Source organism: Promicromonospora umidemergens, from assembly GCF_024171995.1.
GTDB classification, from domain to species: Bacteria; Actinomycetota; Actinomycetes; order Actinomycetales; family Cellulomonadaceae; genus Promicromonospora; species Promicromonospora umidemergens.
Window position 1 is genome coordinate 228677 of record NZ_JAMTCT010000002.1, and the last position, 55733, is coordinate 284409.

The following is a 55733-nucleotide window of genomic DNA, read 5'->3' on the forward strand; positions in this document are numbered from 1 at the left end:
GGTGCGCCGGTCGAAGGGCTGGAGCGGGTGCCGGACCGTCACGGCCCGGGAGACCGGGTGCCCGTCCGGCGTGCGCGCGGTCTCGTCGAGCGCGTCGAGCAGCTCGCCGAGCGGCACCGCGGGCGGCCGCTCCTGGCCCGAGTACTCGTCCGCGCCGCTGTAGGTCACCACGAGGGTCTCGGTGGCGGCGAGGATCGCATCGAGGAACAGCTGCCGGTCCTCGCTGCGCGCGTCGCGCTCGCCGGTCCTCGGCTCGCGCGCCAGCACGTCGTCGCCGTCGGTGCTGCCGACGCGCGGGAACACGCCGTCGTCGAGCCCCAGGAGGGCGACGACACGGTGCGGTACCGACCGCATGGGCACGAGCGTGGCGACCGTCAGCGTGCCGGTGCGGAAGTTGGCGCGCGTGGGCCGGCCCGCCACCCGGTCGGCGAGCAGCGCGCGCACGTCCGGCAGCCGCAGGGTCACGGCCGGGTCGAGCGCGGCGCCACGCACCCGGGCGAGCTCGCGCCGCACCTGCGCGAGCTGCCACGCGTCGTTGGCCGACACGGCGGTGAGCGCCACGACGCCGTCCTCGAGCACGGTCAACCAGTGCTCGAGCGGATGCCCGCCGACGAGCGCGTCGGTGACGTCGCGCAGCCGCTCCACGAGCTCGGTCAGGCGGCCGACCAGCTCGACCTGCCCGCTCCCGACGTCGTCCAGCGGCAGCGTGCGTTCGAGCCAGGTCCCCGTGTCGTCCGACATCGCGACGCCCGCCAGGAGCCGGTCCACGCCCGCCTGCCAGGTGCCGGCGCCGTAGTCGGCGAGGCCGAAGTCGGCACGGTGCTCGGCGTCGAACCCCCACCGCACGCCGGTCTCGCGCGCCCAGTGCGCGAGCTGTTCGAGGTCGTCGTCGCGGAACCCGAAGCGGCGGCGCACGGGTTCGGCATGGGCCAGGTCCACGACGTCGCCGACCCCCGCCCGTCCGCCCGCGAGGTCCAGGAGGCGCGCCACGACGGCGAGCAGCGGGTTGGTCCGGTCCAGCGCGCGGTCGGCGAGGCGCACGCGCAGGTGGTGCGCGGGGTGGCCGTGCGGCCCGACGACGTCGGCGAGCCCGAACGCCGCGGTGACCAGGGGCGCGTACGTCTCGATGTCGGGGCACATGACGAGGACGTCGCGCGGCTCGAGCGTCGGGTCGTCGGCGAGCAGGCCGACCAGCACGTCGCGCAGCACCTCGACCTGCCGGACCGGGCCGTGGCAGGCGTGCACCTGGACCGAGCGGTCGGCCGGGTCCAGCAGGCGTGCGCCCGCGTCGCCGACGGCGTCGGCCCGCAGGTCGTGCTGCAGCATCCCGAGGAGGGTCGACGGGTGCGGGTCGTCGTGGTCGGCGGGCGGCTCGTCCCGCAGGTCGATCGCGGACAGGGTGCGCTGGAGCTCGCGCGTGTCGCGGCCGAGCGTGGCCAGGAGCCGGTGCCCGACGCGTTCGTGGGAGCGGTCGGCGGCCCGGTCGACGGGCCCGCCGAGGTCCTTGAGCGCCGACCAGAGCGCGGCCGAGGGGTGCGGCAGCCACAGGTGCACGTCGCGGTGCGCGCCGAGCGCGCCGACCAGCTCGACCTCGCTGGAGGCCAGGCGCGTGTGACCGAACAGGGACAGGCGCGCGGGCAGGTCGAAGGCGTCCGGTTCTGCGCCCAGCCGCTCGACGACGGCGGCCTGCCGCACGTGCGGCGGTGCGGCGTCGACCTGCTCGGTCAGAGCCCGCCACAGCGGCGGCTGCCACGCGAGATCGGCGGGTACCGGGCGCCCGCTCCCGTCGGTGTCGCGGCCCGCGGTCCAGTCGGCGACCAGCGCCGGCCGCTGGGTCGCGTAGCCGGCGAAGAGGCGCGCCAGCCGGCGGGCGACGGCGAGCCGGCGGCCCCGACGCAGGTCGCCCTCCTCCCCCGGTATGCCGTGGCCAAGGTGCTGGGCGAGCAGCGCTGCCCACGGCTCGTCGAGGCTCTGGTCGATCGCCGTCAGCAACGGCCAGGTCAGGGCCTCCGGTGCCCACGGGTCGTCGTCGCGGGTGCCCGTGACCTCGGCGAACAGCGACCCCGGCGAGCGCAGGTCCACGCCGGCGCACACCCCGTCGTCGCGCCCGGTGGCGGCACCGAGCCGGTGGCTGAGGCGCTGCGCGAGCCAGCGCTCGACGCCGCGGGCCGGGACGACGACGACCTCGGTCGCGAAGGGGTCCGCCAGGGGCACGGCCAGCAGGTCCCCCAGCCCCTGCACGAGCAGGTCCGTGCGCGACGCAGTGTGGAGGACGACTGGCATGGCGCCAACGTATCGCGCACGGTTGCCGACCACGCGGCGATCACGCCGCCGCGCCGCTCCACGCCCTGGACCCGAGCTTCATCCTGTACTGAGCCCGGCCAGGATGATTGGCTCCAGGTACGAAGACCCGCCACACCGAACTTAGGGGCCTGTAGTGGTCGATGGTAAGCCGCGTTCGTTCGGAGCTCGGATGGCTCTAGGAGTTGTTCTCCCGCTCGCACTGTTGATCGGCGTGGCAGCGGGACTCCTGATGGATGGTGAACTGCTGATGGATGGCGAAGCAGAGCGGGTCGAAACCAGGGATGCCGAGGCCGACATGCCCCGAGCGCTGAACGTCGACCTGCCCGCAGGCTACGAACCAAGTCCGGAGGCGGAGGTCGTGGTCGAGGCGTGGCCGAACCAGGAGACCGAGCTCGCGCTCGAGGCGGGAGAAGGGTTCACCCTGCACAAGGTTGCCGCTCGGACAGAAGTCCGCGACGGGCTCGTGTCGATCTGGATCGACGGGGCGGCGATACCGTCCCAGTTCGTGGGCGAGTCGGGGACGGTGGACTTCCGCGTCCAGGTCATCGATCTGGCGGCCGCCTTCACGGGGATGGCGCAGGTGACGGTCCGCTATGTTGACTCCGGCGGGGACGGGTCCTGGATCGACGCGAACTCCGAGGAGAGCACCGCGCCCCAGTCCGCTCGTGACGTGACAGAAGTGCCCACCGTCACCTTGGTGGACTCGACGATCGATGACACAGAATTCTGACCGCCGATCTCGGTACCAGTCCTTCTCCTGAACGCTCCTCCGCTCTCTGTCGGTTCACTGCTCACCGTCCCGCTGTTCGCGCAGCAGGCCACGTGCCTGCTCGCCGCCCGGTTCCTGCTCGAGGGCCTGCAGCGTCTGCCGCAGCTTCTCTTCCGGCTGGCGCGGCGGGAGAAGCGGGACGTCGGGATCCACGACGGCCTCCACGACGACGGGCCGGTCCGCGGACAGCGCCTCGGTCCACGCCTGACGAACCTGTCCCGGCTCCTCGACGCGCAGGCCCTTCAGCCCGAGCAGCTCCGCGTAGGCGGCGTAGGGGAACGGTGGCACGGTCTGCGACGTCGGGAACCGCGGGTCGCCCTCCATCTCGCGCTGCTCCCAGCTGACCTCGGCCAGGTCACCGTTGTTCAGGACCAGGACGACGAACCGGGGATCCGCCCAGCGCCTCCAGCGGTCGGCGACCGTGATGAGCTCGGACAGACCGTTCATCTGCATCGCGCCGTCTCCCGCGAGGGCCACGACCGGGCGGTCGGGGTGGAGCAGCTTCGCGGCGATCCCGTACGGCATGGCCGAGCCCATCGAGGCGAGGGTGCTCGACAGGTGCGCCGGCGCGCCGGACGGCAGCCGGAGGAAGCGTGCGTACCAGTACGTCACCGACCCGACGTCCACGGCCACCTGCACGTCGGGTGGTAGGTGCGCGGACAGCTCGCTGACCACGAGCTGCGGGTTGAGCCGGGCCGGCCGCTGCGCGATCCGCTGCCCCGCCAGCTCGCGCCAGGCGGTGACGGAGCTCTCGACCTCGGGCCGCCAGCCGGGCTGTGTGGATAGCAGCGGCACGAGGGCGTTGAGCGTGCTCGCCGCGTCCCCCACGAGGGCGACCTCGACGGGGAACTTCGTGCCGATGTTGCGCGCCGCCACGTCCACCTGCACGGCCCTGGCCTGGCCGGGCGCGGGGTAGAACTCGGTCCACGGGTCGTTGCTGCCGACGATGAGGAGGGTGTCGCACCCCGCCATGAGGTCCGCCGACGCCGTCGTGCCGAGGTGCCCCATGACGCCGCAGTGGTAAGGGAGCGACTCGTCGAGCAGAGGCTTGCCGAGCAGCGACGTCGTGATGCCGGCGCCGAGGCGCTCGGCGATCTCGCGGAGCGGTCCCTCGGCACCCGCCGCCCCCTGCCCGGCCAGGATCGCGACCCGCCGGCCGGCCCCGAGGAGATCCGCCGCCAGCTCCAGCCTGGCCACGTCGGGAATCGTCCGGGGCTGTGCGTAGGCCGTCGAGGACACCACGAACCCGTGCTCCTGCCGCCCTGGCTCGGGCGCCTCGGCCTGCTGGACGTCGTGCGGGACGATCACGCAGACCGGGCTCGACGTGGCCAGAGCGGTGCGGAACGCGTTGTCCAGGACGTGCGGCAGCTGCTGCGGAGACGACACCACCTGCAGATACTGCGCACAGACGTCCTTGAAGAGCGTGTGCAGGTCGACCTCCTGCTGGTAGCCGGACCCGAGAGCGCTGCTCACCACCTGCCCGACGATCGCCACCACGGGCCGACGGTCCAGCTTCGCGTCATAGAGCCCGTTGAGCAGGTGGACGGCGCCGGGGCCTTGCGTCGCCAGGCACACCCCCACCCCTCCCCCGTACTTGGCGTGACCGGTCGCCATGAACGCCGCCATCTCCTCGTGGCGGGCGGTGACCAGCTCGATGCGGTCCTGCTGGCGGCGCAAGGCCGCAAGGATCGGGTCGACGCCGTCGCCCGCATAGCCGAAGATTCGCCTGACGTCCCAGTCGACCAGCCGGCTGACGATGCCGTCGGCCACAAGTGTGGAGCTCATCTGACTCTCCTGAACGTTCGTCCGCCCTCGGACGGCCGGCACCTACGCCGGCGTTGGCTCCACCGGATGCGCCGTCCTCCTCATGGTGGACGCGACGTGCGACGGTCGCCACGCGGTGCGCCCGGACCCTGCTCCCACCGGAGGTCATCGACGGACCTCGGCCGCGCGCTCGATGAGGGCGACCGCCCGCTCGAGGCCCCGCTCGCGGGCGACGCGGTCTCTCAGCTCCGACGCGGCGGCCACAGCGGCCGGGGCGCACGCCTCGGCGATCCGCGCGGCCAGCACGGGTCCGGTGAGCCTGCGCTGCGCCAGGGGCTCGGGGGCGACGCCGCGTGCGTGGGCCACGTGTCCCCAGAAGGGCTGGTCGGCCACGAACGGGCACACCACCTGGGGCCGCCCGGCCGCGAACGCGGTACCGGTGGTGCCGGCTCCGCCGTGGTGCACGATCGCGGCCATCCGCGGGAACAGCCGCTGATAGTCCACGTCGCCCACCACGAGCAGCTCCACGCCGTGCTCGGCGGCCGTGGCGCGTGCTGTCTCCGCGTCGAGCCCGCCCCACGCGGTGGCCAGCACAAGCCGGTGGCGGGTCAGGGCCGCGGCCTCGACCACCGCTCGGGTGCTGGTCTGCGGGGCCTGTCCCGACATCGAGCCGAACCCGGCGAACAGCGGAGCAGGCCCGTCGGCCAGGAACCGTTCGACGTCGTCCGAGAGCTCGGGCTCGGGCGGAAGGAACCAGTACCCGGTGACCTCAGCTCCCGCGGGCCAGTCCTTGGGCTGAGGTAGCACCGCGGGGCTGTAGGCGTGCAGGACCGGGGCCGGGCCGCCGTCGGGCCGCACCGTCGGGTCGTGCCGGCCTGGCCTGGACGGCAGGCCGAGCGTGTCCCTGCGCCACCGGTCGACCACCCGGCCGAACATCGACGCGGGCAGCCGCATCCCGGCGAACGTGACCCGGTTCAGCCGGCCGGGGAGCCGGAACGGCAGGGACTGCCCCGGCCAGGGGAACTCGCGCGTGGGGACGTACATCGGAAGCGGCAGACCCAGGACCGCCGGGGTCCCGAGCGCCTCGGCGACATGCTGGCCCGCGACGATCTGCCCGTTGTGGACCACGACGTCCGCCCCCGCCCCGGCGCCGTGGGCCGCTACCTGCCAGGAGTCGGCCAGGACCTGGTCGAACATCGACGGCATCTCTCGGACCTGGCGCAACCGTGCCCGGACGCCGCCGCCGAACGCCTCACCGGCGGCGGCCGGCGTGTCGAGCTGTCGCAGCGGGCCGTCGTCGACCCCCGCGAACGTCACGCCGTTGCCGGTGACGAGCTCGGCAAAGCGGTGCGGCGCACAGAGGACCGCTTCGTGGCCGGCGGCGTCCAGCGCCCGGGCCAGCGCGACGAACGGTTGCACGTCTCCGCGGGTGCCAAGGGTCATGATCAGTGCCTTCATCGGAAGAGCTCCTTCGGGATCGACGAAGTGGACGCCGACCAGGCTTCCCGGCACACCACCAATGACAGTAGGCGCCCGCACCGCACCACGTCAAAACAAATCGTCGACTATGTTTTTATAGTCGCAGCGAGAACAGTCGCAGCGAGAGGAGGCCGACCGTGCCACGAGGATTCACCACGCAGGAGCGCGACCGGATCAGCCGGGCGCTGCTCGCAGCGGGCCGGGACCTGTTCGTCAGACAGGGGCTGCGCAAGACGGCGCTGGACGAGCTGGTCGCTCCGGCCGGGATCGTGAAGAGCACCTTCTACCAGTTCTTCGACTCCAAGGAAGCGCTCTACCTGCAGCTCATGCTCGACGAGGCGGGGCAGGTCAAGGCCCAGGTCATCGACCGGGCGCTGCTGTCCACCGACGACGCGCGCGAGGGGCTGCGCCGGTTCCTGCACGCGACGCTCGAGGTGCTGGAGACGAACCCGCTGTGGCGCCGCCTGGTGACCCATCCGGAAGAGATGGCGGCGGTCGCGGCACGGCTGGAACCGGAGCGGATCGCCGCGATGGGCGACAGCAACCCGGCCACCGCGCTCGCGGCGTACGTGACCGACCGGCAACGGCACGGCGACCTGGTCGGCGACGACCCCGACGTCGTCGTAGGTGCGCTGCAGTCGGTGCTGCTCATGCCGTTCAACGCCGGTCACATCGCGGCAGGAGACGCCATCACCTACCGCAAGACCCTCGAGCTGCTCGTCGACATCGTGGCGACCGGGCTGACCACCCACGAAGGAGACCGGACCTGAACACCCACCGTCCCCGCGCCGGCGGATCGCCGGTTCGGCCATCGCGGTGCAGAGTGGATGTGACGGGCCGACGTCCCGGCCCGCGGTCGGCACACGATCAGGAGAGAGACCATGACCTACAAGATCGGCTATCTCGTCGGCAGCCTTGCCAAGGGTTCCATCAACCGCACCCTGTCCCAGGCCCTCATCACGTTGGCGCCCGACGACCTCGAGTTCACCGAGATCCCGATCGGCGACCTTCCCCTCTACAGCTGGGACTACGACGCAGACTTCCCGGCCGAGGGCAGGGCGTTCAAGCAGGCCGTCGAGGCCTCCGACGGACTGCTGTTCGTGTCCCCCGAGTACAACCGGTCGATCCCGGGAGCGCTGAAGAACGCGATCGACTGGGGCTCGCGGCCCTGGGGCCAGAACTCCTTCGCGCGCAAGCCGAGCGGCATCATCGGCGCCTCGCCGGGCGGCATCGGCACCGCCGTCATGCAGGCGTCGATGCGCAGCGTCCTGAGCTTCCTCGATGCGCCCCAGCTCAACACTCCCGAGGCGTACGTGACCTACGACGCCGACGACTTCGCTCCGGACGGCACCGTCGTGAACGAGACCACTGCTCAGTTCCTGCGCCACTACATGGGCGAGTACTGCGGGTTCGTCCAGCGGGTCCTGGCCGCGAACGCGCCCGGACACATCGGTGACCTGGACCCGGCCTCAGCCAAGTAGCCGGGCGTCCCGGTCCCGCCGCCTACCACGCCCGCGGGGCGCGGCACGGCAGGGCGGCCAGGCTCACAGAGGTTGGCTCGCCGCAGCGGTGCTCACGGGCCTCGGCGGGGTCAGGGCAGCGGCCACGTCCGCCGCAGCGCTCGCGGTGCGGGCGAGCTCGACGATGCGGCGCGCGACGTCCCGCACGGCGATGTTCGCGTGGTTGGACGTGCTGCGCAGATACTCGAACGCCTCTTCGGCGTCGATGCCGAGGGCGAAGGCGATGATGCCCTTTGCCTGTTCGATGGGTGCGCGCGTGGCAGCGGACGCACGGATGGACGCGTTGGCCGCCTCGCCCGCCCGGGCCTTGACCGCAGCGGTGACATCGATGAAGTAGCCCACCAGGGCGTGGACCTGGCGGGTGCGAGGATCCCGTCGGCCCTGCCCGACCACGGTCAGTGTCCGCTCTCGCCCGCCCGCGTCCATGATGCGGTGCACGCTGCTGAACGGCTCCCCCGTCAGCGCCGCATCCTCGAGCACACGCGAAACGTGCGCACGGTCGTCCGGGTGCTTGTGCGCAAGGACGAGCGTCGTGGTCGGTACCACCTCGCCAGGTGCGAACCCGTAGATCTGGAACGTCTCGTCCGACCACCACCACCGTTGCGTCGCCAGCTCGTACCGGTAACGCCCGACGACGTGGTTCGCCCCGAGCGCGAGGGCACGCTCGATCCCCATCGGTTCTGCGGCCATGTTCGCAGCCCTCCTCATCACGTCACACGCTGATGAGCCCCGGCCTGGCTCTCTTCGACCGTAACGTCGAAGAGCCTTTACCGATACTTCAAGCGAAAAGAGGTCCTTCGGGCCGAGCCGCTGTCACGGGGCCACCCCGGGCGCACGGCGTACCGAGATCCCGGTGGTGAGCTGTGTCGGGGCGTCCAGGTTCGCGTCGTCGTCGACCCCGACGCCGAGCCGGTCCACCAGCTCCCCTCCCAGCCACCCGGTGCCGCCCGCGATGACGAGCGAGACCAGTCCGAGGACGAGCGCCGCGGCGTCCGGGACGTTGCCACCGGTACCGGCACGCAGCAGCCAGCTCAGGGCGAACAGGACGAGCATGACGACGTTGCCACCGCCGTGCATGATCCCGATGCGCCGGGCCCGGGTGCCGCGCGGGATCGCGACGTAGTCGATCAGGCCGAAGACCGCCGCGACCACCCCCATCAAGACGCCCGCGCCGATCATGAGGTACGACGCGGAGGCGAACCGGCCGTCGTCGGTCACCAGGCCGATCAGGTCGAACACGACCGCCGTGGCAAGCAGCCCGAGCGGGAAGACGATCAGCTGCTGATGGACCGCGTGTCCAGCGGCCTTGGCCCTGCTCTCCATCTTTCACTCCTCCGACGTGGGACGCCTGCCGGTCGGCGGCGGCGTGGCTTCCTGCGCTGATGCCCGTCTCCACGCTAACCACGACTGCCGCCACTCGCTCGGACCCGACGGAGCCTCCGTCAGACCAGGCCCTCGTCGCTCAGTACCTCCTGGGCGATCCTGAACGCACGGTTGGCGCTCGGCACCGAGCAGTAGATCGCGGTCTGCAGCAGCACCTCCTTGATCTCCTCGACGCTCAGCCCGTTGCGCACGGCGGCGCGCACGTGCATCGCCAGCTCGTCCCAGTGACCGCCGGCGACCAGCGCGGTCAGGGTGATCATCGATCGGCTGCGCCGGTCCAGGCCCGGCCGGGTCCAGACCTCGCCCCACGCGTACCGGGTGATGAGGTCCTGGAACTCGGCGGTGAACGGCGTGGTGCCCGCGACGGCGCGGTCCACGTGCGCGTCACCGAGCACCTCGCGCCGCACCGCCATGCCGTCCTGGTGGCGTTCGTCATCTCCGGGTCCGGTAGCGCCGGTGCGGTCGGTCATGCCGCCGGCCTTCCCGCGATGAGGTCGCGGACCAGCGCCGCCACGGCCTGCGGCCGCTCCGCGGGCGCGAGGTGCGCCACCCCGTCCAGCACCCGCAGCCGAGCGCCGGGGACGGCGCGCGCGATCTCCTCCAGCCGCGCGGGCGGTGTCGCCTGGTCCGCCTCGCCGGCGATCGCGATCACGGGGACGCCGACCGCCCCGAGCCTGCCTCGCACGTCGTGGCCGGCCAGCGCACGGCACACCGCGGCGTAGCCGAACCGGTCGGCGGTCTGCAGGCAAGCGAGCAGGCGCAGGGCCACCTGCGGTTCGCGTTCGAGGAACCCCGGTGCGAACCAGCGGCGCGCGGCGCCCTCGACCTGGGTCGGGGTGCCCGCAGCCTGCACCAGGTCGGCCCGCGCGGTCCACGCCGACGCGTCGCCGAACGTCGTCGCGGTGCAGATCAGCGCCGCACCCAGCACCCGGCCGGGTGCGTCGAGGAGGAGCTGTTGACCGACCGCACCGCCGGCCGAGACCCCCGCGTACCAGAACGGCGCACCCGGGTCTCCCCGCCGGGCCTGCGCTCGCTCCACGATGCCGAGGACGGCGGCGGCAAGATCGCCGATGGTGAGCCCGTCGAGGTCCTCCGCCGCGGGTACGGGCGCGGAGCCGTGGCCGGGCAGGTCCCAGCCGACGACGTCCAGGTCTCCGGCGCTGCCAGCACCCAGGAGCTCGACCGCGCTCTGCCACAGTGCGGCCACCGACGTCCCCAGCGAGGGCCCGAGCACCAGCAGCGGACGTGTGGCGTCGCGCAGCACGAACTCGACGGCGCCAAGGACGGGTCGCGCGGTCATCCGTCCTCCGAGCCGACGCCACCCTCGGCAGGTGCCTCGCCGACGGCGCTCGGCCTCCCGGCGTCGGCCGGCTGTTCGGCGAGCCGGTCGAGCACCCGGTCGACGACGGCGGCCGCGGCGCCGACGTCGGGCACGCGTCCGACGTCGGGCAGCTCGTCACGCAGGTTCCGGGCCACGGCCTCTGCGTCGACCTCGAGTCCCTCCAGCAGCTCTGCCGCGGCGTGCGCCGACGCGATCGTGTGCCGGGCCAGCTGCTGGAGGGCGGGCCACTCGGCGTGCCACGCGCCGTCGGACCGCTCGTCGACCGCGAGTCCCGCCGCGCTGAGCACCTGCGCCGCCAGGTGTGGCGCCGCGATCGCGGACCGCCGGACCAGCACCGACAGCACCGGGTTGCGCTTGTGCGCCATGGCCGACGACGCCCCGCGCCCTGGCGCGACCGGTTCACGCAGCTCGCCGACACCCGGCCGGACGGCCTGCAGGACGTCGTTCGCGACCTTGCCGAGCGCCGCGCACGTCTCGGCGAGCGCCGACGCCAGCCGTACCACCGGTGTGCGGGTGACGTGCCACGGGCCCGGCCCGACCGGCAGCCCGAGCTCGTCGCCCCAGGCCTCGACGAGCGCGAACGGGTCGCAGTCGGCCACCGGGTCACCGTCGGCCATGTCGCTCACGCCCGACAGCTCGCCCGCCGCGCCGCCGTAGGCCAGGGGCAGTGTGTGGGCCGTCTCGGCCAGGAAGCCCTGTGCCGCTACGAGGCCCTGCAGCCATCCGGCGAACCGCGCCCCCAGCGTGGTCGGCACGGCCGCCTGGGCCAGGGTGCGGCCCAGCGCCGGCCGGCCGCGATGGTCGACCGCCAGGCGGGCGACGGCGGCGGCGGCCCGGTCGAGGTCGGCCCCGATGCCGTGCGCCGCCTCGCGCAGCACCAGGACGAGCGCCGTGTCGAGCACGTCCTGCGAGGTCAGCCCGGCGTGCACGGTGGGAACGAGCCGGGGTCCTGCTGCCGCACGCAGCTCGGCCACCAGGGGGATCACCGGGTTGCCACCGGCGCCGCTCGCCCGGGCCACCCGGGTGGCGAGCGCGAGCGCGTCGGCGTCCGTCCCGGCCAGGCGCTCGACGACGGCGTCGATCTCGCCGGCCACCGCGTCCTCGCCGCGGTGCCGCGCGACGACCCGCACCCATGCCGCCTCGGCGCGGAGCATCGCGCGCAGGACGGCGAGGTCGTCCGTGACCGCGGCGGGGGACCCGGGGGCGAGGTCCGCGCCTGGCGTGAGGAGGCCGACGTCAGGCACCGGCGCCGTCCCGGCCGGGACGGGCTGACCGGGCGGGCCGGGTCGGCTGGGTGGACCTGGTCGGCTGGGTGGACCTGTCGTACGTGAGGAACACGGTCTCCTCCCCCTTCGAGTCGCTCTGCAGACGGATGTCGAAGCGCAGCGACCCGTCGGGTTCGCGCGCCGTGACCAGCGTGGCCCGTCGCTCGGCGCCGAGCGAGGTGAGCAGCGGGTCCGTGCCGAGCGACCCGGGGTCGTCGGGCAGGTAGGCGCGGGTGAACAGCCGGTCCTGCAGGCCACGGGCGAACACGGTCACCGCGAAGAACCGTGCCCTTCCCGGCTCGGTGCTGCCCGGAGCCACCGTGCGGAACCAGTAGCCGCCCTCGCGGTCGGTCTCGGCGCGGCCCCAGCCGGTGAAGGTGCCGTCGCGCAGGATCGAGCCGGACCGTCCGACGACGTCGCCCGCTGCGTCGGCCTGCCAGATCTCGATCAGCGCGTCGGGGACGGGGTTGCCCGCACCGTCGCGAACGGTCCCGTGGAGGCGGACGGCGCCGGGCGTGCCGGGCTCGACGAGCTCGTTGCCGCGCGCATAGGGCAGCGCGTAGCCGAAGAAAGGTCCGACGGTCTGCCCGGGTGTCGGCGGCAGCGGGCCGTTCAGGGTGGGCTCATTCAGGGCGGGCTCATTCAGGGCGGGCTCACTCATCGCCGTCCTCCGGCTCGGTCCAGGTGCGGTGCGCTCCGGTCAGCACGATGTCCCAGCGGTAGCCGGTGGCCCACTCGTGCTCCGACAGGTCGTGGTCGTAGGTCGCGACGAGCCGGTCGCGGGCGCGGGCGTCCTGGATCGACTGGTAGATCGGGTCCAGGGCGAAGAGCGGGTCCCCCGGGAAGTACATCTGTGTGACGATGCGCTGGGTGATCTCGCGTCCGAAGAGCGAGAAGTGGATGTGTGCGGGGCGCCAGGCGTTGAAGTGGTTCTTCCACGGGTAAGGGCCGGGCTTGATCGTCCGGAGCTGGTACCAGCCGTCGTCGTCGGTCAGCATCCGCCCCACACCGGTGAAGTGCGGGTCGACCGGTGCCGGGTGCTGGTCGCGCTTGTGGAGGTACCGGCCGGCGGCGTTGGCCTGCCAGACCTCGACGAGCTGGCGACGCACCGGCCGCCCCTCCCCGTCGACGACGCGGCCGCGCACCACCAGCCGCTCGCCGATCGGCTCGCCGCCCGGCTGGACCGTCAGGTCCGCCTCCAGCGCGCCGACGTCCCGCTCGCCGAACACGGGGGCGAACAGCTCGATGGTCTCCGGGTCGGCGTGGTGCAGGTCCTTGGTCGGGTGCCGCAGGAGCGAGCTGCGGTAGGGCGGCCAGTCGCGGCGTGGGCCGAGCTCCTCCGGGAGGCCCTGCTCCAGGCCCTCCTCGTACGCCCGGTGCCCTGCCTCGATCTCGGCGCTGAGCTGCGCCTGCGACTCGGCGGCCAGGTCCGGTGCAGCGTCCATCGTCGTCTCCCTCGTGGCATCCCTGTCGACGGCGGCTCCGCCGTCCCGCCCGACCGCGTTCACGGCGCCGCCCCGCCGAGCACGGGACCCCACCCCGTGTACCCCTCGGCGAGGAAGCGTCTGCCGGCCTCCGAGGCGGTGAGGGTACGCAGCTCGGCGACCCGGCGTCGGGCCGCGAAGCCGGTCTCCCCCGGGTGGGAGTGCAGCATGCTGCTCATCCACGCGGAGAAGTGCTGGGCACGCCACACCCGCTCGGACACCCGGTGCCCGTACTCGTCGAGCACTGCGTCGTCACGCCTGGCGAACCAGCTCTCCAGGACGTCGTGCAGCACGACGACGTCGGCGAGCGCCAGGTTCAGGCCCTTGGCTCCCGTGGGTGGCACCGAGTGCGCGGCGTCGCCTGCCAGGAGCATCCGGCCGTGCCGTACGGGTTCGACGACGGACGACCGGAAGCGGAGCACCGAGCGTTCCGCGACGGGGCCCTCGGTCAGCCGGAACCCGTCGGGCCCGGCGACCCGGCGCTGCAGCTCCGCCCAGATCTGCTCGACGCTCCACCCGCTCGGGTCCTCGTCGGGGTCGCACTGGAAGTACATCCTCTGGTGGGTGTCGGTGCGCTGGCTGATCAGGGCGAACCCGTGCTCCGACGTCGTGTAGACGAGCTCTGGCGCGCTGCGCGCCGCCTCGACGATGACGCCGAACCAGGCGTAGGGGTACTCGTGGGCGAACGTGCGGCGCTGCGCCTCGGGCAGGGTGTGCCGCAGGGTGGAGTGCGAACCGTCGGCCCCCACCAGGACGTCGCAGCGCAGCTCGTGCTCGGTTCCCTGTGGATCGGTCCAGAGCACGCCCGGCCGGTCGGTGTCGCAGCCCCGCACCTGCGTGACCGTTGCGCCCCAGCGGACGTCTCCGCCGTCGGCGTCGCGCCTGGTGGCCAGGTCGATGAAGACGTCGGTCTGCGGGTAGAGCCACACGCTGCGGCCGGTGAGGCCCGCGAGGTCGATGTGGTGGTCGGTGCCGTCGAACCTCAGCACTATGCCGTCGTGTCGGTCACCGTCGCGCAGCACGCGGTCCAGGCCGTTCTCGACCAGGACCTGCACCGCGCCGGCCTCGAGGATGCCCGCGCGGTGCGTGTGCTCGATCTCGTCGCGCGAGCGCGCCTCCAGCACCACGTGCTCGATTCCGGAGCGGTGCAGCAGGTGCGAGAGCAGCAGCCCGGCGGGGCCGCCGCCGACGATCCCGACGGGCGTGCGTTCGGGGGCGGGTGATGCGGTCAACGGGTCCTCCCCGGTGCCGGGCCGAGGGTCAGGTCGAGCAGCGCCTCGAGCTCGCGGTGCGTCGTGCCGAAGGTCTCGACGACGTGCGCGCCGTCGGGTCCCACGTCGAAGACAGCGAGGTCGGTATAGACCCGGGACACACAACCGACACCGGTCAGCGGCAACGTGCACCGCTCGACGAGCTTCGGTGCGCCGTCCTTCGTCAGCAGACTCATCATCACCACGGTCCGCCGTGCCCCGGTCGCGAGGTCCATCGCACCGCCGACGGCGGGGACGGCGTCGGGCGCTCCCGTGGACCAGTTCGCGAGGTCACCGGACACCGAGACCTGGAACGCACCCAGCACGCAGACGTCGATATGGCCGCCGCGCATCATCGCGAACGAGTCGGCCTGATGGAAGTACGACGCCCCCGGCAGCTCCGTCACGGGGGCCTTCCCCGCGTTGACGAGGTCAGGGTCCACCGCTCCAGGTTCCGGGGACGGGCCCATGCCGAGCATCCCGTTCTCGGTGTGCAGCATGATCCCGGAGGCGGTGGCCAGGTGGTCCGCGACCAGCGTCGGCAGACCGATGCCCAGGTTGACGTATGACCCGGGATCGATGTCGGCAGCTACCCGGGCGGCGAGCTGCGCCCTGGTGAGCGGTGACCGCCGTGCGGCGGTGTCCAGGGCGCTCATACCAACCCCTCTGTTCCAGCTGCGACGGCTCCGACCGTGCTCGTTCCCGCCGTGCTCGTGACCTCCGTGCTCGTGACCTCCGTGAGCTCGACGACGGCGTCCACGTAGATGCCCGGCGTCACCACGGCCTCCGGGTCGAGGGCCCCGACCGGGACGACGTCGCGCACCTGCGCGACCGAGCGCCGCGCGGCGGCCGCCATGATCGGACCGAAGTTGCGTGCCGTCTTGCGATACACGAGATTGCCCACACCGTCCGCTCGGTCAGCCCGCACCAACGCGACGTCCGCGTGGATCGCATACTCCAGCACCTGGTCGACGCCCTCGATCCGCCGATGCTCCTTCCCTTCGGCGAGCGGCGTGCCGAAGCCGGTCGGTGTGAAGAACGCGCCGATCCCCGCGCCCGCCGCACGGATCCGCTCGGCCAGGCTGCCCTGCGGCACCAGCTCCAGCTCGACCGCGCCGGACCGGTAGGCCGCGTCAAAATGCCAGGAGTCGACCTGCCGCGGGAACGAGCACACCATCTTCGCCACGCGTCCGTGCTGGATCAGCCGGGCCAGCGGGTCCTCCCCGTTGCCCGCGTTGTTGCTCACCACGACCAGCCCGGAGGCACCCTGCTCCAGCAACGCCACCACGAGCTCGGCCGGCTGCCCCGCCGGCCCGAACCCGCCGATCATCACCGTCGCACCGTCCGCGACGTCCCCGAGCGCATCGAGCGCGCTCGACGCGAAGACCGTCGCGCTCACGCGGTCCCACCGTTCGTCACGTTCTCCAGCACCACAGCCATACCCTGCCCCACGCCGATACAGATCGCCGCGACGCCCCACCGGCCGCCCTCTTCCACGAGCCGCCGGGCCAGCGTGCCCAGCACGCGCGTCCCCGACGCCCCCAGCGGGTGCCCGAGGGCGATGGCCCCACCCCAGGCGTTGACGATGTCCAGGTCGATCCCCCAGGCGTCCGTGCACGCAAGGGTCTGCGCGGCGAAGGCCTCGTTGATCTCGACAGCAGCGACGTCGTCCCACGTGATCCCCGAGCGGGCCAGCGCACGCTCGGCCGCCTCGACCGGTGCGTACCCGAAATACTGCGGCTCGTTCGCGACCGCCGCCCGCCCGGCGATGCGCGCCAGCGGATCGAGACCGGCCAGACCGGCCGCCCGCTCCGACCCGACCAGCGCCGCCGAGGCGCCGTCCGAGAGCGGCGAGGCACTGCCCGCCGTGACGGTACCGCCGCCCGGACCGTTGCCCAGAGGCCGGAACGACGGCGTCAGCGCCGCCAGCTGTTCGAGTGTGGTGCCCGGTCGGATCGGCTCGTCCCGGGCCAGTCCCGTGCCGGACCCAGCGCCAGGACCGGTACGCGGGTAAGGCGTCACCAGGTCGTCGTAGTGCCCAGCTTCCCAAGCAGCGTTGGCAAGCGTGTGGCTGCGCAGCGCATACTCATCCTGCCGCTCCCGCGTGACCCCGTACCTCTCCCGCAACCGCTCGGTCGCCTCCCCGAGCGAGACCGTCCACTCCGCGCGCATCCGCGGGTTGACCAAACGCCAGCCCAGAGTGGTCGAAGCGAGATTCAGGTCACCCGCAGGGAACAGGCGGTCCATCTTGGGCAACACCCACGGCGCACGGCTCATCGACTCCACACCACCCGCTACGACGACGTCCGCGTCACCCGACTCGACAGCACGGGCAGCCTGCACCGCCGCCTCCAGCGACGACCCGCACAACCGGTTCACCGTGGTACCCGGCACGGACACCGGCAGGCCCGCGAGCAACACCGCCATCCGCGCCACGTCCCGGTTCTCCTCCCCCGCACCGTTGGCATTGCCCAGGATCACATCGCCCACGACCGCGGGATCCAGAGCCGGCGCACGACGCACCTGCTCACCGACCACGAACGCCGCCAAGTCGTCCGGCCGCACGTGGGCGAGCGCACCGCCGAACCGCCCGAACGGCGTCCGAACGGCATCGAAGACAAAGGCCCCTTGCATCAGATCACTCCCCTGCTGTCGTCGTCCTGCTGTCGTCTCGCATCGGGACGGCTCCGCCGTCACCTGGCTGCTGTCACCTGGCTGCTTTCACCTAGCGCATGCGGGCCAGGTCGGACTCGATGGCCGCGGCGGCCTTGAGCAGCGGGGGAAGGAGGTGCTCCAGGATCTCGGTGATCGCCCCGCGCCGTACCGGCGCGGAGACGTTCACGGCCGCGACGACACGCCCCGTACCGTCTCGCAGCGGGGCCGCGACCGACCTCAGGCCCTCCTCGAGCTCCTGGTCCACCACGGCCCAGCCCTGGCCGCGAACCTGCCCGAGCACGGTCCGCAGGTCCCGTGGCCTGGTGATCGTCCGCGACGTCAGTGCGGTCAGCGTGGTCGAGGCAAGGTAGGCGTCCACCGCGGCCGGTTGGGCGTGGGCGAGGAGCACCCGGCCCATCGACGTCGCGTGGGCCGGGAACCGCGTACCCACGCGGATCGCGGCGCTCATGATCCGGTGCGTGGCGACGCGGGCCACGTAGACGATGTCCGCGCCGTCGAGCACCGCCACCGAGGACGACTCTCCCACCTCCTCGGAGAGCTCGTGCAGGTGCGGCAGCGCGATCTCGGGCAGCGTGAGGCTCGACAGATAGGCGTAGCCGAGGTCCAGGAGCGCCGGCCGTAGCGTGAACTCCCGCCCGTCGGTCGCCACGTAGCCGAGCTCGACCAGGGTGTGCAGGAACCTGCGCGCGGAGGCCCGGCTCAGCCCCGTCTCACGAGCCACGTCGCTCAGGGTGAGTGACCGCCGTTCCTTGTCGAACGCCCGGATCACCGCCAGTCCCCGCTCCAGCGACTGCACGAACTCGGGCGAACGAGCCCCCGGGTCGTGATCAGGCCCCGTCATGTCGCCGCTCCCGGATGAGTGAGGTGTGCGTCGGCCAGGCTCCGGACGCCCGCCTTGGCCTGCTGGACGAGCTCGTAGACGTGGGTGCGCAGACGGGCGAACTCCGCGTGGCCACGCGTCTCGAGCTGGTCGCGCTCGGCACCGAGACCGACCACCACGTCCTCGAGCACCACCGTGGGCCGGGCCGACAGCACGAGCACCCGCTCGCCGAGGTAGATCGCCTCGTCGATGTCGTGCGTCACGAACACGACGGTGATGCCCAGCCGCTTCCACAGCGTGCGCACGAGGTCCTCGAGCTCGAACCGCGTCTGCGCGTCGACCGCCGCGAACGGCTCGTCCATGAGCAGCACCTGCGGCTCGTAGGCCGCGGCCCGCGCGATCGCCACCCGCTGCTGCATGCCGCCGGAGAGCTGCCACGGGTAGGACCCGGTGACGTCACCGAGGCCGACCGCCGCGAGCGTCTCGCCCACCAGCTCGGCGCGGCGTGCCTTCCCGACGCCCTTCTCCTTGAGGGGCAGCTCGACGTTCTCGGCGACGGTCAGCCAGGGGAACAGCGAGCGGCCGTACTCCTGGAGCACGACGGCCATGCCCTGCGGGGGGCCCGTGATCGCGGACCCACCGAGCACGAGCTCGCCGGACGTCGCGGGCATGAGGCCCGCCACGCAGCGCAGCAAGGTCGTCTTGCCTGCGCCCGAGGGACCCACGACGCAGACCAGCTCGCCCGGGCGGATCTCGAAGGTCAGGTCGGCGATCGCCTCGACGGGCTCCCCTCGGCCGGTGTAGACCTTGCGCAGGTTGCGCACGACGAGGCGCGCACCTCCGGAGGGACCTGCAGCTGTGCTCGCGGGGCTGGTCGTGCTGGACATCAGACACCTCCGTGCTGGGACTGCCGGTACCCGAGGTACCAGCCGAGGGCCGCGTCCGTCACGGCCCGGAACGCGAGGGACAGCAGCACGCCGACGACACCGAGCAGGATGACCCCGCTCCACATCTCCGGGATGGCGAAGCTGCGCTGGAACTGCACGATCGAGAAGCCCAGCCCGTCCTTGGCCGCGAACATCTCGCTGATCACCATCAGGATGATGCCGATCGACAGAGCCTGCCGGGCGCCGGTCACGATCTGCGGGCTCGCCCCCCGCAGCATGAGGTGCCGCACCGTGGCGACCCGGCCCAGCCGGTAGGCACGCGCCGTGTCCCGCAGCACCGGGTCAAGGCCGCGCACGCCCTCGACCGTGTTCAGCAGGATCGGCCACAGGCAGCCGGTGGCGATCACGACGATCTTCATCGACGTCCCGATCCCGAGGAACAGCATCAGGATCGGCACCAGCACCGGCGGCGGGATCGCACGGAAGAACTCGAGCACCGGTTCCGCGTAGGCCCGGAACGCCCGTGAGGACCCGATCGCCACACCGAGGACCACGCCCACCACGAGCGCGACGGCGTAGCCGGCGAGCAGCCGCAGCACGCTCGGCACGACGTCCTGGACGAACCTGCTCTGGTCGAACGGCGTCGAGAACCACGTGTCGCCGAACGTGCCGACGATCACGCTGAGCGGCGGGTTGAAGTACGACGTGCTCCCGGCGCTCAGCACCCACCACACCGCGACGACGACCGCGGGCAGCCCGACGGCCAGGAGCACCTGCCGGAGCACTCTGCCCGCGGTGGTCCGGACGGCTGTGCCGGTGCCGGTGCCGGTCCCTGTGCGGGTCCGTGCGGCGCCGGTCATGCGGCTCGCTCCCCTCGGACGGACGGGTGCCAGAACAGGACCCGGCTCTCCAGCCCGCGGGCGACGGCGTTCACCACTACCCCGAGCAGCCCGGCGACCACGACGTACGCGTACATCGAGGCGACCGCACCCGAGGACTGCGCCACGCCGAGCAGCTTGCCGATGCCGGGCGTACCGATGAGCAGCTCACCGGTCACGGTCAGGATCAGGGCGACGCTCGCCGCCAGCCGCAGCCCGGTCATCGCGTACGGCGCCGTCGTCGGCCACACCAGGGTCCGGATCCGGGTCAGCGGCGAGAAGCGGTACGAGCGCGCCGTGTCCGAGGCCACCGGGTCGACGTCCGCCGCTCCCGACAGCACCTGCACCAGGACCTGCCAGAAGCTCGCATAGATCACCAGCAGCAGGGTCGACGCCATTCCCGTGCCGTACAGCAGGATGGCCACGGGGATCAGCGCCACCGACGGCACGGGGCGCAGGAACTCGACGGTCGACGCCGTCACCGCCCGCAGCAGCGGCACCGACCCGATGATCATGCCGAGCACGACGCCGGCGACCACCGAGATCGCGAGCCCGGTGAACCACGTGGTCAGCGTCTGCCCCAGGGCTACCCAGAACTCGCCGGTGCCCAGCCGGTCGGCCAGGGCGCCGAGGATCTGCGACGTCGGCGGCAGGAACCGCGCGTCCACGATCCCCAGCCGCGGCGCGAGCTCGACGACCACGAGCAGGGTCGCGACCCCGGCCGCACCCAGGCCCCAGGCGGGCAGCCGCCGGCCGGCCACCCGGCCCGGCTCACGGCTCGCTGCCCGGCTCGCTGTCCGGCTCGCTGCGCTGCTCACGGCAGGAGCTTGTTCACGTCGACGGGCTCGTCGAACGTGCCGTACTCGACGCCGAGGTCGGCCAGCACCTGGAACGAGGACGCCTCCAGCTCCGGCCCGAAGCGCGGCATCACCATCGCCTCCTTCACGGCCGGGTCGATCTCGGTGTAGGTGTCCAGGACCGCGCGGGTCTCGTCCGGGTGCTCCTCCGCGTAGGTCAGGGACTCCTCCATCGCGGCCGTGAACGCCTCGACGGTCCCTGGGTCCTGCGCGATCTGCTGCTCGGTCGTGAAGTACGCGGCGATCAGCAGGTCAGGGTCGGTCTCGGCGAAGTTCGACGTCACCATCTCCGCACCCTGCTCGAGCGCCGTCGTGAGGTGCGGCTCCACGATCCATGCGGCGTCGACCTGCTCGCCGGCCACGGCCGCGGGCATGTCGGGGAACCCCATCTCGACGAACTCCACCCCGTCCGGGTCGCCGCCCGCGTCCGAGACGACCTTGCGCACCGTGGTGTCGCCGATGTTGTCGAGGGTGTTGACCGCGACGGTCCTGCCGACCAGGTCGGCCGCGTCCTCGATGTCGGAGCCGCCCGGCACGACCACGGCGCTGAAGTCCTCGCCGGCCTTGCCCGTGGTGAAGTTCCCCGGTGCGACGGCCTTGAGCGGCAGGCCCTTGGAGGACGCGACAAGGAGTGAGGTCACGTTGCTGAAGCCGAACTGGTAGTCCTCGCTGACCACCGCCGGGACGATGGCGGCGCCACCCTGGGCGAGCTCGAGCGTGACGTCGAGCCCTTCCTCCTCGAAGAAGCCCTCCTGGACGCCGAGGTAGATCGGGGCGACGTCGACGATCGGGATGACGCCGACCTTGACGGGGGTGAGCCCGCCGTCGGCCGCGCCCTCCCCCGTCCCTGTCTCGGAGGGGCCGCCGCAAGCGGCCAGAAGCAAGGTCGCAGCCGTGGCTGCCACCGCGAGAGGGAACATGCGTCGCACGGGGTTCTCCTTTGAACGTGGTGCTGGCGTGGCGATGAGGTTCGGTGCACCCGGTGCGGCGACTGTGACGCATCCGTGCGGCATCCGAACGACTGTGCTCACAGAGCACACTTCCAGGACGAGTCGGCGAGGTCAACACTCTCTGAGGTCACGATCCGGTCGACGAGCTCATCGGCAGATGAGAACCTCGGACGCGGGGACGCCGCGGGCTACCAGCCCGATGGCCGTGCCCCTCCCCTGTCCAGCCGGTCCTGGGCGGCCAGCAGGACCGGGGTGTTGTCACCCGCGTAGACGTCGTACCCGCCGGTCCGCTGGACCACCTCGAAGCAGACGCGGCCGACGCGCGGCGTGTAGAAGTGCCAGAACTCGCCGGCCGCGGAGCGGTCGTACATCAACTGGTGCTCCCGCAGGAGGGACAGCGTTGCCTCGTCCAGCCCGAACCGGGCGCGCAGGTCGTCGTAGTAGTTGTCCGGCACGGGCACCGGCCGCAGTCCCCGGTCCCGCGCCCGCCGGGCGACCTCGACGACGTCGGTGCAGGCCAGCGCGATGTGCTCTGGGTGGGACACGCCGACGGGCGCCACGTTCAGCGAGACCCGGACCGCGCCGCTGGCCGAGCGCATGACCTGGCTGCGGACCAGCCCCTGCGGCCCGGCGGCCTCGGTCACCGACGGCTTCTCCAGCCCCAGCACGCTGGTGTAGAAGAGCACCGCCTCGTCGTGGGCGTCCCAGCCGTGGGAGACGTTCAGGTGGTCGATGCCGGTGATCTCCCCGCCACCGCCGGGCCGGCCGCGATCGAACTCCGCGGCCCAGGCAGGCTCCTGCCCGCCAGGGGTCTCGGTGCGCCGGTCGTTGAGGAACACCTCGAGCCCGCTCGGCGCGACGAACCCCGCCAGGTCGAGCTCACCGGCCTGGGTCCGGCGTGGCGCAGGCCGGACCGCCAGGGCGCGGGCCCGGTCGCTCGCCTCCGAGGCGTCGGCCACGCCGAAGCCGATGCCGGCCAGGTGCGGTTCCTGCTCCCGCGCGTGCTGCTCGTTGAGGACTATCCGAGCGTCACCGGACGACCACAGCCGGACCGGCTTGGTGCGGTGCTGGCCGCGGAACGCGAGGCCGAGCTGATCGAGCAGCACCTCGACGTCGCTCGTGTCCTCGGCCTTGATCTCGACGTAGTCGTAGCCGGTGGGCACGTCGACGTCGGCGATCCGCTCGAGCCCCGATCCGTGCGTGCTCCCGGCGGCGCTCCCTGCCGCGTGCCGGACGGCGCCGTCGTCGGCCAGGAGCCGTGCCGCACGGTCCTCGAGCCACACCAGCGAGCGCAGCGCGTGCTGGGCGGTCCGAAAGGTGTCGGTCTGCCGGAAGACGTCGTTGAAGACCTCGAGCGACAGCGGGCCGGTGTAGCCGGCGCGGGCCAGGTGGGTCACGAACCGGCCGAGGTCCCACACGCCCTCACCCGGGAACAGCCGGTGATGGCGGCTCCAGGAGAGCACGTCCATGGTGAGCCCGGGCGCGTCGGCGAGCTGGACGAAGAAGATCTTGTCGCCGGGGATGTCTTCGATCGCGGCAGGGTCGTGCCCGCGGGAGAGGATGTGGAAGCTGTCCAGGCACACCCCGACGGCTTCGTGGTCCGCCAGCTCCGCAATCCGCCAGGAGCGGCGGTAGTCGTCCAAGTACCGGCCCCACGCCAGCGCCTCGAAGGCGACCCGGACGCCGTAGGACGCCGCGAGGTCACCCAGCCTCCGCAGCTGCTCGGCCGAGACCTGGTCGGAGTCGACGGTCGCGGTGGCCACGTTGCTGCAGACCAGCACGGTGTCGACGCCGAGCCGCCGCATGGTCTCGAACCGCTCGCGCGCGCGGCGCAGGTTCTCCTCGAGCAGCTCCGGTGTGACGCCCTCGAAGTCCCGGAACGGCTGGTAGAGGTCGAGGCTCAGGCCGAGCCGGTCCGCGAGCGCACGGATCTCCTCGGGGCTGCGGTCGCTCACCACGAGGTCCTGCTCGAAGATCTCGACGCCGTCGAACCCGGCGTCGGCGCACGCGTACAGCTTGTCCTCCAGGCTGCCGCTGAGGCACACGGTCGCGATCGACCTGCGCATGTCAGCCCTCCACCAGTGCGCGGATCGCCAGCTCGTACCCGATCGGTCCCAGCCCGGCGATGACGCCCCTGGCCACGGGCGTCACGTAGGAGTGCCGCCGGAACTCCTCGCGGGCGTGAACGTTGGAGACGTGGATCTCGACCACTGGCACCTGGGCGCCCGCGATGGCGTCCCGGATCGCCACGGACGTGTGGGTGTATGCCCCGGGGTTGAGCACGACGCCGATGCTGCGCCCCTCGGCCACCTCCCGGCCGATCTCCTGGAGCCAGTCGACGAGCCGGCCCTCGTGGTTGGACTGGCGGCACTCGGCCCGGCAGCCGAGCGCGGTGGCGACGTCGGCGCACCGCTGCTCGACGTCGGCGAGCGTGGCCGTCCCGTAGACGCCGGGCTCCCGCGTCCCGAGGAGGTTGAGGTTGGGGCCGTTGAGGATGTGGATCGTTCGCATGGTGCCTCCTTCAGGTGGTGGGCCCGGCCGCGACGAGCTGGTCGAAGTGGGCGTGCATCCGGGCGACGTCGGGCCGGAGGCCGGTGATCAGGCGCAGGCTCTCGGCGGCCTGCCCCACGGCCATCCCGCCGCCGTCGAGCGTGGCCAGCCCGCGCGCGCGGGCGCGCCGCACCAGCTCTGTCTCCAGGGGCCGGTAGACGACCTCTGCGACCCAGGCCGCCGGGCCGAGCCGGTCGACGTCGAACGCGGTCCCCGGGTGCTCGGCCATGCCGACCGGGGTGACGTGCACGACGCCGTCGACGCGGGGCAGCCAGTCGTCGAGCGGTCCGCCGGCGCTGCGCAGCCGGCCACCGGCTCCGTCGGCGGCGGTCCCGGAGAGACGCCGCAGCATCGCGTCGACCGCCGCCGGGACGACGTCGTGCACGACTATCCGCTCGAAGCCCATGTCGATCAGGGCCGACGCCGTGGCGAGCCCTGCGCCGCCGGCACCGATCTGGAGCACGGTGCCGGTGGCCGCACGGCCGCCGAGGAAGCTCTCCAGCGCCGACCGGAAACCGGTGCCGTCGGTGTTGTGCGCGGTCCGGTGCCCGTCGCCGAGCAGCACGAGGTTGGCGGAGCCGAGGCGGCGCACGGTCGGGCTGAGGTCCGCCACGTGCTCGAGCACGGACTGCTTGAACGGGTGGGTCACGTTGGCCGCGTCGAACCCTGCGCCCTCCAGGCGGCCCAGCTGCGCTCCGAGGTCCACGTCGGGGTCGTCGACCAGGTCGACGATCCGGTACTCGTAGTCGAGCCCCAGATGCCGCGCCTCCTCCATGTGCAGCGCGGGTGACAGCGACGGCTTGATGCCGTTGCCGAGCAGGGCTACGCGGTAGCGGTCCCTCATGGCGCTGCTGGACGAGTACGGCGTCACTGTGCGGAGCTCCGCATGGCCTCGTAGACCGCCAGCGAGTCGCCCTCGAGGTTCTCCCGGAACCACGCGTCGGTCTGCTGCGCGAAGGCCTCCTGGTCGACGTCGTCGACGACCTCGACGGAGCCCTCCTGCTCCCACGCGTCGAGGATCTCCTGCTCGGCCTCCTCGACGCAGCCCGGCATCCGCTCGACGGCGGCCGCGACGGCGTCGGCGAGCGCCGCACGCTGGTCGTCGTCCAGCTCGGTGTCGTAGGACGGCGCGGCCACGATGAGGTTCGAGTTCTGCTGGTGCGCGGACATGCTCACGTAGTCCTGCACCTCAACCAGGTTGCTGGCGTCGATGTTGGTCAGCGGGTTCTCCTGGCCTTCCACGACGCCCTGCTGCAGGGCGAGGTAGAGCTCCTCGTAGGCGACCTCTGTGGCCTCGGCGCCGAGCGCCCGCGCGTTGAGCAGGTACTGCCCGGAGCCCGGGAAACGGATCCGCAGACCGGCCAGGTCGGCGGGCTCGCGGATGGGCTCGTTCGCGGTGAACTGCCTGGCGCCGGCCGACCAGGCCCCGAGGACCGACACGCCCCCGGAGGCCTCCTTGAAGTCCTGCCCGAGCTGGTCCGCGGAGCCGTCGGTGAAGAACCGGTCCAGGTGTGCGGCGTCGTCGAACCCGTAGGCCGCATCGACGACTCCGGCCGGCTCGTAGACAGCGGCCAGCGCCGAGGCGCCCTGGACGTCGATGTCGATGTCACCCGACTGCACCGACGCGATGCGGTCGGCGTCCCCGCCGAGCTGGCTGTTGGCATACACCTCGACGGTGATCCCGACGTCAGCGGCCTCGGCCTCCTCCTTGATGACCTGGGCGCCGCAGAGGTGCTGCGGCTGGTCCTCGGTGTAGCTGTGCGCGAGCGTCAGCTCGACCTCGCCGCCTCCTGCGGCGCCGCCGGGGCTGTCTCCGGAGCCGCCGCACGCGGTGAGCAGCACCAGGGGCAGGACCACGGCCGCGCCGGCGGCGGTGGTGCGGTGGAGGTTCATGGTGGGTCCTTTCGGTTCACGCCGACGTCGTCGTCGGTCGATGGGTCGTCGGTCCATGGGTCGTCGATCGATGGCGAGGGGAGCGGTCACAGGCCGAGCCGTGCCGGCAGCCAGGTGGCGATACCGGGGAAGAAGATGATCAGCAGGCAGCACAGGACCAGCGGCACGAGGAAGGGCAGCGCGCCCCGGAACACCTCGCCGACCGGCACCTGCTGCGTGGAGCTGAGGACGTAGAGCACGGTGCCGACCGGCGGCGTGAGCAGGCCGATCATCAGCGAGACGATCATCACGACACCGAGCAGGATCGGGTCGACGCCGATGGTCGTGGCGATCGGCATCAGGATGGGCACGACCAGCACCAGGGTGGCGGTCGCGTCGATCACTGTGCCGAGCAGCAGCATCAGGAGCATGACCAGGAGCAGGAAGACCGTGCCGTCGTCGGTGATGCCGAGCACCAGCCGGGCCAGCTCCTGCGGCACGCGTTCCTTGGCCAGGACGTACCCGAGCAGCGCCGCCGAGGCGACGATCAGCATGATCGCCGCGGTCGTCAGGACGGTCTCCACCAGGATCTTCGGCAGGTCCCTGATCTTGAGCGTGCGGTAGCCGAAGCCGAGGACCAGCATGTAGGCGGCGCCGACGGCTGCCGCCTCGGTGGGCGTGAAGAGACCGCCGAGGATGCCGCCGAGGATGATGACCGGTGCTCCGAGCGGAAGCACCACGCGTCTGCCGGTCCGGGCGACGCGTGCCCAGGAGAAACCGAGGTGCCGGATGCCGGGCTGACGGCGCACCAGGAGGAACACCACCGCGCAGAGCCCGACCACCATGAGCAGCGCCGGTATGACGGAGGCCGCGAACAGCGCACCCGTCGACACGGACGCCTGTCCCGCGAAGATCACCGCCGGGATGCTGGGCGGCATGACCGGCGCGATGAGGGCGGACGCCCCCACGACGCCGAGGCCGAACCGCCGGGAGTACCCGGCGCGCAGCATCGGCGGTATCTCGACCTTGCTGAGGGCGGCCGCGTCGGCCACCGCGGAACCGCTCATCCAGGAGAAGCCGAGGCTGACGCCCACGCTCACGTAGCCCAGCCCGCCGCGGACCCGGCCGAACAGGGCGAGCGCGAAGTCGAAGAGGCGGTCCGCGATGCCTGCGTGGTTGGCGACCACGCCGAGCAGGATGAACAGGGGCACGGCCAGCAGCACGAAGTTGCCGGTGGCATCGGCGACCAGGCGCATCGGCAGCCCGAGCGACTGTCCCTCGATGAGCAGGTAGGCCAGGCCGGGACCGAGAAAGGCGAACGCGACGGGCACCCGGAGGGCCAGCAGGGCCAAGATCGCGACCAGGAGCAGGAGAACGGTCATCGCTGGGCCTCGTCCTCTGTGACCGTGCGGTCCTCTGTGGCAGTGAGGTCCTCTGTGACCGTGCGGCCCTCGGTGTCCGTGCGGCCCTCGGTGTCCGTGCGGTCCTGGTGGTCCGGCGGCGGCGCACCGAACCGGGCGACCTGCACCGCGCGGACGGCGGCGCGGACCGTCGCGCTCACCAGACCGATCAGCGCTATCGCGTACACCCAGGACATGGGCAGGCCGAGCGCCGGCGAGGTCAGGAACCCCGCTGAGTACACCAGCTCCCAGCACGCCCAGGTGAACCCCGCGGCGGTCAGCGCGACCAGAGCCAGCGCGAGCGTCTGCACGGTCCGGACCGCCGTGGGGCTGGGCAGGCTGTCCACCAGCTCGAGAGCGATGTGGCCGTTGCGGGTGACCAGCACGCCGGCCGCGACGAACGTCAGCCAGATCAGCGCGAACTGCGACAGCTCCCCGGTCCAGATGATCTGCGGCAGGGGCAGGTAGCGCTGGACCGCCTGGAACAGGATGAGCACGAAGATCATGGCCCCGGCGACACCGGCGATCGTGAGCTCGACGGCGGTGAGCACCTTGATGAGGCGTTGCAGGCCCCGGTTCATGCCCGGTTCACGCACATCGTGACGGTTCCTTCCGTTGAGCCGCACCTCCGTGTGCAGCGCGGTCACCGCCACACGTCGGTGTGTGGCGTCGTGACTGCGGCGACCCTAGAAACCGTCCGGCAAGTTGCGCAAGGAGTTGCCAAAATTGCCAACGATGTGGCTAGATGCCTGGGTGCAGCCCACGATCTACGACGTCGCGAAGGCGGCCGGCGTAGCCGCCTCCACGGTCTCGCGCACCTTCAACAAGCCCGGCCGGGTCAACGAGGCCACCCGGCAGCGCGTCCTCACCGCGGCATCAAAGCTCGGATACCAGCACAGCCCGCAGAACCGGGCACTGCCCGGCGGACGCCACCGCACCATCGCGATGGTCCTGTCCGACATCACCAACCCGCACTTCTTCGAGCTCATCCGAGGCGCGGAACAGCGCGCCAGAGCGTCCGACGTCACCCTGGTCATCGTCAACGCCGAGGAGTCGCAACGCATTGAGGAGAACCAGGTACGCGACCTGTCCCCCACCGTCGACGGGTTCGTCCTCGCCGCCAGCCGGCTCAGCGACGACGACCTGACAGCCTTGGCCGAGCGGCACCGCGTCGTCCTGCTCAACCGCGAGCTGACCGGGCTGACGAGCGTGGCGCTCGCGGTCGGGGCCGGCTGCCAGCAGATCCTGGAGCACCTTGCCTCGCTCGGGCACCGGAGCCTGACCTACTGCGCCGGCCCGCCCGGCTCCTGGATGGGCGCGGTGCGCTGGGCGGCGCTGAGCGCCGGCGCCGAGGAGCACGGCATGACGGCGCACCGGGTCGGCCCGTACACGCCGAACGTCGCGAACGGCGGCGTCGCGGCCGACGGCGCCCTGCGTACCGGCGCGAGCGCGATCGTGGCGCACAACGACCTGCTGGCCTTCGGGATCATCCGCCGGCTCACCCAGCGGGGTGTCCGCGTGCCCGACGACGTCAGCGTGGTCGGGTTCGACGACATCTTCGCCGCCGACTTCGTCCACCCGTCGCTGACCACCCTCGGCGGTCCAGGTGCGCATGCCGGCCGGCTCGCCGTCGAGCTGCTGATCGACCAGTTCGCCGGCCGCTCGGCGCAGGAGGCGGAGCAGATCAGGCTGCCGACCGAGCTGGTGCTGCGCGAGTCCTCGGGCCCTGCGCCGAGGGCCTCCTGACTCGCGCTGCCGCCGATCCTGTCGCCGCCGACAACGTCTGTCCGGATACCAGCGCTACCCGGCCTCCGCCGCGACCGGGGCCTGCTCAGCCTCCCAAGCGCGGAACATCCGGATCTGGACCGCGCACATCACTGCGGCGACCGCAAACAAGCCGCCCGCGACCGCGAACGGGATCAAGAACCCGACTCCCGATGCGAGAAGCCCTCCCAGAGCTGCTCCCACGCCCAGGCCGATCAGGCTGAGAAGGCGACTCATCGATCCCACACGTCCCATCATCGCGGCGGGCGTGATCTTCTGACGCACGGAGGCGGCCATGATGTTCCAGACGACGGCGTGCGCGATGTACGCCGCGAGCGCGATGGCCACGACCACGACGTTCTTCGTCAGGGAGATCGTGATGAAGGACATCGAACCGACGCTGAGCGCCGCGACGATGGTCCAGCCGTAGCCGAGCCGACGGCGTAGGCGAGTTGCGACGAAGGCGCCCAAGAGGCCTCCAAGCGCGGAGAAAGAGAGCAGGAAGCCGTATTCGGCCGGGCTCAGCCCGAGCTCCTGGGTAGCGTAGAGCGCGAGGTAGGAGAACGGGATCATTGGGCGACGCACGCCAGCGCCCCGATGATCACGAGCAGCCGCACGAGCCCATGGCGCCATGTCCAGATCGCCCCTTCCCGGATCGACGAGAGCACGCCGTGCGAGGCCGCCGTTCTGTCGGCTAGCGGGACGATGTACGAACCCCGCAGCCGCCAGTAGGCGAGGCCTGCTACGAGAAAGGCCACAGCGGTGAGCGCGGACGGCGCGAAGGCCGCCGCCGCGAACAGGAAACCACCCAGAGGTGGGCCGACGAACTCGTCCACCACGGTCTGCGTGCCGGCGATCTGGGAGTTCGCCCGATCGAGGCCCTGAGGCTCGACCGCCTGCGGGAGGATCGCGGACGCGGCACTGTCAGAGAGGGTCTCTATGACACCCATGACCGCGTACACGACGTACAAGGCGACGAGTGGGGCAGCGTCGATCATGACGAGGGCTGCGAGAAGCGCGAACACGGCGGCGCGGGAGAAGTTCGCCGCGAGCAGCAGCCGTCGCCTGTCGTACCGGTCGATGAGCATACCGATGCCGAGTACCGACAGCACGCGCGGCAGGGAGTGGGCGATCGCCAGCCCGGAGACAGCCAGCGGGTCGTCCGTGAGCGTCACGGCCAGCAAGGGGATAGCGATGAACGTGATGCCGTCGGCAAGGTTCGACGAAGCATTACCAGACCAGATACTGCGGTAGTCGGCCCCCAATGAGTTCACGGCACTTCCTCCATGAGTTCTCGCGGCTTCCCTGGTGTCCTGAGCCAGGAATTCTGTTCAGATATGTAGCCTGGGTTTATGACGTGGGATATTCGCGCATACCGAGGCCCAGATGACGCCACAGCAACCTTCGACGTCTTCCAAGCCGCGGTTCGCCAGACGGCCTCGTCGGTCTACGGACCGGACCAGGTGGACGCATGGGCCGGCCCCGCTCGCACCGACCTGAGCGATTGGGACAGTCGGCGGCGAGAAGCGTCGACCCTGGTGGCAGAAGTTGATGACACTGTCGCGGGCTTCACAGACCTGCTGCCGGACGGCTTGGTTGACATGCTGTTCGTTCATCCACGATCAGGGGGCAGGGGTGTCGCACGCGCCCTGCTAACTGCCACCATGCGCGACGCACGTGCCCGCGGCCTTACCGAACTGCGGACCTTGGCGAGCCGGAGCGCTCAGCCTACGTTCGAACGCCTCGGATTCACTGTGGTCGCCCATCGCCCGGACAACACGATCCGTGGGCTCGTCGTCCCCAACGTAGAGATGCGTCGCCTCCTCTAGCGTTCTGAGTCAGAAATTCTCTTGTCGGCCACCACGACGAGCCGAGCTCGTCCAGGCGGCAGGACGTCGTCAGGTTGCTGCTGCCTCTAGACGGTCCAGGTCGGTGTCGCTGAGGACGAGCTCGGCCGCAGCGACGTTGCCCAGCAGATGGGCCACCCGCGTGGTGCCAGGCAGGGGGACCACGGCCTGGCCGGATCGACTGCCACGGGTGTGGACCCAGGCCAGGGCCACCTGGCTCGGTGTCACCTCGTAGTCCACGGCGACCTCACCGAGCGCGTGCACGAGAGGACTCTCCCGGGGCTGAGCGAGCGACCCGTGGCCCAGCGGCGAGTGGGCTACCAACACGATCCCCAGCTCAGCCAGGACCGGCAGCATGGACTCGACACCGCGCTCGCCCAGTGACCACTCCTGCTGCACGGCGGCGATCGGATGCACCGCGTGAGCTCGCCGCACGTCCTCGATCGTGACGTTCGACAGGCCAAGGGCTCCGATCTTCCCGGCCTGGCGAAGCTCGGCCATCGCAGCGACGGTCTCCTCGATCGGTGTGTCTTCACCTCGGTGGTGCAGGTAGTACAGATCGACGATATCGACGTCGAGCCGGCGCAGGGTTCCCTCGATCGCGGACCGGACCGTGGCGGGGTCGGTCCGCACGTGCCAGTCATCGAAGCGGCCGGACGGGCCCCAGTAGACGCCGAACTTGCTGCACAGCGTGATCTGGTCGCGATGGGCCGCTACCGCCTTGCCGACGATCTCTTCGTTGCCGTACATCTCAGCCGTATCGAGCAGCGTCACTCCTACCTCGACCGCGGCAGCCACGAGCAAGCCCGGATCGCGGTCGGCGTCACCCCACCACTCGTCGGTAAGACGCATCAGGCCCAGCCCCTGAGCCGGCACATTCTCGGATGTCCACAAGCTGGCGTTCTTCACGGCAAGAACGGTAGAACCTCAACCGCACATGAGGTCAAGGCGCGAGTTCAGCGCGCGCTGGGACTGCGCCGCACTCGCCTGAGTTGATGGTCAGCCCGCGTCGAACCGGTCCTCGCCGTCCTGGTCCGGGTTGTCCTCGGGGTCCTCGCCAGGGATGGCATCGCCCGCAGCGTCGGTCGCGCCCGGCTTCAGACGGTCCGCGTCTTCCTTCGACACCTCGGGCGCGCCCGGTCCGGACTCGACGTCGCCACCCGAGGACTCGCCCTCGCGGCTCTTCTCACTCATCTCGTGCTCCTTCCGCTGCCCGTGGGCCGGCGGCTGGTGCGGCCGGCGGAACTTCGACGCTACGCCCAGCCCGACGCTCGCACCAGCGCGTCGAGCCCCGCGTCCAGGACACGCTAGGGGTCAGACCCATCGATCGGCTCATCGGACGGCCCCGAGGACGCCGCTGATGACGAGTGCGGTGAGGGTGGTCTAGGCGATGATGGCGCTGGCGACTACGACGACGAGGGGCTGGACAAGCTCGGGAACACCGCCCAGAAGTGCCGGCCTGTCACCGCCTTCCGGCTGCTTCGCACGCCCCACCCATGACAGGTGTCACGCCCGTAACCTGGGCGGATGAGCAGCCCGCCCGCGCGCGCCGCCGCCACATCGGCGACAGCGGAAGCCCGTACCGCGCTACGGCTGACCCGGAGCATCACCGCGACCTGGTGGTACGTCGCACTTGCGATAGTGGTCACCCAGCTCATCATCGTGATTCTCCTGGTGGACATCCTCGCGGCGGGAAGGTGGGGCACGTTCACGGCCGTCGGCGTCGGCGTCGGCGGGCTGCTGTGGTGGCTCTCGACGCTGCCCCCGCTGCTCGACTACCGGCACCGGACTCTCGACGCGCCACTGATGGTCTGGCGGCGCCACCTGGCGCCGCTCCTGACAGCGGCGGCCTACGGGCTCGCGGCCGGGCTCGTCACCGAAGTCTGGGTGGTCGGTGTCCTGCCCCTGATCCAGGTGGCCATGCTGCTGAACTGGCCACCGGGGGTACGTCTGCGCGTGGTGCTGGCGGCGACCGCCCTGCTCGTCGCACTGTCAGTGATCGACGTCCGCCTCACGCTCGGGCGGGACCTCGCCGCCAGCTGGCCCCAGATGCTCTTCCTGTCCGCCATCATGCCGGTCGTCACCGTCTCCTCGCTGTGGTGGTGGGACGTGCTCGTCGCGCTCGACCGGGCCCGCACCTCGGAGGCGAAGCTCGCGGCGACCCAGGAACGGCTGCGGCTCGCGACGGACGTGCACGACCTGCAGGGCCACCACCTCCAGGTCATCGCCCTCCAGCTCGAGCTCGCCGAGCGGCTCATGCCCGCGGACCCCCAGGCGGGCATGGAGCAGCTGCGCGCCGCGCGCGCCAGCGTGGACGACGCGCGACAGGGCACCCGCGACCTGGCCACCCGCTTCCGCTCCGTCCCGCTGCGCGACGAGCTCGCCAACGCCGTGGACCTGCTGTGCGCCGCGGGCACCAAGGCCGAGGCCACGGTGGACCCCGACGCTTCGCTCGCCCCGCCGTCCGCTCTCGGACCGGTCGTCCGGGAGACGACGACGAACGTGCTGCGGCACGGCGGCGGCCGGTGGGCACGCCTGTCCCTCACCCGCACGGACGGGTCGTGGCGCTACGAGATCGCCAACGACGTCGCCGCCGAGGCTCCCGACGTGCCCGGGAGCGCGGGCGGTGCGGGGCTGGACGGGATCGCCAGGCGGGCGGCCGAGGTGGACGGCGACCTCGAGGTGCGGCGCGACGGCGAGACCTTCACCGTCGTCGTCACGGTCCCCGGCACCGTGCGCCCGTAAGCGGCGGGCGCGGCACAGCACGTCGGGACCGGGCTGTCCTGGCCGACCACGTCCTGAACGGGATCACGGCCGCGCTGCCGGTGTTCCGGCGTCAGGCGAGGGGCACCTCGTGACCACGGTCTCGACGTCGAGCCTGAAGTCCGAGCCGCGGCCGGCGTCGGCACGGCCCCCTCAGCCACTCCTCTCGGTAAGCCTACGATGCGCATCGCGAACGTATGAACCCGCCAAACAGGGCCCCCCGTGCGCGCGCCGCGCATAGCCTTGCGCGGAGCGCGCATCTCTGTCAGGGTTGCGCCACATCTCGACCCCCCCTTGCAGTGAAGCTCGGAGGCAAACATCAACGGCGATCAGCTCGACGAACACACCGTCGGTCGCGGCGCTACCACCGACCCAGTCAAAGGGCTCCCTGCCCACCTACCACCGATGACGCCGGAGGAAAGATGACAATGTTCGACGGGCTCTTGCGCCCCCGTACCGATGGCGGGACCGAGGCGTTCCTGCCCACGCCCACGGTGCAGTGCCACGCCGCCAACCTCGCATTCCTGCCCGATGGTGACCTCGCCTGCGTCTGGTTCGGCGGCACGCAGGAGGGGGTCTCCGACATCTCCGTGCACCTCTCCAGGCTTCCGGCCGGCTCCGACCGTTGGCTCGACCCGGTCCAGCTCAGCTTCGACTCCGGCCGCTCCGAGCAGAACCCCATCCTGTTCAACGCCCCCGACGGCGACGTCTGGTTGCTGTACACCGCCCAGGTCGCCGGCAACCAGGACACCGCAGAGGTACGCCGCCGCATCTCTCACGACGGCGGCGATACGTGGGAGGAACCGACCGCGCTCCTCGGCGACGACGCCCCGAAGGGTGTGTTCGTCCGTCAGGTTCCGGTGGCGCTGGGGAGCGGCCGCATCCTGCTACCCACCTTCAACTGCGTCGCCCTCCCCGGTGAGAAATGGGTAGGCAACCAGGACACCGCCTCGGTGTGGCACTCCGACGACGGCGGCGACACGTGGACGGAGACCCCGGTTCCCGACTCGGAGGGCAGCGTCCACATGAACATCGTGCCCCGCACCGACGGCACGCTGTGGGCCTGCTTCCGCTCGCGGTGGGCCGACCACGTCTACGAGTCGGAATCCACCGATGACGGCCAGACCTGGACGCCGTGCCGTCCGATCGCGCTTCCCAACAACAACTCCTCGATCCAGGCGCGGGCGCTGGGCGACGCTCAGCTGGCGATGGTCATGAACTACGCCAGCCAGGCCGACGCGACCGGCCGGAGGGTGTCCCTCTACGACGAGATCGACGACGAGGGCGTCAAGGACACCGACGGCCCGGTAGTCGCAGAGCCGTCGTTCGAGGGCGACGAGCCCACCGCCTTCTGGGGTGCACCGCGCGCCCCGATGACCCTGGCGCTCTCGGACGACGATGGACGCAGCTGGCCGGTCACGTACGACATCGAGAACGGCGACGGCTACTGCATGTCGAACAACAGCCGTGACGGGATCAACCGCGAGATGTCCTACCCGTCCGTGGTCGGTGGGCTCAACGGTGACATCCACGTGGCCTACACCTGGCATCGCAAGGCGATCAAGCACGTACACCTGGACGCCGACACGTTGGCGCGCATCCGGGCTGCACGGCCCACCTCCGCCGGCCCCGACCTGGGCGGGCACGCGGACTACTGAGTCGGTCGGCCGTGCGCGGGCCGCCGACCTGGAGCTGTGACACGGCGGGCGCTGGCGCCCGTCCCGTTGGGCGCTGTCGACACCGATGTCGGCAGCACGAGATGAAAGGACTGTGAATTCGGATGACGTTGCCGATGATTCTGGCGCTCGGCGTCCTGGTCGTCATGATCGTTCTCATCATGATGGACGTGCTTCCGTTCGGAGCACCGCCCCTGCTGGCTTGCCTGCTGCTCGTGGTCGTTGGCCTGTCAACGGTCCCCGAGGCTTTCGCGGGTTTCACGAACTCGAGTGTTCTCATGATCGCGTTCTTCATGGTCCCACTGGCGGCCATGCAGAAGACAAGACTCATCGGCCGGGTGAGAAAGACCATGGGCGAGCTCGTGGAGAAGGGCGGCTACAAGAGCTACGCCCTGTTGATCGTGGTCGTCATGCTCGGTGCCAGCCTCGCCGGCACCGGCGCAACGGGCTACTACGTGCTGGTGATCGCTCTTGTCTCCACCATTCCGTACGGGAAGAAGCTCCCGACGTCGAAGCTCATGATGCCGCTGGGATTCGCGACCAATCATCCGCTCGCCCCCGTCAACGTGGCACTGATCTACGGCGTCATGGTCACGGCGCTCGAAGCCTCCGGCTACACGGGGAACGTCTCCATGGTGACCTTCTCCCTGGTCAACCTGATCGTGAGCATCGGCTTCCTGGCCTGGTCGCTGGTGGCGTACCGCCTCCTGCCCGACCACCCCATCGCCGACCCGGCAGCCGAGGCGTCCGGACCGGGTGGGGAGCCTGCCACGCCCGCGAAGGGCACCGGCGGCGGAACGCCCGCGCTCCGGAACGAGTCCGGACCGGATGCGCCGTCGACGACACCAGGGACCAGCACCTCGGTCGCCGTGCGCGAGCCTGAAGGCAGTGAGCTGGAGCTGCCCGCCTGGAAGGAGTACGCCACCGGCGCCGTGTTCATCGTGAGCGTCGTCGCCATGATGCTCATGAACGTGCTGGGCGACCTGGCCTACGTCGTTCCAGGCCTGGGCGCGTTCGCCCTGCTCGCCATCCGGATGGTCGACTTCAGGGAGTTCCGCGAGAACCTGTTCGCCCCCGTCATCCTCATGATGGCCGGCGTCATCGGGGTCGCCGACGCTCTCGCCAAGTCCGGCCTGACCGCGCTGGTGGGCAACTCCGTGGCCGACCTGGTGGGCACGTCCGTGTCACCGTTCGTGCTCGTCCTGGTCTTCGCCCTGCTCACCAGCACCGCCGCCGCCTTCACCGGCTCCAACCTGGGCTCCGTGGCGATCTTTGCCCCGATCGCCATCGCCACCTTCCTGAGCCTGGGGCTCGACCCCGTCGCTGTCGCCTGCGCCGTGGCCGTGGCCGGCTGGAACGGCCACTACATGCCCATCGACGGCATGCCGGCAATGATCCTCGGGATGGGCAAGTACAAGCTGACGGAGTTCTGGAAGTTCACGATCCCCATGTACCTCATCCGGATCCTCGCCCTCTCCGCAGGTGCCGTCCTGCTCTTCCCGGTGTGACTGCCCCAGATCCCCGCCGCCCGCATCTCCCGCGCATGAATCTGCGCGTTTCGCGCGATACGCTCCCAGTCACTTGCGCGGGAACGCGACCAACTCGAAGGAGAGCCGAATGAGGGCACCCCAACGGCGCGAAGAGATTGTCCGGATGGCTCGGAGCAACGGACTGGCCAGCGTCGAGCACCTCGCCGAGGTGTTCGGAGTCACCCAGTCAACGATCCGGCGTGACCTGTCGACGCTCGACAAGTCGAACCAGCTGGCCCGAACCTACGGTGGCGTGATCGCCGTCCGCTCACCGCACCACGAGGCGAGCCTTCAGGAACGAGCCTCCGAGTGCCACGGCGCCAAGGACGCGATCGGTCGATGGGCCGCCGGCCAGGTCGAGCCAGGACAGACAGTCCTGCTGGACGCTGGGACGACCACCGCGCGGGTCGCGGCGCATCTGCACGGCACGTCCCCGCTCACCGTGGTGACCAGCGGGCTGACGCCGTTCTTCGAGCTCGCCGACGACTCCGGGATGGAGCGCATCCTGCTGGGCGGCGAATACCGAGAGGTCTCCCAGAGCTTTGTCGGGCCGCTGACGGAGGCGGCGCTGGATCGCTGGTCGTTCGACCGGGCCTTTCTCGGCGCTGACGCCGTGACGGCCGAGCGCGGCATCTGCGAAGCCTCCCCCGTGCAGACCAGGCTCAAGGAGCTGATGGCCCGCGCCGGCGACCAGGTCTACGTCCTGGCCCACGCGGCCAAGCTCGGTGCTACGCCGTTCAACGCCTGGGTGCATCTGCCAGGGAAGTGGACTCTCGTCACGGATGCAGGAGCGACCGCGGAGCAGCTCGCGCCCTTCGAGAGCCGCGGCATCACAACGGTGCTGGCGGACTGATGGCAGGCACCGTCCCGATCAACCCACACACCAGCCCTAGAACCGAAGGTGACCGATGAAGAGCATTTCGATCCGAGGCATCATTCCCGCCCTGGTGACGCCGTTCCACGACGACGAATCCCTGAATCTCGAGCAGATGAAGCGCCACACCGTGCGTGCGATCGACGCCGGCGCGCACGGGGTCTTCTGCCTGGGCACCAACGGAGAGTTCTTCCAGATGACGGCAGACGAGCGTGTTGCCGTCCTCGAATCCGTCACGGAGGCCGCGGACGGACGCGTTCCGGTCTACGCGGGCGCGGGGGCGGTCGGCACGCGCGACACCATCACGCTCGCACGGAGACTCGCCGATGGTGGCGCGGACGTGCTGTCCGTGATCACGCCCTACTTCGCCTCCGCCTCGCAGGAAGAGCTCTACCGGCACTTCGCTGCCGTTGCGGAGAGCGTCGACGTGCCGATCCTGCTCTACAACATCCCCGCGCGGACGAACGTCAACCTGGACCCGTCGACGGTGGCCAGGCTGGCCGCGATCGAGAACATCGTCGGTATCAAGGACTCGTCGGGGAACTTCGACAACATCCTGCAGTACCTCGAGCTCACGGACCGAGACACGTTCGATGTCCTCTCGGGTACGGACTCGTTAATCCTGGCGAGCCTGCAGGCCGGCGGAGCCGGCGGCATCACCGCCATCGCGAACATCTACCCGCACACGATGGTGGAGATCTACGAAAAGTGGCAGGCAGGGGACCTGGATGCTGCACGGGCCGCGCAGGCGCGCATCCGCCCCATCCGCAACCTCTTTCGCCACGGTAATCCCAACACCATCGTCAAGGCAGCCACCAACGCCGCCGGCGAGCCGGTAGGCCCATGCCGGGCACCTTTCAACAACCTCGGCGAGCAAGCGCTCGCCGACATCGCGGCGACCATCGCCGCAGACCACGCCCGGGGCCTGCGATGAAACGGCCCGGAGACAAGGAGGCACCGCCGATATGACCGAGACCACTCGAGCCCAGATTCCGACCGTGCCGCTCGACGGCGTCACGACGCCGCTCACGCGGATCGTGCTGGGCACGATGTCCATGGGCGACACCGCAGATGCTGCCGCGTCCGAGGCGGTGTTCGAGGCGGCCATCGACGCCGGCATCACCGGAATCGACTGCGCGAACGGCTACGCCCGCGGAACGACCGAGTCCCTGATAGCTCCGTTGGTGCAGCGACACCGTGAGGCAATCGTGCTGTCGACGAAGGCGGGCATCCCCCACCCTGATGCGGGCGACGACGCGCCACTGTCCAGGGCCGGCCTCACCGCCAGTGTCGAAGGATCGCTGCGGCGCCTCGGCGTGGAGAGCATCGACCTGTTCTACCTGCACCAGCCGGACCGCAGCACGCCGGTCGCCGAGACCATGGAGACGATCGCCGACCTGCACGAGGCCGGCAAGATCAAGGCACTCGGCGTCTCCAACTACTCAGCATGGCAGACCCTCGAAGTCATCCAGGCCGCCAAGGAGCTCAACACCATAGCTCCCGTCGTCGGCCAGAACGTCTACAACCTCCTGGCCCGTCGGGTCGAGGACGAGTGGGTCGAGCTCGCAGAGACGTACGGGCTGCTCACCATGTGCTACAACCCCCTCGCCGGGGGCCTTCTCGCCCACGTGCCCCAGGAAGCGGGCACACCCACGCGCTTCTCGGCCGCCTCCAGCCTGGCCGAGATGTACAAGAAGCGTTATTGGACGCCCGAGCTCCTCGCCGCAGTCGCCGAGCTGGCCACCGTGGCCGCGGATGCCGGGCTCTCGATGTCGGAGCTCGCGCTGCGGTGGCTGGTCAGCCGGCCCGGAGCCGACGCCGTGCTGGTGGGCGGCGGCCGAACCGAGCACCTCGCCAGCAACCTCGAGTCGTTGCTGAAGGGCCCGCTTCCTCAGGACGTGCTCGCTGCCTGCCAAGAGATCAGTGACCCGCTCAAGGGCGTGATGCCGGCCTACAACCGCTGAGTCCCAAGATCTCGTCCGAGCCGCACGGCGGGGCCGTCGCTTGTCGCGACGGCCCCACGACCGTCAGAACATCGTGTTGGTGGTAGCGGCCTTACTCCGGCAGGATCGAGCGGACCTGGTCCTGGATCTCCCGCGCGATGTCCTCGACCGGTTTGGCAGCGTTGAAGGACGCGGCCATGCTGACGAACATGATCGCCGAGACGATACGTGCCCGCGCCGCGGCGTCCTGCGCGGTGGTGCTCCCGTCGCGCTGCAGGACGGCGGCGATCGCCTCCTCGGTCTGCACGGTCAGGCCCAGCGCCTCGCGGTGATGAGGTTCGGCGGGGTCACCGAAGACGATCTCGCGCAGGTAGGTGCGCCCGTTGTCGACCTGCTTGCGGTTGCACTCCACCACGGGGCCGACGATCGCCATCACCGCGTCGAGCGGGTCGGTGATGCTCTCGGCCGCCTGCTTTCCCTGGGCGAGTGCGTCGGCGTAGGTGGAGTTCTGCACGAGCAGCAGGAGCTCGCCCTTGGTCTTGGCGTAGAGGAACAGCGTGCCCGCCCCGATGTCGGCCTTGTCGGCGATCTCCTGGGTGGTGACCTCGTCGACGCCCCGCTCACCGAAGAGCTCGGTGGCGGCAGCCACGATCCGTTCGAGCTTTTCCTGCTTGTTCCGCTCGCGCCGTCCGACCGGCTTGGAGGCGAGTGGCATGGTTGCTGTCCTTCGTTGCTGATCGGGCTCGAGCTCGGCGCTCATTCTTCCACAGCGACCATGGGTGCCTGCCGTGGCTGGTCCGTACGCACCCACAGCAGGATCGAGGAGACGAACGGCTTCTTCGCCGACGTAGATCCTGCCTTCGTCCGGTCGTAGGTATCAGGCGCCGAGGAACTCGGCGACGACGGGTGCGAACTTCTCGTGGAACTGGAAGATGCCGCCGTGCCCGGAGTCCGGGTAGATGATCAGCTCGGAGCCCTCGATGCGGCGGTGCAGGTCCTCGGACAGGACCGAGGGCACCATCCGGTCGCTGTCGCCGTTGGCGATCAGGGTGGGCTGCGTGAGCCTCGACAGGTCGGAGGGTGCTGAGCGCCCGTACTTCTGGATCGCCTTGAGCTGCGTCCGGAACCCCTTGATCGAGATCTCCTGGTCGCGGTCGATCGTACGCTCCTTGAGGCGGTTGACGAACGCGCGGGCGGCGGGCTTGCCGGTGGCGGTGCGGTGGAAGAAGAGGAACTCCTTCGGGTCCCGCCGGGTCAGGGTCGCGCGCACGACGTCATACCAGGTGACGGCGACGACCTTGTCGATGTCCTTGCCGCCCCGGGGCCCGGTCCCGGTCAGGACGAGCTTGCGGACCAGCTCGGGGTGCTTGACCACGAAGTCCTGGGCGATGAAGCCGCCCAGGGAGAAGGAGAAGATGTCGATCGTGTCGAAGCCGAGGGCCTTGATGAAGGTGTAGGCGTCGTCGGCCATCGCCTCGACGCTGTCGGGGACGATGCCGGTGGAGGCGCCCACGCCCCGGTTGTCGAAGGTGATGACGTGACGGGTCTGCGCGATCGCGTCGACGATCCGGGGGTCCCAGTTGTCGAGCGTCGCGCCGAGGTGCACGAAGAAGACGACGGGGATCCCGCCCTTCGGCCCGAGTTCCCGGTAGGCGTAGGTGACGCCGCCCGCGTTGACGGTGCGGGCCGAAGCCAGCGCGTAGGACGTGACGACGGAATCGTTCGAGGTGTCGTTGGTGCTCATGACGTTCTCCTGTTTCTGGTCCTGCGACGGGTGAGAAAGGATGGTGAGAATGCCGGCTCAGGCCCTGGTGATGACGGCCTTGCCGCGGATGCCGCCCTTGCCCAGCGACTGCATGGCCTCCACGGTCTGGTCGAAGTCGAAGACCCGCCCGACGACGGGGCGCAGCACGCCCTTGTCGACAAGGGCGGTGATCTGGCGGAGCTGCTCGCCACTGGCGCGCATGAAGAGAAACTCGTAGGTCACCCCGAGCTTGCGCGCCCGCCGGCGGATCCTCCCGCTGAGCGCTGCCATCGCGAGGCGCAGCACCGGGTTCAGCCCGGCCTCCCGGGCGAACGCGGGGTCGGGCGGCCCGACGATCCCGATCGCCTTGCCCCCGGGGCGCAGCACCCGCAGGGACTTCTCGAGGTTCTCCCCACCGACGCTGTCCAGCACCAGGTCGTACCCGTCCAGGAGCTGTTCGAAGTCCTGGTTGCGGTAGTCGATGGCGGAGTCCGCGCCGAGCTCACGCACGAAGTCGATGTTGCCCGCGCTGACGGTCGTTGCGACCGTGGCGCCGAGGTGCTTGGCGAGCTGGATCGCGATGGTCCCGACGCCGCCCGCGCCTGCCTGGATCAGGACCCGCTGCCCGGGCTGCACGTTGCCCTTCTCGACGAGCGCCTGCCAGGCGGTCAGTGCGACCAGCGGGAGCGATCCCGCCTCCTCGAGGGTGACCGTCGCCGGCTTGAGAGCCACGTCGGCCTCGGGGACCGCGATGCGCTCCGCGAAGGCTCCGATGCGCTCGGTGCGGGGCTGGGCATACACCTGGTCCCCGATCGCGAACTCCCGGACCTTGGCGCCGACTCCGATCACCGTTCCGGCGACGTCGCTGCCCATGACCTGCGGCAGCTCGTACGAGAGGAACGCCTTGAACGCCCCCTGCCGGATCTTTTCGTCGACGACGTTCAGCCCGGCGGCCTGGACCTGGACGAGCACGTCGTGCTCACCGACCACGGGCTCGGGGACGTCCGCTTCCTGCAGCGGCTCCTTGTACTTGTTGATGACAAACGCGCGCATGGTGACTTTCCTTCTGGGTCCGATGGTGTGCTGTTGGCTTGTTCTGCTGACGGATGAGTGCCGGCGGGAGCTAGTGGCGGAGGAATTCGCGCGCGGCGGCGACGAACTCGCGGTGGTACTGGAAGACGGCGCCGTGACCGGAGTCCGGGTAGACCGTCACCGTCGCGCCGGGAAGAAGCCGGGCCAGCTCGGTGGCGTTCGCGGCCGGCACCAGGCGGTCGCTGTCGCCGTGGACGATGAGCGCCTGGCCGACGCCCGACGCCCACTCGACGGGTGCCTGCCGGCCCCAGCGGCGCAGCGCCGACAGCTGTGCGCGGTACGTTCCCAGGCTGACTGGCTTGTCGCGCCCCGTCGTGCGTTCCTTCAGCCGTGCGAGGTACAGGCGGGCGGCTGACCTGCCGGTGGCCGTCGAGGTGAAGAACAGTGGTGTCATCGGGTCGTCGAGCGTGAGCACGGCGCGGAGCCCCGTGGTGATCGCGGTGCGGGTGATGTCGGAGATGCCGGGGCCGCCGGCCGGTCCCGCGTTCGCGAGGACGAGCCGGTCGATCAGCCGCGGTGCCCGCGCGGCGACGGCCTGGGCGACGATCCCGCCGACCGCGAGGCCGAACATGTCCACCCGGTCGTGGCCGAGCGCCCGGATCAGGCCGACGATGTCGTCGGCCATCCCGTCGATCGAGTCGCGGACGCGTCCGGTGGAGCCGCCGACGCCGCGGTAGTCGACGGCGATGACGCGGTGATCTTGCGCGAGCCCGTCGACGATGCGCGGGCCCCGGCGTCGAGGTTCGCCCCCAGGTGTGTCAGCAGGACCAGCGGAAGACCGCTCTGCAGGCCGAGCTCCCGGTAGGCGAACGTGGCGCCCACCGCCGCGACCGTACGTGTCGGTGTCTCCACGTAGCTCTGCGCCGTTCCTTGCTGCGACATGTCGCTCCCCTGAGGTCTCGTCCGGCTCGGATCTCGCCCGCCTGGCGAAGCCGAGCATACTCAATCATGAGGTTACTCAGAAAGGTTGTCAAGAGGGGACCACATGGATCGCGAACGGCGCCGATCGTGCGCCGCGAGCGGGCGAAGCAGTGGAGTGCGCCTGCCAGCGGAGGTGGTTATGGTCGGAGCTCGGTGCCCACCAGGGCCAGGGCATTGCGGAGGCCCTGTTCCAGGAGGTGGTCGGAGAGCTGCCTGTCGGTCAGGGCGCGGGCGAGCTGTACCGTCCCGACCATCATGCCCAGCAGGCTGAGCGCCGTCACGCGGGACGCGAGCGGATCCTCCGGAGTCATGCGGGCGGCGAGGCCGTCGATGACGACCAGCACGCCGTCGGTGTACGCCTGCCTGGTCGTGTCACCGGAGCGCCCGATCTCGTCGAGAAGCGCGGCGTTCGGGCAGCCGTCGACGGGATTGTCCCGGTGGTCGGGCGACAGGTACCAGCGCACGAGCTGTTCGAGACCGGCTGCGCCGGGTCCCGTCTGCTCGACGATGTTCGAGTGCAGCAGGTCCAGCTCGTGGGCGATCGCCGTGTCGACGAGGTCGTCCTTGGACCCGAAGTGGGCGTAAAAGGCGCCGTTGGTCAGGCCTGCGTCCTTCATGAGGGTCGCAACTCCGGAGCCGTCGATGCCGCTCCGCTTGATCCGTCGACCGGCCGTCGCGATGATCCGCTGCCTCGTCTCCTGCTTGTGCTCTCTCGTGTACCGCGCCATGTGTTATGTCCTCCATCTTTGTCCGGCCGTGCGCTCCGGATACCGTCCTGACCAGGTCATTCAGAGCGTAAGGCCGGTTGACCCTGGCTCGTCGGAGGGTCTGGTTGGCCGGCAAGTGGTTGAAGAAGAAGTCAGCCCGGCATCCGGTTGAAGCTGCGGATGGTGCGGTCGAAGACCCGGGCCGGGGTGACGCGGTGCAGCGCGCTGATGGTTGCGGCGGTCCTGCCGGCGGTGCGCCGCAACTTGGGGTTGCGGTCGGTGGCGGCCGCGACGATCACCTTGGCGACGACGGCGGGGTCGTCGCCGTTGCTCGTGTTCTTCGCCAGCACCTCCTCGTAGTTGCGCCGTCCCGCCGCGTAGAGCGGCATCGGGGTGTCGGCCTGCACGCTGTGGGCCCCGAACGGGGTGTTGATCGGGCTGGGCTCGACGAGCAGGACCCGGACGCCGTACTCACGAACCTCGTGGTCCAGCGACTGGGCGTAGCCCTCGACCGCGTACTTGGTCGCTACGTAGAGCGCCATGAACGGGCTGGGGACGAACCCGCTGAGGGACGAGACGTTGATGATGCGGCCCTGCCGTTGCGCGCGCATGTGCGGCAGGACCTCCTTGGTCATCCGCATGACGCCGTAGACGTTGATGTCGAAGATGTCCCGCGTCTGGGCGTTCGAGAACTCCTCGGCCGCGCCCGTCGAGCCGACGCCGGCGTTGTTGACCAGGAGGTCGATGCGCCCGAACCGGTCGATCACCTGCTTGACCGCCGAAGCGACCGACTCGTCGCTGGTCACGTCGAGGTCCAGGTGGGTCACCCCGGCAGGCGCCGTGACACGTGCCGTGTCACGGCCGGTTCCGATCACCTCGAAACCCGCGGCGGAGAGTGCTATCGCTGCGGCCCTGCCGATGCCTGAGGTGGCGCCGGTCACGAGTGCGACCTGCTGTGCTGGTGTCATCACGGGCTCCTTGAGGTTTTATATTACGGTCATACGACCATAAGCCGCGGACACCCCCACGGCAAGACATGCTCAGAAATCAGATGATGGTCATACTCTGAACAGGTACCCACGGGTGGACCTGGCTGTTCGAGGATGAACGCCCTGACCAGCCAACGCGGATCACCCCTGGCTGACGACGCTCACGCCGGCGACGCCGGAACCCGCACCGCGATCCCCAGCAGCTCCCAGGCGCGCGTGGCCCTGCGCACCCGACCGGCCTGCCCCACCCCGGACAGCCCGCCGGTCACCATCGAGACGGCGAGCAGCAGGTCGTCCGGCGTCGTCCCGAGTGGAACCTCACCCGCCGTGAGCGCATCCTCCAGCCGGGTCCCCAGCACGACGGCGACCCGCTCACCCAGGGCGCCGAGACGCCCGTCGGGCGCTTCCGACCGGACCAGGTCCACGAAGCCGACCGAGTCGACCGCGTGCCGGGTGACCAGCCCGAGCAGGTCGGGCAGTCCGGCGCCCGGCTCCGCCGCGAGCTGCTCGACAGCGGCCACCTGCTCCTCGAAGACCGCCACCACGAGGTCCAGCCGCTCCGGGAAGTGCCGGTAGAGGCTGCCCTGCCCGACGCCGGCTCGCTTGGCGACAGCGCTCAGCGGTGCGCTGGTCCCCACGGACCCGAAGACCTCGCGGGCCGCCGCCAGCAGAGCCGCCCGGCTGCCCGCCGCGGCACGCGGTCCGAGGTTGGGCGCTCCCCCGCGACGCGCGGGGATGCGGGGAACGTCACCGCGTCGAGGGTCGCGAAGCACACCGGTCATGGTCCTATCCTAGGTACCGGACACCACTGTCCGGTACCTATGTCCCCGGCCGAGGAGCACCCATGGCACTGACCGTTCATTCCACCGTCGGCGAGTGGCTCGACCACCCCGTGGGCGGCCGGATCCTCGCCGGACTTCTCGCGCAGGGCGGCACCACGCCGGAGACCCTCTCCCCCGCTCGTGGCCTTCCGCTGGAGCAGCTCGTGGCCCTGTCAGGCGGCAAGCTCCCCGCCGAGGCGCTCGACGCGCTGACGGCCGCGTACCGAGCCGCGGCACCGGACGAGGCCGCAGAGGCGGACGCCGACAACGAGCAGCCGACCGGCTGGGTGGAGCAGATCACTCCCGGCCGCTTCGCAGGCCAGACCGTCATCGTGACCGGCGCCGCGGCCGGCATCGGCAGGGCCGTCGCGTCCCGGGTGGCCCGCGAGGGCGGCCGGGTCGTCGCCGCCGACCTCTCCGGGGACAAGCTCGGCGAGCTCGTCGCCGCGCTCACCGACCTCCCCGCCGGCGCCGAGGTCGTACCGGTCGCCGGTGACATCTCCGACCAGGCCGACGTCGCCCGCATCGTCCTGGCGGCGGGCGGCCGGATCGACGCGCTGGCCAACGTCGCCGGGATCATGGACGACATGTCGGCGATCCACGAGGTCGACGACGCCCTGTGGGAGCGCGTGCTGCGCGTGAACCTCGAGGGCACGATGCGACTCACCCGCGCCGTCGTCCCGCACATGCTGGAGGCGCGGGAAGGGCGCATCGTCAACGTCGCCTCCGAGGCAGGCCTGCGCGGCTCGGCCGCCGGCGTCGCCTACACCGCCTCCAAGCACGCGGTCGTCGGCCTGACCAGGTCGAGCGCCGTGATGTACGCGAAGCGCGGCATCCGGACCAACGCCGTGGCGCCGGGCGGCGTCGCAACGGGCATCCCCGTACCGGGCCAGGCGGAGTTCGGCGCCCCGGTCCTGCGACCCCACCAGGTCAACATCCTGAGCCTCGCGACGGCAGAGGAGCTCGCCGCCTCCATCACGTTCCTCCTGTCCAGGGACTCGGTGAACCTCAACGGGGCGGTCATCGCCTCGGACGGCGGCTGGTCAGCCGTCTGACGTCCTGGGCGCAGCCGTTCAGCCCTCGCCGGCCTTCCGGGCGTGCAGCCTGTCCAGCTCTGCGCGAACAGCGCTCATGCCCTGCGCCAGCGCCCGCAGGTCGTCGAGCGGGATCCGCACCAGGACGTCGTCGGCGAACTCCGGGCGCGCGGCGACCAGGCGCCGCATCGCGGAACGGCCGAGCTCGGTGGCGTGGATCCGGCGCACCCGCGCGTCGTGCGGGTCGGTCGAGCGTTCGACCATGTCCTGGGCCACGAGCCGGTCGAGCAGCCCGGACATCGAGGCCATGGAGACGCCGAACGACTCCGCGAGCCCGCTGCCCGTCATGCCCCCGTCGGTGGTGACCAGCATGGTGAGGACCTTGAGCTGCTGGATCGTGAGCTCCACCGTGAGCAACGGGTTCAGGAGGGTGGGCAGAGCGCCGGTCTCGAACGCGATGCTGAGGTTCCGGATCCGCGCAGCCAGCTGTGCGCGCTCGGCGTCGCCGGTCTCTGTCACGCCCCCACCGTAGTTCCTGGCGCGGCGTCCGGTCCTGTTCGTGCGCGGCCCACGTATTTACTTAGGGTCAGGTTAAGTTTATGGTGGGCGGACCAACCGATCCACAGGCGTCTCGGGCTGGCGGCTGTGGGAGCCCCGCGCGACACGAGCGCCCCTGGCACGCACCGGCCCGGACGCGCGAGCGAGGGGCCAGGCATGACGACTTCTTTCCAGGACGCCGCGACCACCGAGGAGCTGGACGTCGACGCGCTGCGCGCGAGGTACGCGGCGGAGCGGGACCGGCGCATCCGTCCGGACGGTGCCACCCAGTACCGGCGGGCCGCGGGCTCGTTCGGCTACTACGCCACGGACCCCTACACGCCGCGGGCCGAGCGGGATCCGCTGACCGACTCCGTCGAGGTGCTGGTCATCGGTGGCGGGTTCGGTGGCCTGGTCACCGGTGCGCGCCTGCGCGAGGCCGGCGTCGAGAACCTGCGGATGATGGACGAGGCCGGCGACTTCGGCGGTACCTGGTACTGGAACCGCTACCCCGGCATCCACTGCGACATCCAGTCCTACGTGTACATGCCGCTCCTGGAGGAGGTCGGGTCCGTGCCGGAGTGGCGCTACGCGCCGGGGGAAGAGATCCGGCAGCACGCCGTGGCGATCGCCAGGAAGTTCGACCTGTATCGGGACGCGGTGTTCCACACCAGGGTGACGACACTGGTCTGGGACGAGGCGGCAGCTCAGTGGGTCGTCCAGACCGACCGCGGCGACCGCATGCGCGCGCGGTTCGTGATCACGTCCTCCGGCACGCTCACGGAACCCAAGCTCCCTGGCATCCCCGGGATCGAGACGTTCCGCGGCCACACCTTCCACACGAGCCGGTGGGACTACGGCTATACCGAGGGCGACCAGTTCGGCGGGCTCACCGGGCTCGCCGACAAGCGGGTCGCCGTCGTCGGCACGGGCGCCACCGGCGTCCAGGTCATCCCGTTCGTCGCGCGCGACGCCGAGCACCTCTTCGTCTTCCAGCGCACGCCCTCATCCGTCGACGTGCGGGACAACCAGCCCACCGACCCGGCCTGGGCCGCGTCGCTGCGACCCGGCTGGCAGCAGGAACGCATGGACAACTTCCTGTCGGTCGTCTCCGGGGAACCCGTGGAGGAGGACCTCACGGGGGACGGCTGGACGTCGACCGCCCAGCTGCAGCGCAAGGTCATCAGCGGCGCCGTCGACCTGAGCGTGTCCGACGAGGAGCGGGAGCGGATCGACGAGCTCGTCGACCTCGCCAAGATGAACGAGATCCGCGCCCGGGTCGACCAGGTGGTCACCGACCCCGCGACCGCCGAGCTGCTCAAGCCCTGGTACCGCTACATGTGCAAGCGCCCGACCTTCAGCGACGTCTACCTGCCGACGTTCAACCGGCCGAACGTCACGCTGGTGGACACCGCGGACCTCGGCGGGATCACCCGGATGACCGAGACCTCGGTGGTCGTCGGGGACGTCGAGCACGAGGTCGACTGCGTCATCTTCGCCACCGGGTTCGAGGTTGGTGTCTCCGGCGTGATGTCCGGCACCATGCCAGTACGCGGCAGGGGCGGCCGCATGCTCCTGGACGCCTGGAGCCGCGGGCCCAGGACGCTGCACGGGTTCTACAGCAACGGCTTCCCGAACCTCTTCCACCTCGGTGCGGTGCAGAACGCGAACTCGGTGAACTTCGTGCACGTCCTGCAGGAGCAGGCAGAGCACATCGCCGCCGTCATCGCCGAGAGCCGTGCGGTCGGTGCCCGCTACGTCGAGCCGTCGGAGCGGGCCGAGTCCGACTGGGCGCGGACCATCCAGGACACCGCCCACGACCACAGCACGTTCCAGGCGGAGTGCACTCCCGGCTACTACAACCGGGAGGGCGCGGGCGTCGGCGGCAGCTTCTCCTACGGTCCCGGGCCCGTCGCGTTCCACCGCTTGCTGCGGGAATGGCGCGCGCACGAGCTGAACGACGTCCTGGTGACGGCGCAGTGACCGGCCACCGGTCCGGGTCCGCGCGCACGTCGGCCCTCCGGGCGCTCCCTGCGCTGGTGGGAGTCGGCCTGCTGCTCGGGTGCGCCGCGCCCGGCACGGCGGACGACGCCGGCGGGCGGCCCCACGAACCGGCGCCGGAGCGCACCGCGGAGCGCGTGCTCCAGGTGACCTCTGTCCACGAGTCGACGGGGATGACGCTGCTGGAGGGACCGACCTTCGGGCCGGACGGCAACCTGTACGTCGTCGACGTGACCGCCCCGGCCGGCGAGCCCAAGGTGCTGCGGGTCGACGTCGCGGAGCGTGCCGTCACCCCCGTCCTCACGGACGATGACAGCGCATACACGTCTGCACAGTTCAGCCCGCACGACGGCCGGCTGTACCTCACCGACTTCGTCAGCGGCGGGATCGATACCGTCACCGCCGACGGCGAGGACCCGCGGACCTTCTTCTCCGGGGACGTCGACGGCCTGCCCATGCGGCCGGACGACGTGGCGTTCGACGAGTCCGGCAACCTCTACGTCACCGATACGACCGGCTACGCCGACCCGTCCTGGGAGCCGAAGGGCCGCATCGTACGGATCGATCGGGAGACGGCCGAACCGACGGTTCTCGCGCGCGATCTGCCAGCGCCCAACGGCATCTCGTTCAGCCCGGACTTCGCGAGCCTCTGGGTGAGCCACAACACCGGCAACCGGGTCGACTATCTGGGCCTCGACGACGACGGGACCGAGGTGACCACTGCCTACCCCGCTATCTACTTCAGCGGAGGGAAGAGCCAGGTCGACTCGACCGCCGTCGATGCCGCCGGGAACCTCTACCAGGGAGTTCACGGACAGGCGAAGGTCTTCGTCTACAGCCCGACCGGCGAGCTGCTCACCACGGTCTCCCTGCCGCACCGGACGAAGGGCCTGACCTCGGCGACCAACGTCGCGATCAGACCCGGTACCACCGACGCCTTCATGACGGTCAGCGGTTCGGCCGGCGGGTTCGTCTACGAGTTCGACGCGCTCGCCACCGGGATCCGCCAGTCCAACGGCGGGTGAACCGCGAGGAGCAGCGTGAGGGCGCAAAAGGCCGCGGACCCGTTCGTGTACCTCGACGCTCCGGCGACTCGCTCCCAAACAGAGAGGCATCCGCAACAGGTCGTTCCTGGTCCAGGCCCAGTTCCACCCCAACGAAGCACGGCTCTTCGAGACCGGCCCCCGAGCCAGCGGCGTCTCCCGCGAGTTCAGCAATTCTGAAGGCGGTTCGAGGCGGAACTCGCGGGTATAGCACTGATACCAGCCTACTTTGGCGGCGAGTTCCCGTAAGAGGTGGGTCTCGAGGTGTCAGCAGCGCGGTGCCCTGGGCCCGGTCCACTGCCGCGGGTGAGGATGTGGCAGATGTCGGTGTCGGTGCAGTCGGCGGGGTCGAGGTCGTTGCTGCGTGCGACGAGGTGTTCCAGCTCGTGTTCAAGGGCGGCGAGCTCGGCCTGTCGGGCGTGGACGGCGTCGAGCTTGGTGCGCAGCACGTTTGTCACATGGGTACAGGGTCGGTGGCCGTTGTCTCGCAGTTCGACGATGCTGCCGATCTCGACCAGGGTCAGGCCCGCTGCCTGGGCGTTGCGGATGAACTGAACACGGGCGAGGGCCGTGTCGTCGTAGGCGCGGTAGCCGTTGGCTTGGCGGCGCGGCTGGGGCAGGAGGCCCTGGCGTTCGTAGAACCGGATGGTCTGGGCGGGCAGGCCTACGGTGTCGGCGAGTTCTCCGATCAGCATCTGTTTAATCTACGCCCTTGACCTTGCAGTGCGGTGCAAGGTTTACGGTCGTTGGTATGGAGATCGTGCTGCAGTACTTCGACGGGTGCCCGAACTGGAAGGTCGCCCAGGAACATCTCGAGGTCATCGCTGCCGAGCGGCCGGATATCACGGTGACTCGTCAGCTCGTCGAGACGTTCGACCAGGCCGAGCGGGTCGGTTTCCGTGGATCGCCGAGCATCCTGGTGGACGGCTCTGATCCGTTCGCCGACTCGGATGCCGGTATCGGGCTGGCGTGCCGCATCTATCAGACGCCGGACGGCCCGACCGGTGCTCCCACGCTCCGCCAGCTGCGCGCGGCACTCGAGCGTCCCTGAGATCCCGACACCGCCCACCTCGACCGATGCCCCGGTGGACCGCCCGGACCCGGGGTTGTCGAAGCAAGGAGAAGTTATGACCACGAGGTATGACCTGATAGTGATAGGTGCCGGCATGGCCGGGATCGCCGCGGCGCACAAGTGTGCGTCTCAAGGCTGGACAGTCGCGATCGTCGACGAACTGCCCTACGGAGGCACCTGCGCCCTGCGCGGCTGCGACCCGAAGAAGATCCTGCGGCGTGGTGCCGAGATCGTCGATGCCGCGCGTCTGATGCGCGGCAAGGGCATCAACGCTGCTGGCCTGTCGATCAACTGGGCCGACCTGGTGGCCCACAAGCACGGCTTCACCGACCCGGCCCCACGAAAAGCCGAGGACGGCTTAGCGCACAACGGTGTGACCACGCTGCACGGCCCGACCACGTTCACCGGCCAGAACCGGGTCGAGGTCGACGGTCGACCCTACGAAGCGGCGCGATTCCTCATCGCCACCGGAGCGCGTCCCCGGCCGCTCGACCTGCCCGGCCACGAGCACATGCTCGACAGCTCCCAGTTCATGGACCTCAAGGAGCTCCCGAAGCGGATCTTGTTCGTCGGTGGCGGGTTCATCTCTTTCGAGTTCGCCCACATCGCGGCGCGCGCCGGTGCCAGGCCGGTGATCATCGACCGTGGCCCGCGGCCGTTGAAGGGCTTCGACCCGGACCTGGTGGAGCTCCTGGTCAACCGGGGCGCCGCCGCTGGTGTCGAGGTGCGGCGCGCCACTACGGTCACCCGTATCGATAAGACCGCCACGGGCCACCGGGTCACCCTCGAGCGGGCTGGGACGACGGAGTCGGCCGAGTACGACCTGGTGGTGCACGGCGCCGGACGGATCCCCGACCTGTCCCGGCTCGCCCTGGACACCGCCGGCGTCGCTTGGGGTGCCCGCGGCGTCACCGTGGCCGGCCACCTGCAAAGCATCACCAACCCGGCCGTCTATGCCGCCGGCGACTCGGCGGACACAGCGGGCATGCCGCTGACCCCGGTCGCCGTGATCGAGAGCAAAGTCGCCGCCTCGAACATGCTGAAGAACGCGACGACCGTGCCCGACTACACCGGGATCCCGACCGCGGTGTTCACGATTCCCGAGCTGGTCCGGGTCGGCATGCTCGAACACGAGGCCCGGGATCAGGGCCTGGACATCGAGGTCCGCTACCGAGACACCAGCGGCTGGTACTCCAACTACCGGACCGGGGAGAGCACCGCGGCGAGCAAGGTCCTCGTCGACCGCGCCACCGACCAGATCGTGGGCGCGCACCTGCTCGGACCGGAGTACGGCGAGCTGGTCAACACCCTGGGGCTGGCGATGAAGCTCGGGCTGACCACCCGCCAGCTCAAGTCGACCACGGCTGCCTACCCCACGGTCGGGTCCGACCTCGGCTCCATGCTCTGACAACACTTCGACGCGGGCTGCGCGGGTGGGCGAGAACAGATAGGACACAGGGAGGACAACGATGACGAGCAGCGTGCTCCGGGACCACATGACCGTCGGTGAACTCTCTGGCCGCACGGGCGTGTCGGTCAAGAACCTGCGGCAGTACACCGACTGGGGGCTGATCTACTCCGTCGGGCGCTCCGCGACCGGTTACCGCCTCTTCGACGACGAGGCCCTGTGGTGCGTCGAGCTGATCGGCCTGCTGCGCGGCCTCGGCCTGACCATCGCCGAGATCCGCGACCTCACCCACACCCTGACCCACCCGCCGCATCAGGGCCAGGGTGCGGGAACGCTGCTGGCGCAGCGACTGCGCCAGTCTCGGGCACGTATCGAGGACCGGATCAGTGAGCTGCAGCAGACGCTGGCCCGGATCGACGCCTACGAGAGCGATCACCTGGCCGAGCTGACCGGCCAGAGCGAGGCCTGCTGGGCGCGTGGTCCTCGGCCCTGCCAGGACTGTGCGTGACGTGCTTGACCGTCACCCCGGGGGCAGACCGTAGCGTCGCGGCCACAGGAACAGCACGACAGCTGACCCAGTCCAGAAGGGTGATCGAGATGAGCGACGAGCAGATCCAGGCAGGCGTGCAGAAGCTGACCGGAGTCGTGAATGCGAATCTGGGGATGACGGACATGTTCTGCCGCCTGTGGCGGCTGCTGGCAGAGACCGGCCAGCCGGTGTCCATGGCGGAGCTGGCCGGCGCCGGCGGGTGGCCGGTCGAGAAGGTGCAGGCCGAGCTCGAACGCCAGCCAGGGACCGACTGGGCCGAGGATGGCCGTGTCGCCGGGTTCGGGCTGACGCTGCGGCCCACACCTCACGCGTTTACGTTCGAGGACCGGACGGTATACGGGTTCTGCGCCACCGACGTCGTCAACTTCCCCCTCATCCTCGGACGCGCCGGCGTCGTCGAATCCACGTGCCCGGCCACCGGGCAGCGCATCCACGTCGAGCTCAGCCCCGACGGCGTGCTCAAGGTGGATCCGCCCCAGGCGGTCGTATCGAAGGTGCACCTGACCCGCGCCGTGGCGAACATCCGGGACCTGTGCGATCTGGGCCACTTCTTCAGCTCACCGCAGGCGGCCGAAGGCTGGCTGACCGCGCACCCCGACGACCAGATCGTCCCCGTCATCGAGGAGTTCGAGGTCGGCCGACGTGCGATGGACGAGCTGGGCTGGATCGCACCCGCGACGAACACACGAACCAGTGCCAGCGCAGCGACAGCGGCCAACCCATCGGCCTGCTGCTAAACACTGCTCATGAGCTGAGCCGATACCGACCCGGGACCGCGAGTAGCGCACCGCTACGATCCGGCCCCCACCACAGTTCAGCGAGCTACTCCGGGGACCCGTCCGCAGATGGTGGCCACGGGATGCTGATCACTGCGGGCTCATTCCTTTCGGGCGTTCCTTCTGTCCGTCCTGGAGCAGGCGAACGACCTCGGCGACCCGCACCGGGCGCTGGTCGGGTCGGCGCTTGGTCGCCTCGATCCAGCGCAGATAAGCCTTGCGGTAGAACTGGGCCAGCGAGTCGAAGTAGGCACCGGCGTCGGGGACAGCGTCCAAGGCGGCGGCGAAGTCCGCGGACAGGTCGGTGCGCTGGGGCCCCTCGGGGACAAGGAGCACCTGCGCGTTGTCGCCGGTGGTGAGCCGCGCGTCCCGGCACCACGCCGGCCCCAGGACGAGCACGGTCCCGTCCGTAGTCTGGTCGAGCACGCCCCGCAGCCCGTGACCGTTCAACGTTCCGGTGACGTGATGGCGTGGCTTGGCGCCCCAGGCCGTGTCGGGTTCGAACGGAACAGGCACGTGGGTGCGCCCGCTTGCATCGATCTGCACCACGGCCATGAACCGCTTGGCTCGCTCAGGCGCCACCAGACCACGGTATCGGGGCCACGGTGCAGTGGCCGTCTCAGCTGACGTTCGGCCAGTGTGCTTCAGGGGCGGCTGCGGGGTTTCGCGGGTGCCGGGCCGGGTCCGACGGTGTGGGTGTAGCGCTGGGCGGCTTCGATGCTGAGGCCGAACAGGTCGCACAGGGCTCGTAGGTCGCCGCCGTTGGCGTGGGCCTCGGCCAGGATGCGGTCCTCGCGCAGGGCTTGTGGGCGCAGGGTGGTCTTCTTCCAGGGAAAGACGTGGCTGGGCGGCGTCAGCCGACCAGCGGTGAACTGGGTGAGGAACAGGTGCGGGTTGATCGTGTGCGGCCAGCGGCCCGCTCGGTAGTCGAGCCAGGCGGTCAGGCGCACCCGGACTGGGCCGGCCAGCGGGATGCTGCGGCCTGGCAGGGTCAGTCGGCCGTCGATGATGTCCGTCAGCTGCAGGTGGCGGACCTGGTGGCCGGTCAGGGCGTGGAACGCGACCAGGGCCACACCCAGCGCTGTCGCGGGGTCCGGGAAAGCCAGAGCGTCGCGGATCGCGGCGGTGTCCAAAGGCAGGGGCATGTTGCTTGGCCCCGGCCCGGTCGTCAGCCCGCGAGTCGGGTCAATGA

59 protein-coding genes (2 of these 59 running past the window's edge) are annotated in these 55733 nt (G+C 70.6%); 18 read left to right on the forward strand and 41 right to left on the reverse strand.

Translation table 11 applies throughout. From position 1 onward, the window contains the following. A protein-coding gene (recC, locus tag APR04_RS04565; protein ID WP_253868216.1) for an exodeoxyribonuclease V subunit gamma crosses the window boundary here: on the reverse strand, positions 1-2283 show its 5' portion. The gene continues 1080 nt to the left of window position 1, outside the view; the window shows 2283 of its 3363 coding nt (coding positions 1-2283); it begins with the start codon at positions 2281-2283; the stop codon falls past the left edge of the window. A gap of 268 nt (positions 2284-2551) precedes the next feature. On the opposite strand from recC, the gene APR04_RS04570 reads away from it, so the two are divergent. Further along, positions 2552-3034 (forward strand): hypothetical protein, encoded by a 483-nt coding sequence (locus tag APR04_RS04570; protein WP_253868217.1) that lies wholly within the window; start codon positions 2552-2554, stop codon positions 3032-3034. A 54-nt stretch (positions 3035-3088) separates the two neighbouring features. On the opposite strand, the gene APR04_RS04575 is transcribed toward APR04_RS04570, so the two are convergent. Next, positions 3089-4858 (reverse strand): thiamine pyrophosphate-requiring protein, encoded by a 1770-nt coding sequence (locus APR04_RS04575; protein ID WP_253868218.1) that lies wholly within the window; start codon positions 4856-4858, stop codon positions 3089-3091. Between the two features lie 144 nt (positions 4859-5002). Beyond that, positions 5003-6295, reverse strand: coding sequence for a glycosyltransferase (locus tag APR04_RS04580; RefSeq protein ID WP_253868219.1), 1293 nt, complete (start codon positions 6293-6295; stop codon positions 5003-5005). Between the two features lie 158 nt (positions 6296-6453). On the opposite strand from APR04_RS04580, the gene APR04_RS04585 reads away from it, so the two are divergent. Together APR04_RS04585 and APR04_RS04590 are read left to right on the forward strand one after the other, a co-directional pair. Next, the gene (locus APR04_RS04585; protein ID WP_253868220.1) at positions 6454-7086 is read left to right on the forward strand and encodes a TetR/AcrR family transcriptional regulator; all 633 of its coding nucleotides are present in this window, start codon (positions 6454-6456) and stop codon (positions 7084-7086) included. Between the two features lie 111 nt (positions 7087-7197). Then, a complete protein-coding gene (locus tag APR04_RS04590; protein WP_253868221.1) occupies positions 7198-7797 on the forward strand; it encodes an NADPH-dependent FMN reductase in 600 nt (199 codons plus the stop codon). A gap of 63 nt (positions 7798-7860) precedes the next feature. Here APR04_RS04590 and APR04_RS04595 read toward each other — a convergent pair whose 3' ends face one another. From APR04_RS04595 to APR04_RS04700, 22 genes are all read right to left on the reverse strand, one after another. Further along, the gene (locus tag APR04_RS04595; RefSeq protein ID WP_253868222.1) at positions 7861-8526 is read right to left on the reverse strand and encodes a PAS and ANTAR domain-containing protein; all 666 of its coding nucleotides are present in this window, start codon (positions 8524-8526) and stop codon (positions 7861-7863) included. Positions 8527-8649: 123 nt separating this feature from the next. Beyond that, positions 8650-9159: a DUF2231 domain-containing protein gene (locus APR04_RS04600; protein WP_253868223.1), complete on the reverse strand. Its 510-nt coding sequence runs from the start codon at positions 9157-9159 to the stop codon at positions 8650-8652. A 119-nt stretch (positions 9160-9278) separates the two neighbouring features. Beyond that, entirely contained in the window at positions 9279-9689 is a 411-nt protein-coding gene (gene pcaC / locus APR04_RS04605; protein ID WP_253868224.1) for a 4-carboxymuconolactone decarboxylase, read from the reverse strand. Beyond that, a complete protein-coding gene (locus tag APR04_RS04610) occupies positions 9686-10519 on the reverse strand; it encodes an alpha/beta fold hydrolase (RefSeq protein WP_253868225.1) in 834 nt (277 codons plus the stop codon). The genes pcaC and APR04_RS04610 overlap by 4 nt, the downstream gene beginning before the upstream one ends. After that, positions 10516-11805: a lyase family protein gene (locus tag APR04_RS04615; protein ID WP_253868226.1), complete on the reverse strand. Its 1290-nt coding sequence runs from the start codon at positions 11803-11805 to the stop codon at positions 10516-10518. Before APR04_RS04615 ends, APR04_RS04610 begins: the two co-directional genes overlap by 4 nt. Then, entirely contained in the window at positions 11798-12487 is a 690-nt protein-coding gene (gene pcaG / locus APR04_RS04620) for a protocatechuate 3,4-dioxygenase subunit alpha (RefSeq protein ID WP_253868227.1), read from the reverse strand. Before pcaG ends, APR04_RS04615 begins: the two co-directional genes overlap by 8 nt. Next, complete coding sequence (gene pcaH / locus APR04_RS04625) at positions 12480-13271, reverse strand: protocatechuate 3,4-dioxygenase subunit beta (RefSeq protein WP_253868228.1); 792 nt, start codon at positions 13269-13271, stop codon at positions 12480-12482. The genes pcaG and pcaH overlap by 8 nt, the downstream gene beginning before the upstream one ends. A gap of 59 nt (positions 13272-13330) precedes the next feature. Further along, the gene (locus APR04_RS04630) at positions 13331-14542 is read right to left on the reverse strand and encodes a 4-hydroxybenzoate 3-monooxygenase (protein ID WP_253868229.1); all 1212 of its coding nucleotides are present in this window, start codon (positions 14540-14542) and stop codon (positions 13331-13333) included. After that, positions 14539-15216: a 3-oxoacid CoA-transferase subunit B gene (locus APR04_RS04635; protein WP_253868230.1), complete on the reverse strand. Its 678-nt coding sequence runs from the start codon at positions 15214-15216 to the stop codon at positions 14539-14541. Before APR04_RS04635 ends, APR04_RS04630 begins: the two co-directional genes overlap by 4 nt. Then, on the reverse strand, positions 15213-15959 hold the full coding sequence (locus APR04_RS04640; RefSeq protein ID WP_253868231.1) for a 3-oxoacid CoA-transferase subunit A: 747 nt from the start codon (positions 15957-15959) through the stop codon (positions 15213-15215). Before APR04_RS04640 ends, APR04_RS04635 begins: the two co-directional genes overlap by 4 nt. Next, positions 15956-17194 carry a thiolase family protein gene (locus tag APR04_RS04645; protein WP_253868232.1) on the reverse strand — a complete coding sequence of 413 codons (1239 nt, stop codon included), beginning with the start codon at positions 17192-17194 and terminating at the stop codon, positions 15956-15958. Before APR04_RS04645 ends, APR04_RS04640 begins: the two co-directional genes overlap by 4 nt. A gap of 91 nt (positions 17195-17285) precedes the next feature. Next, positions 17286-18077: an IclR family transcriptional regulator domain-containing protein gene (locus tag APR04_RS04650; RefSeq protein WP_253868233.1), complete on the reverse strand. Its 792-nt coding sequence runs from the start codon at positions 18075-18077 to the stop codon at positions 17286-17288. Continuing rightward, complete coding sequence (locus APR04_RS04655; RefSeq protein WP_253868234.1) at positions 18074-18943, reverse strand: ABC transporter ATP-binding protein; 870 nt, start codon at positions 18941-18943, stop codon at positions 18074-18076. Before APR04_RS04655 ends, APR04_RS04650 begins: the two co-directional genes overlap by 4 nt. Continuing rightward, on the reverse strand, positions 18943-19803 hold the full coding sequence (locus APR04_RS04660) for an ABC transporter permease (protein ID WP_253868235.1): 861 nt from the start codon (positions 19801-19803) through the stop codon (positions 18943-18945). The genes APR04_RS04655 and APR04_RS04660 overlap by 1 nt, the downstream gene beginning before the upstream one ends. Further along, positions 19800-20639, reverse strand: a complete 840-nt coding sequence (locus APR04_RS04665) for an ABC transporter permease (RefSeq protein WP_253868236.1) — start codon at positions 20637-20639, stop codon at positions 19800-19802. Before APR04_RS04665 ends, APR04_RS04660 begins: the two co-directional genes overlap by 4 nt. Beyond that, positions 20636-21598, reverse strand: coding sequence for an ABC transporter substrate-binding protein (locus APR04_RS04670; protein WP_253868500.1), 963 nt, complete (start codon positions 21596-21598; stop codon positions 20636-20638). The genes APR04_RS04665 and APR04_RS04670 overlap by 4 nt, the downstream gene beginning before the upstream one ends. Positions 21599-21816: 218 nt before the next feature. Further along, a complete protein-coding gene (locus tag APR04_RS04675; protein ID WP_253868237.1) occupies positions 21817-23694 on the reverse strand; it encodes a bifunctional sugar phosphate isomerase/epimerase/4-hydroxyphenylpyruvate dioxygenase family protein in 1878 nt (625 codons plus the stop codon). Between the two features lies 1 nt (position 23695). Continuing rightward, entirely contained in the window at positions 23696-24139 is a 444-nt protein-coding gene (gene aroQ, locus APR04_RS04680) for a type II 3-dehydroquinate dehydratase (RefSeq protein ID WP_253868238.1), read from the reverse strand. Between the two features lie 10 nt (positions 24140-24149). After that, the gene (locus APR04_RS04685) at positions 24150-25022 is read right to left on the reverse strand and encodes a shikimate dehydrogenase (RefSeq protein ID WP_253868239.1); all 873 of its coding nucleotides are present in this window, start codon (positions 25020-25022) and stop codon (positions 24150-24152) included. A gap of 23 nt (positions 25023-25045) precedes the next feature. Continuing rightward, entirely contained in the window at positions 25046-26071 is a 1026-nt protein-coding gene (locus tag APR04_RS04690) for a DctP family TRAP transporter solute-binding subunit (protein WP_253868240.1), read from the reverse strand. Between the two features lie 86 nt (positions 26072-26157). Continuing rightward, on the reverse strand, positions 26158-27432 hold the full coding sequence (locus APR04_RS04695; protein WP_253868241.1) for a TRAP transporter large permease: 1275 nt from the start codon (positions 27430-27432) through the stop codon (positions 26158-26160). Further along, positions 27429-28046 (reverse strand): TRAP transporter small permease, encoded by a 618-nt coding sequence (locus APR04_RS04700; RefSeq protein WP_253868242.1) that lies wholly within the window; start codon positions 28044-28046, stop codon positions 27429-27431. The genes APR04_RS04695 and APR04_RS04700 overlap by 4 nt, the downstream gene beginning before the upstream one ends. Positions 28047-28185: 139 nt before the next feature. Between APR04_RS04700 and APR04_RS04705 the strand changes: the two genes are divergently transcribed. Beyond that, complete coding sequence (locus APR04_RS04705) at positions 28186-29196, forward strand: LacI family DNA-binding transcriptional regulator (protein ID WP_253868243.1); 1011 nt, start codon at positions 28186-28188, stop codon at positions 29194-29196. A gap of 54 nt (positions 29197-29250) precedes the next feature. On the opposite strand, the gene APR04_RS04710 is transcribed toward APR04_RS04705, so the two are convergent. Then, positions 29251-29787 carry an MFS transporter gene (locus tag APR04_RS04710; RefSeq protein ID WP_253868244.1) on the reverse strand — a complete coding sequence of 179 codons (537 nt, stop codon included), beginning with the start codon at positions 29785-29787 and terminating at the stop codon, positions 29251-29253. Further along, positions 29784-30488, reverse strand: coding sequence for an MFS transporter (locus tag APR04_RS04715; protein WP_253868245.1), 705 nt, complete (start codon positions 30486-30488; stop codon positions 29784-29786). Before APR04_RS04715 ends, APR04_RS04710 begins: the two co-directional genes overlap by 4 nt. A 78-nt stretch (positions 30489-30566) precedes the next feature. Here APR04_RS04715 and APR04_RS31250 point away from each other — a divergent pair, with 78 nt between their 5' ends. Then, positions 30567-31043, forward strand: coding sequence for a GNAT family N-acetyltransferase (locus APR04_RS31250; protein ID WP_372496063.1), 477 nt, complete (start codon positions 30567-30569; stop codon positions 31041-31043). 69 nt (positions 31044-31112) lie between these two features. On the opposite strand, the gene APR04_RS04720 is transcribed toward APR04_RS31250, so the two are convergent. Both APR04_RS04720 and APR04_RS04725 read right to left on the reverse strand, forming a co-directional pair. Next, on the reverse strand, positions 31113-31970 hold the full coding sequence (locus tag APR04_RS04720; RefSeq protein ID WP_253868246.1) for an aldo/keto reductase: 858 nt from the start codon (positions 31968-31970) through the stop codon (positions 31113-31115). Between the two features lie 90 nt (positions 31971-32060). After that, positions 32061-32255: a hypothetical protein gene (locus tag APR04_RS04725; RefSeq protein WP_253868247.1), complete on the reverse strand. Its 195-nt coding sequence runs from the start codon at positions 32253-32255 to the stop codon at positions 32061-32063. A 333-nt stretch (positions 32256-32588) separates the two neighbouring features. On the opposite strand from APR04_RS04725, the gene APR04_RS04730 reads away from it, so the two are divergent. From APR04_RS04730 to APR04_RS04755, 6 genes are all read left to right on the forward strand, one after another. Next, on the forward strand, positions 32589-33806 hold the full coding sequence (locus APR04_RS04730) for a sensor histidine kinase (RefSeq protein ID WP_253868248.1): 1218 nt from the start codon (positions 32589-32591) through the stop codon (positions 33804-33806). 440 nt (positions 33807-34246) lie between these two features. Further along, positions 34247-35482, forward strand: coding sequence for a sialidase family protein (locus APR04_RS04735; protein ID WP_253868249.1), 1236 nt, complete (start codon positions 34247-34249; stop codon positions 35480-35482). 122 nt (positions 35483-35604) lie between these two features. Next, the gene (locus APR04_RS04740) at positions 35605-37008 is read left to right on the forward strand and encodes an SLC13 family permease (protein WP_253868250.1); all 1404 of its coding nucleotides are present in this window, start codon (positions 35605-35607) and stop codon (positions 37006-37008) included. A gap of 109 nt (positions 37009-37117) precedes the next feature. Continuing rightward, a complete protein-coding gene (locus APR04_RS04745; RefSeq protein ID WP_253868251.1) occupies positions 37118-37882 on the forward strand; it encodes a DeoR/GlpR family DNA-binding transcription regulator in 765 nt (254 codons plus the stop codon). Positions 37883-37937: 55 nt separating this feature from the next. Continuing rightward, positions 37938-38837 carry a 4-hydroxy-tetrahydrodipicolinate synthase gene (gene dapA, locus APR04_RS04750; RefSeq protein WP_253868252.1) on the forward strand — a complete coding sequence of 300 codons (900 nt, stop codon included), beginning with the start codon at positions 37938-37940 and terminating at the stop codon, positions 38835-38837. 31 nt (positions 38838-38868) lie between these two features. Beyond that, entirely contained in the window at positions 38869-39867 is a 999-nt protein-coding gene (locus APR04_RS04755) for an aldo/keto reductase (RefSeq protein ID WP_253868253.1), read from the forward strand. Between the two features lie 91 nt (positions 39868-39958). Here APR04_RS04755 and APR04_RS04760 read toward each other — a convergent pair whose 3' ends face one another. The 8 genes from APR04_RS04760 to APR04_RS04795 form a co-directional block, all read right to left on the reverse strand. After that, the gene (locus APR04_RS04760) at positions 39959-40561 is read right to left on the reverse strand and encodes a TetR/AcrR family transcriptional regulator (protein WP_253868254.1); all 603 of its coding nucleotides are present in this window, start codon (positions 40559-40561) and stop codon (positions 39959-39961) included. A gap of 162 nt (positions 40562-40723) precedes the next feature. Continuing rightward, entirely contained in the window at positions 40724-41590 is an 867-nt protein-coding gene (locus APR04_RS04765) for an alpha/beta fold hydrolase (protein WP_253868255.1), read from the reverse strand. 57 nt (positions 41591-41647) lie between these two features. Next, positions 41648-42643, reverse strand: coding sequence for an NADP-dependent oxidoreductase (locus APR04_RS04770; protein ID WP_253868256.1), 996 nt, complete (start codon positions 42641-42643; stop codon positions 41648-41650). Between the two features lie 70 nt (positions 42644-42713). Further along, positions 42714-43370, reverse strand: a complete 657-nt coding sequence (locus tag APR04_RS04775) for an alpha/beta fold hydrolase (RefSeq protein WP_253868501.1) — start codon at positions 43368-43370, stop codon at positions 42714-42716. Then, positions 43283-43564, reverse strand: coding sequence for a hypothetical protein (locus APR04_RS30925; RefSeq protein WP_253868512.1), 282 nt, complete (start codon positions 43562-43564; stop codon positions 43283-43285). The genes APR04_RS04775 and APR04_RS30925 overlap by 88 nt, the downstream gene beginning before the upstream one ends. Before the next feature lie 176 nt (positions 43565-43740). Then, the gene (locus APR04_RS04785; protein ID WP_253868257.1) at positions 43741-44331 is read right to left on the reverse strand and encodes a TetR/AcrR family transcriptional regulator; all 591 of its coding nucleotides are present in this window, start codon (positions 44329-44331) and stop codon (positions 43741-43743) included. A gap of 131 nt (positions 44332-44462) precedes the next feature. Continuing rightward, positions 44463-45278, reverse strand: coding sequence for an oxidoreductase (locus tag APR04_RS04790; protein WP_253868258.1), 816 nt, complete (start codon positions 45276-45278; stop codon positions 44463-44465). A gap of 182 nt (positions 45279-45460) precedes the next feature. Then, positions 45461-46081: a TetR family transcriptional regulator gene (locus APR04_RS04795; protein WP_253868259.1), complete on the reverse strand. Its 621-nt coding sequence runs from the start codon at positions 46079-46081 to the stop codon at positions 45461-45463. 62 nt (positions 46082-46143) lie between these two features. Between APR04_RS04795 and APR04_RS04800 the strand changes: the two genes are divergently transcribed. Further along, positions 46144-47175, forward strand: a complete 1032-nt coding sequence (locus APR04_RS04800; RefSeq protein WP_253868260.1) for an SDR family NAD(P)-dependent oxidoreductase — start codon at positions 46144-46146, stop codon at positions 47173-47175. An 18-nt stretch (positions 47176-47193) separates the two neighbouring features. On the opposite strand, the gene APR04_RS04805 is transcribed toward APR04_RS04800, so the two are convergent. Then, entirely contained in the window at positions 47194-47673 is a 480-nt protein-coding gene (locus APR04_RS04805) for a MarR family winged helix-turn-helix transcriptional regulator (RefSeq protein WP_253868261.1), read from the reverse strand. A 195-nt stretch (positions 47674-47868) separates the two neighbouring features. Here APR04_RS04805 and APR04_RS04810 point away from each other — a divergent pair, with 195 nt between their 5' ends. Both APR04_RS04810 and APR04_RS04815 read left to right on the forward strand, forming a co-directional pair. Continuing rightward, the gene (locus tag APR04_RS04810) at positions 47869-49674 is read left to right on the forward strand and encodes a flavin-containing monooxygenase (RefSeq protein ID WP_253868262.1); all 1806 of its coding nucleotides are present in this window, start codon (positions 47869-47871) and stop codon (positions 49672-49674) included. Further along, on the forward strand, positions 49671-50717 hold the full coding sequence (locus APR04_RS04815) for an SMP-30/gluconolactonase/LRE family protein (RefSeq protein ID WP_253868263.1): 1047 nt from the start codon (positions 49671-49673) through the stop codon (positions 50715-50717). Before APR04_RS04810 ends, APR04_RS04815 begins: the two co-directional genes overlap by 4 nt. A gap of 242 nt (positions 50718-50959) precedes the next feature. Here APR04_RS04815 and APR04_RS04820 read toward each other — a convergent pair whose 3' ends face one another. Next, positions 50960-51430: a heavy metal-responsive transcriptional regulator gene (locus tag APR04_RS04820; RefSeq protein ID WP_253868264.1), complete on the reverse strand. Its 471-nt coding sequence runs from the start codon at positions 51428-51430 to the stop codon at positions 50960-50962. A gap of 56 nt (positions 51431-51486) precedes the next feature. Here APR04_RS04820 and APR04_RS04825 point away from each other — a divergent pair, with 56 nt between their 5' ends. From APR04_RS04825 to merB, 4 genes are all read left to right on the forward strand, one after another. Continuing rightward, the gene (locus APR04_RS04825; protein ID WP_253868265.1) at positions 51487-51786 is read left to right on the forward strand and encodes a thioredoxin family protein; all 300 of its coding nucleotides are present in this window, start codon (positions 51487-51489) and stop codon (positions 51784-51786) included. Positions 51787-51862: 76 nt separating this feature from the next. Next, complete coding sequence (locus APR04_RS04830; protein WP_253868266.1) at positions 51863-53215, forward strand: dihydrolipoyl dehydrogenase family protein; 1353 nt, start codon at positions 51863-51865, stop codon at positions 53213-53215. 61 nt (positions 53216-53276) lie between these two features. Then, the gene (locus tag APR04_RS04835; protein WP_253868267.1) at positions 53277-53723 is read left to right on the forward strand and encodes a MerR family transcriptional regulator; all 447 of its coding nucleotides are present in this window, start codon (positions 53277-53279) and stop codon (positions 53721-53723) included. 89 nt (positions 53724-53812) lie between these two features. Next, positions 53813-54502, forward strand: a complete 690-nt coding sequence (gene merB / locus APR04_RS04840) for an organomercurial lyase MerB (RefSeq protein ID WP_253868268.1) — start codon at positions 53813-53815, stop codon at positions 54500-54502. 129 nt (positions 54503-54631) lie between these two features. On the opposite strand, the gene APR04_RS04845 is transcribed toward merB, so the two are convergent. Next, the gene (locus tag APR04_RS04845) at positions 54632-55123 is read right to left on the reverse strand and encodes a YdeI/OmpD-associated family protein (protein WP_253868269.1); all 492 of its coding nucleotides are present in this window, start codon (positions 55121-55123) and stop codon (positions 54632-54634) included. 62 nt (positions 55124-55185) lie between these two features. Beyond that, on the reverse strand, positions 55186-55733 hold the 3' end of the coding sequence (locus APR04_RS04850) for a site-specific integrase (protein WP_253868270.1). The gene runs 802 nt beyond the window's last position; the window shows 548 of its 1350 coding nt (coding positions 803-1350); its start codon lies off the right edge, out of view; the stop codon is at positions 55186-55188.

Coding starts and splice junctions, on each gene's coding strand:
- APR04_RS04635 (WP_253868230.1), bottom strand. CDS start 15,216: ATGAGCGCCCTGGACACCGCCGCACGGCGGTCACCGCTCACCAGGGCG.
- APR04_RS04785 (WP_253868257.1), bottom strand. CDS start 44,331: ATGGCGCGGTACACGAGAGAGCACAAGCAGGAGACGAGGCAGCGGATC.
- pcaH (WP_253868228.1), bottom strand. CDS start 13,271: ATGGACGCTGCACCGGACCTGGCCGCCGAGTCGCAGGCGCAGCTCAGC.
- APR04_RS04570 (WP_253868217.1), top strand. CDS start 2,552: ATGGATGGCGAAGCAGAGCGGGTCGAAACCAGGGATGCCGAGGCCGAC.
- APR04_RS04690 (WP_253868240.1), bottom strand. CDS start 26,071: ATGAACCTCCACCGCACCACCGCCGCCGGCGCGGCCGTGGTCCTGCCC.
- APR04_RS04575 (WP_253868218.1), bottom strand. CDS start 4,858: ATGAGCTCCACACTTGTGGCCGACGGCATCGTCAGCCGGCTGGTCGAC.
- APR04_RS04810 (WP_253868262.1), top strand. CDS start 47,869: ATGACGACTTCTTTCCAGGACGCCGCGACCACCGAGGAGCTGGACGTC.
- APR04_RS04600 (WP_253868223.1), bottom strand. CDS start 9,159: ATGGAGAGCAGGGCCAAGGCCGCTGGACACGCGGTCCATCAGCAGCTG.
- APR04_RS04580 (WP_253868219.1), bottom strand. CDS start 6,295: ATGAAGGCACTGATCATGACCCTTGGCACCCGCGGAGACGTGCAACCG.
- APR04_RS04695 (WP_253868241.1), bottom strand. CDS start 27,432: ATGACCGTTCTCCTGCTCCTGGTCGCGATCTTGGCCCTGCTGGCCCTC.
- APR04_RS31250 (WP_372496063.1), top strand. CDS start 30,567: ATGACGTGGGATATTCGCGCATACCGAGGCCCAGATGACGCCACAGCA.
- APR04_RS04745 (WP_253868251.1), top strand. CDS start 37,118: ATGAGGGCACCCCAACGGCGCGAAGAGATTGTCCGGATGGCTCGGAGC.
- APR04_RS04660 (WP_253868235.1), bottom strand. CDS start 19,803: ATGACCGGCGCCGCACGGACCCGCACAGGGACCGGCACCGGCACCGGC.
- APR04_RS04770 (WP_253868256.1), bottom strand. CDS start 42,643: ATGCGCGCGTTTGTCATCAACAAGTACAAGGAGCCGCTGCAGGAAGCG.
- APR04_RS04800 (WP_253868260.1), top strand. CDS start 46,144: ATGGCACTGACCGTTCATTCCACCGTCGGCGAGTGGCTCGACCACCCC.
- APR04_RS04705 (WP_253868243.1), top strand. CDS start 28,186: ATGTGGCTAGATGCCTGGGTGCAGCCCACGATCTACGACGTCGCGAAG.
- APR04_RS04765 (WP_253868255.1), bottom strand. CDS start 41,590: ATGAGCACCAACGACACCTCGAACGATTCCGTCGTCACGTCCTACGCG.
- APR04_RS04590 (WP_253868221.1), top strand. CDS start 7,198: ATGACCTACAAGATCGGCTATCTCGTCGGCAGCCTTGCCAAGGGTTCC.
- APR04_RS04740 (WP_253868250.1), top strand. CDS start 35,605: ATGACGTTGCCGATGATTCTGGCGCTCGGCGTCCTGGTCGTCATGATC.
- dapA (WP_253868252.1), top strand. CDS start 37,938: ATGAAGAGCATTTCGATCCGAGGCATCATTCCCGCCCTGGTGACGCCG.
- APR04_RS04730 (WP_253868248.1), top strand. CDS start 32,589: ATGAGCAGCCCGCCCGCGCGCGCCGCCGCCACATCGGCGACAGCGGAA.
- APR04_RS04725 (WP_253868247.1), bottom strand. CDS start 32,255: ATGAGTGAGAAGAGCCGCGAGGGCGAGTCCTCGGGTGGCGACGTCGAG.
- APR04_RS04685 (WP_253868239.1), bottom strand. CDS start 25,022: ATGAGGGACCGCTACCGCGTAGCCCTGCTCGGCAACGGCATCAAGCCG.
- aroQ (WP_253868238.1), bottom strand. CDS start 24,139: ATGCGAACGATCCACATCCTCAACGGCCCCAACCTCAACCTCCTCGGG.
- APR04_RS04670 (WP_253868500.1), bottom strand. CDS start 21,598: ATGTTCCCTCTCGCGGTGGCAGCCACGGCTGCGACCTTGCTTCTGGCC.
- pcaG (WP_253868227.1), bottom strand. CDS start 12,487: ATGAGTGAGCCCGCCCTGAATGAGCCCGCCCTGAATGAGCCCACCCTG.
- merB (WP_253868268.1), top strand. CDS start 53,813: ATGAGCGACGAGCAGATCCAGGCAGGCGTGCAGAAGCTGACCGGAGTC.
- APR04_RS04610 (WP_253868225.1), bottom strand. CDS start 10,519: ATGACCGCGCGACCCGTCCTTGGCGCCGTCGAGTTCGTGCTGCGCGAC.
- APR04_RS04645 (WP_253868232.1), bottom strand. CDS start 17,194: ATGCAAGGGGCCTTTGTCTTCGATGCCGTTCGGACGCCGTTCGGGCGG.
- pcaC (WP_253868224.1), bottom strand. CDS start 9,689: ATGACCGACCGCACCGGCGCTACCGGACCCGGAGATGACGAACGCCAC.
- APR04_RS04735 (WP_253868249.1), top strand. CDS start 34,247: ATGACAATGTTCGACGGGCTCTTGCGCCCCCGTACCGATGGCGGGACC.
- APR04_RS04655 (WP_253868234.1), bottom strand. CDS start 18,943: ATGTCCAGCACGACCAGCCCCGCGAGCACAGCTGCAGGTCCCTCCGGA.
- APR04_RS04825 (WP_253868265.1), top strand. CDS start 51,487: ATGGAGATCGTGCTGCAGTACTTCGACGGGTGCCCGAACTGGAAGGTC.
- APR04_RS04755 (WP_253868253.1), top strand. CDS start 38,869: ATGACCGAGACCACTCGAGCCCAGATTCCGACCGTGCCGCTCGACGGC.
- APR04_RS04795 (WP_253868259.1), bottom strand. CDS start 46,081: ATGACCGGTGTGCTTCGCGACCCTCGACGCGGTGACGTTCCCCGCATC.
- APR04_RS04650 (WP_253868233.1), bottom strand. CDS start 18,077: ATGACGGGGCCTGATCACGACCCGGGGGCTCGTTCGCCCGAGTTCGTG.
- APR04_RS04595 (WP_253868222.1), bottom strand. CDS start 8,526: ATGGCCGCAGAACCGATGGGGATCGAGCGTGCCCTCGCGCTCGGGGCG.
- APR04_RS04760 (WP_253868254.1), bottom strand. CDS start 40,561: ATGCCACTCGCCTCCAAGCCGGTCGGACGGCGCGAGCGGAACAAGCAG.
- APR04_RS04675 (WP_253868237.1), bottom strand. CDS start 23,694: ATGCGCAGGTCGATCGCGACCGTGTGCCTCAGCGGCAGCCTGGAGGAC.
- APR04_RS04820 (WP_253868264.1), bottom strand. CDS start 51,430: ATGCTGATCGGAGAACTCGCCGACACCGTAGGCCTGCCCGCCCAGACC.
- APR04_RS04790 (WP_253868258.1), bottom strand. CDS start 45,278: ATGACACCAGCACAGCAGGTCGCACTCGTGACCGGCGCCACCTCAGGC.
- APR04_RS04830 (WP_253868266.1), top strand. CDS start 51,863: ATGACCACGAGGTATGACCTGATAGTGATAGGTGCCGGCATGGCCGGG.
- APR04_RS04710 (WP_253868244.1), bottom strand. CDS start 29,787: ATGATCCCGTTCTCCTACCTCGCGCTCTACGCTACCCAGGAGCTCGGG.
- APR04_RS30925 (WP_253868512.1), bottom strand. CDS start 43,564: ATGTCGCAGCAAGGAACGGCGCAGAGCTACGTGGAGACACCGACACGT.
- APR04_RS04835 (WP_253868267.1), top strand. CDS start 53,277: ATGACGAGCAGCGTGCTCCGGGACCACATGACCGTCGGTGAACTCTCT.